Annotated in this window: 53 protein-coding genes and 1 tRNA gene (2 of these 54 cut by a window edge); 44 read left to right on the top strand and 10 right to left on the bottom strand. The window is 39.4% G+C overall.

The features are described 5' to 3' along the window. From KGF34_RS01820 to sigK, 13 genes are all read left to right on the top strand, one after another. Positions 1–865: the 3' portion of an MATE family efflux transporter gene (locus KGF34_RS01820; RefSeq protein ID WP_252559638.1), read on the top strand. It extends 488 nt beyond the left edge of the window; the window shows 865 of its 1,353 coding nt (coding positions 489–1,353); the start codon falls outside the window, past its left edge; it ends in the stop codon at positions 863–865. Positions 866–907: 42 nt separating this feature from the next. Then, the gene (locus KGF34_RS01825) at positions 908–1,270 is read left to right on the top strand and encodes a hypothetical protein (protein WP_022234357.1); all 363 of its coding nucleotides are present in this window, start codon (positions 908–910) and stop codon (positions 1,268–1,270) included. Continuing rightward, positions 1,260–1,868, top strand: a complete 609-nt coding sequence (locus tag KGF34_RS01830) for a site-2 protease family protein (protein WP_252559639.1) — start codon at positions 1,260–1,262, stop codon at positions 1,866–1,868. Before KGF34_RS01825 ends, KGF34_RS01830 begins: the two co-directional genes overlap by 11 nt. 13 nt (positions 1,869–1,881) lie before the next feature. Further along, positions 1,882–3,738 (top strand): TIGR03960 family B12-binding radical SAM protein, encoded by a 1,857-nt coding sequence (locus KGF34_RS01835; RefSeq protein ID WP_252559640.1) that lies wholly within the window; start codon positions 1,882–1,884, stop codon positions 3,736–3,738. After that, complete coding sequence (locus KGF34_RS01840; protein ID WP_252559641.1) at positions 3,713–4,369, top strand: TIGR03936 family radical SAM-associated protein; 657 nt, start codon at positions 3,713–3,715, stop codon at positions 4,367–4,369. The genes KGF34_RS01835 and KGF34_RS01840 overlap by 26 nt, the downstream gene beginning before the upstream one ends. A gap of 313 nt (positions 4,370–4,682) precedes the next feature. Continuing rightward, positions 4,683–5,588 (top strand): TIGR01212 family radical SAM protein, encoded by a 906-nt coding sequence (locus KGF34_RS01845; protein WP_354667449.1) that lies wholly within the window; start codon positions 4,683–4,685, stop codon positions 5,586–5,588. Positions 5,589–5,657: 69 nt separating this feature from the next. Further along, a tRNA-Ser gene (locus tag KGF34_RS01850) sits at positions 5,658–5,750 on the top strand. Between the two features lie 471 nt (positions 5,751–6,221). Continuing rightward, positions 6,222–10,850 (top strand): hypothetical protein, encoded by a 4,629-nt coding sequence (locus KGF34_RS01855; protein WP_252559642.1) that lies wholly within the window; start codon positions 6,222–6,224, stop codon positions 10,848–10,850. Between the two features lie 68 nt (positions 10,851–10,918). Next, positions 10,919–11,080 carry a hypothetical protein gene (locus KGF34_RS01860; protein ID WP_176781154.1) on the top strand — a complete coding sequence of 54 codons (162 nt, stop codon included), beginning with the start codon at positions 10,919–10,921 and terminating at the stop codon, positions 11,078–11,080. A 6-nt stretch (positions 11,081–11,086) separates the two neighbouring features. Then, positions 11,087–11,962, top strand: coding sequence for a leucine-rich repeat protein (locus KGF34_RS01865; RefSeq protein WP_252559643.1), 876 nt, complete (start codon positions 11,087–11,089; stop codon positions 11,960–11,962). A gap of 87 nt (positions 11,963–12,049) precedes the next feature. Continuing rightward, on the top strand, positions 12,050–12,790 hold the full coding sequence (locus KGF34_RS01870) for a hypothetical protein (RefSeq protein WP_252559644.1): 741 nt from the start codon (positions 12,050–12,052) through the stop codon (positions 12,788–12,790). Continuing rightward, a complete protein-coding gene (locus KGF34_RS01875; RefSeq protein WP_252559645.1) occupies positions 12,765–14,453 on the top strand; it encodes an ABC transporter ATP-binding protein in 1,689 nt (562 codons plus the stop codon). Before KGF34_RS01870 ends, KGF34_RS01875 begins: the two co-directional genes overlap by 26 nt. Before the next feature lie 84 nt (positions 14,454–14,537). Then, positions 14,538–15,233 (top strand): RNA polymerase sporulation sigma factor SigK, encoded by a 696-nt coding sequence (gene sigK / locus KGF34_RS01880; protein ID WP_186934886.1) that lies wholly within the window; start codon positions 14,538–14,540, stop codon positions 15,231–15,233. Positions 15,234–15,274: 41 nt separating this feature from the next. Here sigK and KGF34_RS01885 read toward each other — a convergent pair whose 3' ends face one another. The 4 genes from KGF34_RS01885 to rnhA form a co-directional block, all read right to left on the bottom strand. Further along, the gene (locus tag KGF34_RS01885; RefSeq protein WP_022234881.1) at positions 15,275–15,445 is read right to left on the bottom strand and encodes a hypothetical protein; all 171 of its coding nucleotides are present in this window, start codon (positions 15,443–15,445) and stop codon (positions 15,275–15,277) included. A gap of 548 nt (positions 15,446–15,993) precedes the next feature. Then, positions 15,994–16,422 (bottom strand): Fe-S cluster assembly scaffold protein NifU, encoded by a 429-nt coding sequence (nifU, locus tag KGF34_RS01890; RefSeq protein ID WP_022234882.1) that lies wholly within the window; start codon positions 16,420–16,422, stop codon positions 15,994–15,996. Between the two features lie 15 nt (positions 16,423–16,437). Continuing rightward, positions 16,438–17,637, bottom strand: coding sequence for a cysteine desulfurase NifS (gene nifS, locus KGF34_RS01895; RefSeq protein WP_022234883.1), 1,200 nt, complete (start codon positions 17,635–17,637; stop codon positions 16,438–16,440). A gap of 42 nt (positions 17,638–17,679) precedes the next feature. Beyond that, positions 17,680–18,123 (bottom strand): ribonuclease HI, encoded by a 444-nt coding sequence (gene rnhA / locus KGF34_RS01900; protein ID WP_022234884.1) that lies wholly within the window; start codon positions 18,121–18,123, stop codon positions 17,680–17,682. Positions 18,124–18,632: 509 nt separating this feature from the next. Here rnhA and KGF34_RS01905 point away from each other — a divergent pair. The 9 genes from KGF34_RS01905 to KGF34_RS01945 all read left to right on the top strand — a co-directional run bounded on the left by KGF34_RS01905 (position 18,633) and on the right by KGF34_RS01945 (position 31,984). Then, positions 18,633–20,516: a ribonuclease J gene (locus KGF34_RS01905; RefSeq protein ID WP_252559646.1), complete on the top strand. Its 1,884-nt coding sequence runs from the start codon at positions 18,633–18,635 to the stop codon at positions 20,514–20,516. 29 nt (positions 20,517–20,545) lie between these two features. Then, positions 20,546–22,498 carry a DHH family phosphoesterase gene (locus KGF34_RS01910; protein ID WP_252559647.1) on the top strand — a complete coding sequence of 651 codons (1,953 nt, stop codon included), beginning with the start codon at positions 20,546–20,548 and terminating at the stop codon, positions 22,496–22,498. A gap of 18 nt (positions 22,499–22,516) precedes the next feature. Further along, positions 22,517–22,963, top strand: coding sequence for a 50S ribosomal protein L9 (gene rplI / locus KGF34_RS01915; protein ID WP_022235189.1), 447 nt, complete (start codon positions 22,517–22,519; stop codon positions 22,961–22,963). Positions 22,964–22,995: 32 nt separating this feature from the next. Further along, entirely contained in the window at positions 22,996–24,363 is a 1,368-nt protein-coding gene (dnaB, locus tag KGF34_RS01920) for a replicative DNA helicase (protein WP_252559648.1), read from the top strand. Then, a complete protein-coding gene (gene tilS / locus KGF34_RS01925; RefSeq protein ID WP_252559649.1) occupies positions 24,356–25,699 on the top strand; it encodes a tRNA lysidine(34) synthetase TilS in 1,344 nt (447 codons plus the stop codon). The genes dnaB and tilS overlap by 8 nt, the downstream gene beginning before the upstream one ends. Beyond that, positions 25,692–26,237: a hypoxanthine phosphoribosyltransferase gene (gene hpt / locus KGF34_RS01930; protein WP_249376751.1), complete on the top strand. Its 546-nt coding sequence runs from the start codon at positions 25,692–25,694 to the stop codon at positions 26,235–26,237. Before tilS ends, hpt begins: the two co-directional genes overlap by 8 nt. Before the next feature lie 43 nt (positions 26,238–26,280). Further along, the gene (ftsH, locus tag KGF34_RS01935; RefSeq protein ID WP_271229647.1) at positions 26,281–28,290 is read left to right on the top strand and encodes an ATP-dependent zinc metalloprotease FtsH; all 2,010 of its coding nucleotides are present in this window, start codon (positions 26,281–26,283) and stop codon (positions 28,288–28,290) included. A 64-nt stretch (positions 28,291–28,354) separates the two neighbouring features. After that, entirely contained in the window at positions 28,355–31,183 is a 2,829-nt protein-coding gene (gene uvrA / locus KGF34_RS01940; RefSeq protein ID WP_252559650.1) for an excinuclease ABC subunit UvrA, read from the top strand. A 309-nt stretch (positions 31,184–31,492) separates the two neighbouring features. Beyond that, positions 31,493–31,984 carry a DUF2798 domain-containing protein gene (locus tag KGF34_RS01945; protein ID WP_252559651.1) on the top strand — a complete coding sequence of 164 codons (492 nt, stop codon included), beginning with the start codon at positions 31,493–31,495 and terminating at the stop codon, positions 31,982–31,984. 91 nt (positions 31,985–32,075) lie between these two features. On the opposite strand, the gene KGF34_RS01950 is transcribed toward KGF34_RS01945, so the two are convergent. Genes KGF34_RS01950 through dinB form a run of 3 tightly spaced genes read right to left on the bottom strand, consistent with a single transcriptional unit; the run spans position 32,076 to position 34,506 of the window. Next, a complete protein-coding gene (locus tag KGF34_RS01950; RefSeq protein ID WP_252559652.1) occupies positions 32,076–32,960 on the bottom strand; it encodes a radical SAM protein in 885 nt (294 codons plus the stop codon). An 8-nt stretch (positions 32,961–32,968) separates the two neighbouring features. Continuing rightward, entirely contained in the window at positions 32,969–33,208 is a 240-nt protein-coding gene (locus KGF34_RS01955) for a hypothetical protein (protein WP_022235181.1), read from the bottom strand. 23 nt (positions 33,209–33,231) lie between these two features. Beyond that, positions 33,232–34,506, bottom strand: a complete 1,275-nt coding sequence (dinB, locus tag KGF34_RS01960; protein ID WP_252559653.1) for a DNA polymerase IV — start codon at positions 34,504–34,506, stop codon at positions 33,232–33,234. A gap of 434 nt (positions 34,507–34,940) precedes the next feature. On the opposite strand from dinB, the gene KGF34_RS01965 reads away from it, so the two are divergent. Further along, positions 34,941–35,201 (top strand): helix-turn-helix domain-containing protein, encoded by a 261-nt coding sequence (locus KGF34_RS01965; RefSeq protein ID WP_022235179.1) that lies wholly within the window; start codon positions 34,941–34,943, stop codon positions 35,199–35,201. A 123-nt stretch (positions 35,202–35,324) separates the two neighbouring features. On the opposite strand, the gene KGF34_RS01970 is transcribed toward KGF34_RS01965, so the two are convergent. After that, positions 35,325–36,743 carry a PLP-dependent aminotransferase family protein gene (locus KGF34_RS01970; RefSeq protein ID WP_252559654.1) on the bottom strand — a complete coding sequence of 473 codons (1,419 nt, stop codon included), beginning with the start codon at positions 36,741–36,743 and terminating at the stop codon, positions 35,325–35,327. 71 nt (positions 36,744–36,814) lie between these two features. Further along, on the bottom strand, positions 36,815–37,573 hold the full coding sequence (locus KGF34_RS01975) for an SDR family oxidoreductase (protein ID WP_186934874.1): 759 nt from the start codon (positions 37,571–37,573) through the stop codon (positions 36,815–36,817). Between the two features lie 193 nt (positions 37,574–37,766). On the opposite strand from KGF34_RS01975, the gene murD reads away from it, so the two are divergent. The 7 genes from murD (at position 37,767) to KGF34_RS02010 (ending at position 44,840) form a co-directional block, all read left to right on the top strand. Then, positions 37,767–39,158: a UDP-N-acetylmuramoyl-L-alanine--D-glutamate ligase gene (gene murD, locus KGF34_RS01980; protein WP_022235176.1), complete on the top strand. Its 1,392-nt coding sequence runs from the start codon at positions 37,767–37,769 to the stop codon at positions 39,156–39,158. Positions 39,159–39,165: 7 nt separating this feature from the next. Next, a complete protein-coding gene (locus KGF34_RS01985) occupies positions 39,166–40,188 on the top strand; it encodes a M42 family peptidase (protein WP_252559655.1) in 1,023 nt (340 codons plus the stop codon). Then, positions 40,181–41,212, top strand: coding sequence for a M42 family metallopeptidase (locus tag KGF34_RS01990; protein WP_252559656.1), 1,032 nt, complete (start codon positions 40,181–40,183; stop codon positions 41,210–41,212). The genes KGF34_RS01985 and KGF34_RS01990 overlap by 8 nt, the downstream gene beginning before the upstream one ends. An 18-nt stretch (positions 41,213–41,230) precedes the next feature. Further along, positions 41,231–42,007: a GNAT family N-acetyltransferase gene (locus KGF34_RS01995; protein WP_252559657.1), complete on the top strand. Its 777-nt coding sequence runs from the start codon at positions 41,231–41,233 to the stop codon at positions 42,005–42,007. Positions 42,008–42,010: 3 nt separating this feature from the next. Beyond that, positions 42,011–43,279, top strand: coding sequence for a methionine gamma-lyase family protein (locus KGF34_RS02000; protein ID WP_195410334.1), 1,269 nt, complete (start codon positions 42,011–42,013; stop codon positions 43,277–43,279). Positions 43,280–43,395: 116 nt separating this feature from the next. Further along, positions 43,396–44,271 (top strand): dipicolinate synthase subunit DpsA, encoded by an 876-nt coding sequence (dpsA, locus tag KGF34_RS02005; protein WP_252559658.1) that lies wholly within the window; start codon positions 43,396–43,398, stop codon positions 44,269–44,271. Continuing rightward, complete coding sequence (locus KGF34_RS02010; RefSeq protein ID WP_022235170.1) at positions 44,268–44,840, top strand: dipicolinate synthase subunit B; 573 nt, start codon at positions 44,268–44,270, stop codon at positions 44,838–44,840. Before dpsA ends, KGF34_RS02010 begins: the two co-directional genes overlap by 4 nt. A 291-nt stretch (positions 44,841–45,131) precedes the next feature. Here the strand turns inward: KGF34_RS02010 and KGF34_RS02015 are convergent, their stop codons facing one another. Beyond that, complete coding sequence (locus KGF34_RS02015) at positions 45,132–45,347, bottom strand: helix-turn-helix transcriptional regulator (protein WP_117704642.1); 216 nt, start codon at positions 45,345–45,347, stop codon at positions 45,132–45,134. Between the two features lie 117 nt (positions 45,348–45,464). Here KGF34_RS02015 and KGF34_RS02020 point away from each other — a divergent pair, with 117 nt between their 5' ends. The 14 genes from KGF34_RS02020 to KGF34_RS02085 form a co-directional block, all read left to right on the top strand. Continuing rightward, positions 45,465–46,814, top strand: coding sequence for a leucine-rich repeat protein (locus tag KGF34_RS02020; RefSeq protein WP_252559659.1), 1,350 nt, complete (start codon positions 45,465–45,467; stop codon positions 46,812–46,814). 226 nt (positions 46,815–47,040) lie between these two features. Further along, positions 47,041–47,556: a hypothetical protein gene (locus KGF34_RS02025; RefSeq protein WP_249376764.1), complete on the top strand. Its 516-nt coding sequence runs from the start codon at positions 47,041–47,043 to the stop codon at positions 47,554–47,556. Between the two features lie 24 nt (positions 47,557–47,580). After that, positions 47,581–48,852: an O-acetylhomoserine aminocarboxypropyltransferase/cysteine synthase family protein gene (locus KGF34_RS02030; RefSeq protein WP_252559660.1), complete on the top strand. Its 1,272-nt coding sequence runs from the start codon at positions 47,581–47,583 to the stop codon at positions 48,850–48,852. Between the two features lie 24 nt (positions 48,853–48,876). Beyond that, entirely contained in the window at positions 48,877–49,584 is a 708-nt protein-coding gene (gene ispD, locus KGF34_RS02035) for a 2-C-methyl-D-erythritol 4-phosphate cytidylyltransferase (RefSeq protein WP_195410302.1), read from the top strand. Positions 49,585–49,599: 15 nt separating this feature from the next. Further along, entirely contained in the window at positions 49,600–50,067 is a 468-nt protein-coding gene (gene ispF / locus KGF34_RS02040) for a 2-C-methyl-D-erythritol 2,4-cyclodiphosphate synthase (protein WP_022235165.1), read from the top strand. Positions 50,068–50,148: 81 nt separating this feature from the next. Next, a complete protein-coding gene (locus KGF34_RS02045; protein WP_252559661.1) occupies positions 50,149–50,649 on the top strand; it encodes a zinc ribbon domain-containing protein in 501 nt (166 codons plus the stop codon). 56 nt (positions 50,650–50,705) lie between these two features. Then, entirely contained in the window at positions 50,706–51,854 is a 1,149-nt protein-coding gene (locus tag KGF34_RS02050) for a D-alanyl-D-alanine carboxypeptidase family protein (RefSeq protein WP_252559662.1), read from the top strand. A 149-nt stretch (positions 51,855–52,003) separates the two neighbouring features. Continuing rightward, positions 52,004–53,341: a glucose-6-phosphate isomerase gene (locus KGF34_RS02055; protein WP_022235162.1), complete on the top strand. Its 1,338-nt coding sequence runs from the start codon at positions 52,004–52,006 to the stop codon at positions 53,339–53,341. Positions 53,342–53,381: 40 nt separating this feature from the next. Beyond that, positions 53,382–53,798: a hypothetical protein gene (locus KGF34_RS02060; RefSeq protein WP_022235161.1), complete on the top strand. Its 417-nt coding sequence runs from the start codon at positions 53,382–53,384 to the stop codon at positions 53,796–53,798. Between the two features lie 1,018 nt (positions 53,799–54,816). After that, positions 54,817–55,425: a peptidylprolyl isomerase gene (locus tag KGF34_RS02065; protein ID WP_252560194.1), complete on the top strand. Its 609-nt coding sequence runs from the start codon at positions 54,817–54,819 to the stop codon at positions 55,423–55,425. 112 nt (positions 55,426–55,537) lie between these two features. Beyond that, positions 55,538–55,996, top strand: coding sequence for a YaiI/YqxD family protein (locus KGF34_RS02070; RefSeq protein WP_022235159.1), 459 nt, complete (start codon positions 55,538–55,540; stop codon positions 55,994–55,996). A 98-nt stretch (positions 55,997–56,094) separates the two neighbouring features. Beyond that, positions 56,095–56,808 (top strand): UMP kinase, encoded by a 714-nt coding sequence (gene pyrH / locus KGF34_RS02075; RefSeq protein WP_022235158.1) that lies wholly within the window; start codon positions 56,095–56,097, stop codon positions 56,806–56,808. Positions 56,809–56,839: 31 nt separating this feature from the next. Then, positions 56,840–57,394: a ribosome recycling factor gene (gene frr, locus KGF34_RS02080; RefSeq protein WP_022235157.1), complete on the top strand. Its 555-nt coding sequence runs from the start codon at positions 56,840–56,842 to the stop codon at positions 57,392–57,394. Between the two features lies 1 nt (position 57,395). Further along, on the top strand, positions 57,396–57,671 hold the 5' end (the start) of the coding sequence (locus tag KGF34_RS02085) for an isoprenyl transferase (protein ID WP_252559663.1). Its footprint extends 468 nt past the window's final position; the window shows 276 of its 744 coding nt (coding positions 1–276); the start codon lies at positions 57,396–57,398; its stop codon lies off the right edge, out of view.

Genomic DNA, 57,671 nt, shown 5'->3' on the forward strand with positions numbered 1-57,671 from the left:
TATGATTTTTCCAATGTTGTTTCAGCTCACGGGAGCGGTAATTAATATTATTTTTGACCCGCTCTTGATTTTCGGTATAGGTCCGTTCCCAGAACTCGGTGTTACAGGAGCAGCTGTTGCAACGGTATTCGGTCAGTTTTGCAGTATGATTTTTGCACTTCTGATAATTTTCTTGAAATCTCATTTAATTAAAATTACATTCAGAAAATTTAAATTCAGTATGAAGACTGTAAAAAATATATATGCCGTTGGTTTCCCGTCTATTATTATGCAGTCGATAGGTTCGATTATGATTGTCGGACTTAACGGTATTCTTGCCGCTTCCGAGGCTTCGGTAACGGTTCTCGGTGTTTATTATAAATTGCAGAGCTTTGTATTTATGCCTTGCTTTGGACTTAACCAGGGCGTTATGCCGATTATCGGTTACAACTACGGCGCAAGAAACCGCAAGCGTGTATATTCCGCACTCAAGCGTGGTATTATAATTGGCGTAATTATTATGACTTTAGGCACATTGGCAATGTGGATAATCCCGGAACAGCTTATTTCAATGTTCGGCGGCACAGAGGAACTTATGAAGATCGGCGTGCCTGCGTTCCGAATTATAAGTCTTTGCTTTATTCCTGCCGCAGCGGGTATTATCTTTACCACCTTGTTCCAGGCAGTCGGCAAGGGAATCAGAAGTCTTATTATGTCTTTTGCCCGTCAGCTTGTGCTTATTTTACCGATTGCGTTTATTTTCTCAAGAATTTGGGGAATCGGAGCAGTTTGGTACGCATTCCCGATTGCCGAGATTTTCTCGCTTACTATTGCAATTTGTTTCTTTATAAATCTTGTTAAAGGCGATTTTAAAAAGTTAGGTTAATTTTGTCCACCTCAGTGCATATATTGCATTGAGGTGGTTGTTTTGACAGAAGAAAATTTCACAAATGAAATTACATACGATGACGGTTGGCAGAGTGCCTCTTGCCCCGAATATTCAACTCCTGCGCATACGGAAACGGAAGAGGAAAGCCCTCAAAATACAGAATTACCGCCGCAAAAGCGTAAAAAATCTCACAATACGCAAGTCCTTGTTACGATGCAGCTTATAATATGTTTATTGCTTGCTTTGGCTGCGTTTGTTATAAAAACTGTCGGCGGCGATTTTTACACTGCTGCCCGTCAATGGTATTACGGCGAACTTAACAAATCAATTATAGCCGAAAATACTCCCGACGATTACAATTTATCCGAAATTTTCGGTACAGCGACAGACGATGAAGTTTGAACTGTTCAATATTAAATTCAGTGTTTCATACACATTGCTCTGCCTGATTGCCGTTTGTATTATACTTGATATATTCGGCGGATTTGTAATGTGCAGTTTTGCTGTGGTCATTCACGAATCGGGGCATCTTTTAATGATGCTGATTTTCGGCAGCAAACCGAAGAAAATAAGCATTTCTTTGTTTGAAATTGCAATAAATGACGAAAGCCGACAGCAAAGAGGTGATTTACAGAATTTTCTTATAGTTTTTTTCGGGCCGTTTGCTAATTTTATTTGTTTTATTATTATTTTTCTGATATACTTATGTAGTGGAACAGATTTATTAAAATTTGCTTATGTAAATCTGTCGCTCTGTCTTTTAAATTTACTGCCTGTAATGTCGTTTGACGGCGGGCAGCTATTGTATATTTTGCTTAGCCGCAGATTTACAGGTCATACGGCGGAAAAGGCAGTAAATATCATAACTTTCATCGCATTATTTCCAATAGCTGTGCTGGGATTTATAATACTTTTTAATTCGGATTATAATTTTTCGCTGTTGTTTGTATGCGGTTATATTATACTTTCATTAGTTTTTAAAAATAACAGGTATTTCTGACGGAGGTAATACAATGGTCAGCAAGGAAGTAGAAAAACTGTTGCTAAAGGTTCAAAAGCCGGGCAGATATGTTGGCGGAGAGCTTAACGCAGTCGTAAAAAATAAAAAAGATGTTGATGTGAGGTTTGCTTTCTGTTTTCCTGATACCTACGAAGTGGGAATGTCGCATCTCGGAATGAAAATTCTATACAGTTTGTTTAATTCAATTCCATATATATGGTGTGAAAGAGTTTTTGCGCCGTGGATTGATATGGAAGAAGAAATGATTAAAAATAATATTCCGCTTTATGCACTTGAGAGCGGCGACCCTGTATCGGATTTTGATTTTATCGGTTTTACATTGCAGTATGAGCTTAGCTTTACAAATGTGCTCAATATGCTTAAGCTTTCTGGTGTGCCGATTAAATCCCGTGAGCGTACAGGTTTAAAGCAGATTGTTGTGGCAGGCGGCCCTTGCACCTGCAACCCCGAGCCGATTGCAGATTTTATCGACCTTTTCTTCATAGGTGAGGGCGAAGAGGTTGACCTTGAGGTAATGGAGCTTTACAGAAAGTGCAGAGCAGAGGGTAAGTCAAGAGAACAGTTTCTCATTGAATGTGCACAGATAGAGGGCGTGTATGTGCCGTCGCTTTATGATGTTGAGTACAACGAGGACGGCACAATTAAACGGTATATTCCTAAACATAACGCTCCGTCTGTTGTTCACAAGCGCCTTATGAAGAAAATGGACGAAAGCTATTATCCCGATAATTTCGTAGTTCCGCTTGTGGAAATTGTGCATGACAGAGCGGTGCAGGAGATTTTCCGTGGCTGTATTCGTGGCTGTCGTTTTTGTCAGGCAGGATTTATTTATCGCCCCGTAAGAGAAAAATCTCCCGAAGTTATCAATAAGCAGTGCAGAGCATTGTGTGAGAATACGGGTTATGACGAAGTGTCGCTTTCTTCGCTGAGTTCAAGCGACTACACACAGATTGTGCCGTTGCTTACAAAACTCAATGAGTGGAGTAAGGACGAAAAAGTCAGTATTTCTCTGCCGTCATTGCGAGTTGACGGTTTTACCGACGATATTATGAATAAAATCAAAACAGTGCGTAAAAGCGGACTTACATTTGCGCCCGAGGCTGGAAGTCAGCGTATGCGTGATGTTATCAATAAAAATGTTCAGCATGATGAGCTTATGCAGACCTGCGCAACAGCTTTTGCAGGCGGTTGGACTACTGTAAAACTGTACTTTATGATCGGTTTGCCTACAGAAACAATGGACGATGTAAAGGCAATTGCCGACCTCGGACAAGCTGTAGTCGATACTTATTATAATTGCCCGAATAAGCCAAAGGGAAAGGGTGTAAGAGTAACAGTTTCTGCGTCATCATTTGTGCCAAAACCGTTTACGCCGTTCCAGTGGCACGGGCAGGACACAATCCCTACTTTGCACGCTAAACAACAGCATATCAAAGAAAGCATTACAACCCGCAAGATTCAGTTTAATTACCACGATGCCGACACAAGTTACCTTGAGGCGGTATTTGCCCGTGGCGACAGAAAGCTGTGTAAAGCAATGGAAATTGCCTGCGAAAAAGGTTTTCATTTTGACGGTTGGGGCGACTGCTTTAACTTGCAGAAATGGCTTGATATTTTTGAAGAGTGCGGCATTGACCCGACATTCTACGCAAACCGTCAGCGTTCGTTTGACGAGGTATTTCCGTGGGATCACCTTGACTACGGCGTAACTAAGGATTATCTTATTAAAGAATGTAAAAAAGCATATGAAAATACAACAACACCGCATTGTCGTTTGAAGTGCAACAACTGCGGTGCGGCAAAATACGGGGAGGGTGTGTGCTTTGAAAAACGCAAGAGTTTGGTTTAAGAAAGATAACGAGTGCCGTTATATATCGCACCTTGACCTTAACCGTTGTATGTTAAGAGCATTGCACAAGAGCAAAGCTCCGATATGGCATACCGAGGGATTTAATCCGCACCCGTTCGCAACTTTTCCTCTGCCGCTTTCACTCGGATTCAGAGGAATTAACGAGTGTATGGATATAAAATTGATTGAAGATATTTCCGATGAAGAATTAATCAACAATCTTAATGCCTGCCTGCCGCAGGGCATAAGGGTTTTTGCGGTTACAGAGCCGATTATGAAAGCCGGAAAAATTGCGTATGCAAGGTTTAATATGAAAATCAGCAGTGATAATCTTAACTCTGATAAAGTATATACCGCACTGAAAGAACTTTTGGAAAGCGAAGAAATTATGCTTGAAAAGAAGTCAAAGTCGGGTTACAAGACTGTTGATTTAAAGAAAAACATTAAAAATTATTCTTTATCGGAAAAATGTGATTTTGCCGAGCTTGAAATTGTACTTTCCGCAGGCAGTACCGACAACGCAAATCCGAACCTTATTATCAAGGCTTTGGAAAATGCTGCGGGTGAAGAATTTTACGCCGATATTACGAGAGAGGATTTATATAATTCTGATATGGAATTATTTAGATAAACTATGTTTACATTTACAATTCGCAATGCAAGTTCATACCAAGCAATTTTTTAACGGCGGCATTGACAAAGAATTTGAAAAACTTGAAGACGAAATTTCAGCAAAATTTCTTGAGTATATCAAGCTGTATTCTAAGCTGTAATTAAGATTTTTAAAAAATCACACAAAGTTTCACATCTTTTTGTACTTCTATTCATATAATCGTCACAAAAGCAGGTTATTATATAAGCACAATAAAGTTAACAAGAAGTTTTCATAGATTTTCCTCTTCTAAATTTTCTAACCAAAGCAATGACCGACATAGTCGGTCATTTTGCATTTTACCGAAAACGGAGCAGTTATGTATTATTATTCTCTAAACGAATATTTAAAAAACACCTTTGGTGAAAAGGTATATAAAATTTCTCTTGACGGCGGTATGACTTGCCCTAACCGTGACGGCAAAATAGACACACGGGGGTGTATTTTTTGCAGTAGGGGAGGTTCGGGAGAATTTTCCGCCGACAGAAACCACAGCATAACCGAGCAAATTCGGGAGGCTAAAGAGAGAATCGGCAGAAAAACCGATTGTAAAAAATTTATTGCTTACTTTCAGCCGTTTACAAATACATATGCGCCCGTTGAGTACCTTGAAAAAATCTTCACCGAGGCTATAGAACCCGATGAAATTGTCGCTTTGTCGGTCGCTACCCGTCCCGACTGCCTGCCTGACAAAACCGTAAATTTGCTCTCAAGACTTAATAAAATAAAGCCTGTGTGGGTGGAACTCGGCTTGCAGACAGTTCATAAAAGCACGGCAGACTATATTCGCCGTGGATATGACTTAAGCGTGTATGATGATGCGGTTAAGCGCCTGCACAAGGAGGGCATAAGCGTAATAACGCACATTATAATCGGTTTGCCTAACGAAACGGAAGATATGATAGTGCAGAGTGCTGAATATGCGGGCAAATGTTCCGACGGAATTAAGTTACAGCTTTTGCACATATTAAAGGATACCGACTTATGCGATGAATACGAAAAGGGCAATGTGCCCGTTCTGTCGCTCGAACGATATGCCGATATACTTGTAAAATGCCTTAGAGTTATCCCAAAAACCACCGTAATACACAGGCTTACGGGTGACGGAGATAAAAAAATACTTGTAGCCCCCTTGTGGAGCGCAGACAAAAAGCGTGTGCTTAACTATATTAACAAGGTATTAAGGGAAAGCGAATAATAAGTATTATTAATTTTAAAAAAAGTCTTGATTTTCTTTTGCGTATTTGATATAATAGGCATTGTCTTTGGAGAGATGTCCGAGCTGGCCGAAGGAGCATGATTGGAAATCATGTGTACGGTAATCACCGTACCAGGGGTTCGAATCCCCTTCTCTCCGCCATAATTTTAAAAAGTCTTGTCGATTTCGGCAAGGCTTTTTCTTTTGTTATAATGCTTTATTGTGAAAAATATTGCTAAAAAAGTGCGGTTATAATAAATAACTGCAAAACCAATGCAAATTATGCATATTGACACCAAAAATTTTTTGTTATAAAAAATTTATAAAATTATAATTCTTTGAAGTAATTTAAAATATTATTATTGCACAATAATTATATATTTGTTTTGTATATAATTAATAAAGAAATGTCAAAATCGACAAAACATCAAAAAAATATTGAAATAAAAACCTAAAAATGTTATAATATAAAAGAATAAAATTATGGGTTAGTATACGGTCTGACTGCCGAATACAGCAAATTCACCGAAGGTCAGTCGGTAAAAGCGGTCGCCGTCAAAGCAAAACTTCCCTCTCGGACGGTACAGACTTATTCGGCTCATATGTTTCAATTTTTTAATGGAGGTAATAAAAATGAAAACGAATTTCAAGCGTATTGGCAAACAGTCGATTTCTATTGTGCTTGCTGTTATGATGATGCTTTCGACTATGCTTGTCGGTATGGTTACTTCGAATGCGGCTAATGAAACAGGATACACATATAATCAAGATTATATGTATGTTGATTTATCTGCAGTAAGTAAAACAATGTCGGGTAAAAATTCGGGTGTAAACTATTATTGGGATGATCACTTCACAAACTATGGTGGTTGGATTACTAATAAAAAAGACCTTGGAAATTATACTTATAAATTTGATTTTTCTGCTATAGGTAGTCACGAATATTTCAGAGGTTTTAAAATTGTATGGGATGGTTCCGCAGGAACTAATATAGCTGTTCTTGAAAACAATACTTATAACTGCGTTAAGGTTAATTCAGATTATACTCTTTCTTGGACTACATATAGCAGTACAGAACCTACCACTAAATACACTGTAACTGTTGATAAAAATATCACAAACGGTACAGTTACTCCTTCTGCAACCTCACTTGAGGCAGGCAAGACATTTACAGTAACAGCCACACCTGATGACGGTTATGAGCTTGATGCTATTACTGTAACAACTGCTGACGGTAAGAGTGTTGCGGCTACTGACGAATCAACACATACTTACACAATGCCTGCAAGCAATGTAACTGTTTCTGCTACATTTAAGGTAAAGACAGATGCCAAATACTCTGTTACATACACAGCTCCTACAGGTGAGGGCGTAGTAGATTCAAGTATTAATCCTACAGAAACTACATTAGCCGCAGGTACAACTGTAAAGGTAACTGTTACAGTAAACGAGGGCTACACAGCTTCTCTTGCTGTTGACGGTGCAACAGTAACAACTTCTACAAGCGGCAATACTTATACATTTACATTCTCAATGCCTGCACAGAATATCACAGTTGCTCCTAAGGTTACAAAAGCCGGAGAAAATACCGGTACATTGATTCCGAATCTTTACCTCATTTACAGCGACAGCAGTTCAAAACCGAGTGATTTCACACAGTATCTTAACCTTTACTATAATTCAGATAATCAGGTGTATGCTTACTTTGACGAGTCGAACTTTGACGACTCTAAAGAATATTGTTTTATGATTTCTAATTCAAAAGGTGAGTCAACATCATGGGAATATGCGTATGATCATTACAATAATTCTAAAACTTTATCTGATAGTGAACAACTTGCATGCGGAAGTAGCGATAATTGGTTGCCTAAGGCAGGTCAAAGCCAATATGTACAAGCAGTTTTCGCAAAGTTTAAAGTACGTGATGCTTATGTAGGTACTATTTCAAGTGTAAAGATTAACCTCGGTTACTACGACGGTAAGGACATTGTTGAGAGTTCAACTGACTCTTCAAAGGCTACAACTTACGAGGTAATTCCTACAAGTGGTGTAGAGGGAATGGTTCGAGTATTTGCTAAAGACGGTACTGTCAGAGCTACATATCAGAAGTATGCTGATATGGCAGACACTGTACTTACAGCAGAAAATACAGCTGATTTGACTAAATATGCTAAAAAAGATTATTACGATACAGCATATGCAAAAGTCGGTACTAAACTCAAGATTACAACTACTATTGGCGATGACTACAAAGGTACATATTTTGTAAAGGCTTTCTCAATCAACGGTTATTCATACGGTATTATCGATGCTTCACAGGCAGATACCACAGACGGTGTATATACTTGTGAATATACCATTCCTGAAGATTTTAAGGGTAGCAGAATAGAAATTACACCTATTTACTACTACATTGATGATACTGATACCGTTACATTCTATGTAGAGGGCTTTGACGAAATAGTACAGGCTAAGTGGGGCAACACAGTTGCTGTTCAGGCTTGGTACACAAACGGCGTAGAAAAGGACGAATTTAATTCTCTAACAAAGAATGCGCTTGGCGGTTATCCCGGTCAGCCTTTGGTATATGAGGGTGGTAAATATTCAATGCAGATTCCTAAGTACCTTAATGGTAATAAAGCCAATACGGTATCCGGTATTACATTGAACAACTACTTCTGGGACGATATACATAAACAGAGTTTCTCTGATACGAGTGATAAAAGTGAGTCTAACTGCCAGACATACGACTACGATGACTTCTATAAACTTTCTGAAACTGCGGATGTAGATAATATTATCTTCGACTTCCGTTACAGAACTACAATAGATAATGCCCCTAAGGACAATTTAACCAACTCTACTTATAATCCGGACGAACTTGAACCGCTTAAGGATTACTCCGGTAATATCGTTGACATCTTTGGAAATATTCTTTCAAAAGATTGGACTGCTGAATATGACAGCGAGTATCTTACGGTAATATCTGACGGTTATAAGAATAATGAAAATATTGGTAAATATGCTACTGAGTGGTCAGTATATGCCCATGACGGTACATACATTACTACAATCAACTGTTCTAGCCTTATTGATGAGACCAAGGTTGACCCTGCTTATCAGGTAGCTTATAACAAACTTAAGCAGCAATATGCCGGTTTACCTGTAAAGATTGCTTATGAAATGTCAAAATTTGACGGTTACGATAAGGGTACTCGTGCTGACGGTCGTTGGTATTTCTCTAAGAAAGCTCAGAAGATTTCCGCTAATGTTAAGATTGAGTACAGAGCAGACGATACTTCTCCGTTTATCGAAGACGCATTTGTAGCAGACAGCAATGTCGGTGAAAAAACAGGTGCTAAGGCTTACTTTACAAATGCCGATTACAACGGCAAGACAACTTGTCAGGGTGAAGTCGATGGCGGTAACTTCAGTGTTCATGCTCAAACAGACGCCAATGCTAATTACTATTTCCTTGGCTGGTACCTTAAGACCTCTGACGGTTATTCATTCATTACTAATGAGTCCGATACTGACATCCCAATGACAAACAACGCAACTTATGTTGCTCGTTTCATTAATACTCCAAGCGGCACATTAACACTTTCACACACATTGCTTGACGGTTCTGCTTATGGCAAAACTTTCATTAAAGCAGACATCATAGACAGCGCAAATAATGTTAAGGCTTCTATTGATGAAACATCAGGTAACCTTGTAATTCCTTCAAAATATGTTACTTATACAAGCACATATATCATTCGTCTTACACTTAGAACCGTACCTTATGGTAACGATACTGTAGAAGGCTTCTATGAAGGTTACAGTAGTGACAAACCTGTACGTTATAATAAAGATTTTACAGGTACAGGTGAGCAAACTTACAGTGTAGAGCGTGCAATTAGCTCATTGTTTGAAGAAATCAAAAACGCCGATGGCAGTATTTCTTACAAACTTAAAAAGTCAAACATTCCGTTCTATTCAAATATCACATCAAATCCACTCGAATACACGATTACTTACACTTATAAAACAAGACTTAACGGTGAACAGAGTTATGTTATTAAGGATAAAGTATCAGGTATTGAGTTAGAGGAAATGTGGGCTGAGAATGTAGTTGCCGGTCTTACAAAAGAACAGCTTAGCAAAGCATTCATCATAAGGAAAGCTCCGTTTGTTTCAAACTTCAGAGAAGTAATTACGTGGGATATGGATAAGGCGACTATTAACAGTTATGTTGCAACAGTATCGGCTAACACAACCACTGTTGATCTTAATATTTCTGCTTTGACAGTTGATGGTCAATGGACACTGCCTGCTAAGGTTAAGTATGGCGAATTAGCTAAGTCGTCGGACGGTGATTATCTCTACAAGACAGGTACAACTGAATTCCCTGAAAAATTCAATTATTCCGGCACTACCAAATATGATTTCAGCTTCTGGGCTATCTTTGATAACAAAGATGAGGCTCAAAAGTACAGCGACGCAGTAAAAGCTTATATGTTAGGTAATCCTGATCCGGATATGTCAAAGAGATTAACTGCTCTTACAAAACTTGATGGTTATAAGAATCTTATTTCTAAGTCATATTCTAAGGAATATAACTACATCAGCTATCAGAATTATTATATAGTTCCTGTTTATGCAGGCAGATTTGCAAAGAATGAAATCAAAGAGGCTCAGGCAAGCATCAGACTTCTTGAATACACCAGAAACCAGTGGACTAATGCTAACGGTGTCAAGGGTGACGGTAGTCTTAATGTAGACGGTTCAAAGACCGATTACCTCTACACAGACTTTGCTCTCAGCTTTGATAAGGATCAGAAACTCATCAAGAATAATGCTAATATCAAGGTTGGAGTTACCTTTGAAGTCGTTGCAAAATATAACGATATTAATGATCTCAAGTCTTATGAAACAACTTCTAATAAAGATGCTATTGGCAATTTGGTAAAGGATGCAACTGCAAACGGTAAGGTAGGCACTTACACAATGGACGGTGCTGAAAGAAATGTTTACAAATATGAGATTAATAACTCAAATATTTCTGTAAAGAACAGAATTGAGTATTATTTAAGATTCAAGAACAGTGAAACATCACAGCAGAATGTTATGAAGGTTTACTCATATATTTATGATACAGTTTCAGGAAAGATTTACTTAAGTGATCCTGTTTATATGAATATGTATGATATCGGTAACCTTACATATATTACTTCTGACTTAGCAAACATCAACTTAGATCCTGACGCCACAGTTTGATGATTTGAATTTTTGGCAGGGCAGAGTAAAATCTGCCTTGCCGTTAAAATACTTATGGAGGTATTTGAATGAAAAACAAAAAGTTTTATTCTTCACCTGAAGTTGAAGTAACTAAATTCTCATTTGAGAATATTCTCGCTGACAGTGAGAATGATGATGTTGAATTGCAAAGAATTAAACAGAGCAACCCTGATGTTATTGCTACTGATGGTGCTGATGTAGAATGGTAATTTGTTATGAAAACTAAAAAATTCGTAAGAATTGCAAGTGTTATGCTTGTATTAATATTCACAATGTCTGCTGTTGTATCTGCAAATGCTGCAACTTTTTTTGAAGAAAGCGGTTTTAAATATTTGCCGACAAGCGATTTCAATTGCAGAATTTACGGATATACAGGCACTGATAAAAATGTGTCAGTTCCAAACAAACTTTCTTCCTTTACCGTATTGGAAATTGCCGATTCTGCTTTTATGAATAATAAAGATATTGAATCTGTATCATTTGCAAACGCTAAGGCAATCGACGCTATAGGCGAGTTTTCGTTTGCGGGCTGTACATCTTTAAAATCAGTCAATATTCCGAGTACACTTGATAAAATCGGTTATGCCGCATTTATGGGCTGTACTTCTTTGACATCTGTAAATATCAGTTCTAATATTTCAGAAATTAAAGGACAGACTTTCCAGAACTGCACTTCTTTAACAGAGTTTACCGTTCCTAATTCTGTCGGTACAATTTCGGATTTTTCATTTGCAGGCTGTACCTCTCTTGAAAAAGTCGTTATTCCGAAAACAGTTAAAAATATTTCTGACAAAGCATTTTTGAATTGCGATAAACTTACAATTTTCGGTTATACAAATTCTTATGCTGAAACTTATGCAGAGGAAAACGGAATTAACTTTGTTGCACTTGACAAAAAAACTTTGTACGGCGATGTTAATCTTGACGGCAAGATAGATGTTAATGATGTAACACTTCTTCAGCGTTACATTGCAGGTGAGTCTGTATTAACAGATGACGCTGTTAAGGCTGCCGACTTTAACAAGGACAGAATTATTGATGTAATTGATGCTACAGCAATTCAGACATTTATCGCTCACGGTCAAAACTAAATTATTAAACTTAAGCACAGGTGGCAACATCTGTGCTTTTTCTTGCTTATTTTTAGATTTTGTTATATAATAAAATTTGGTGATGTTATGCCGATTTACAAAATTGCTGATATTATAAGCGATATAAGACCTAAATTTCCGACATTTGAAAAAAATGCAAAGAATTATGAGTATTCGGGCAACGAACCTGCTCAAATTAAACTTGCAGTCAAAGAAGATTTTCTGCGTGAAAAATACAACGAGAATATGCTCTTTTCTATCGGTGAATTGGAATGTATTTTTATGTCAGATGTTTTCAATAAAAAAATTCTGAAATATAATGCAATATTTCTCCATTCGTCTGCAATCCTTTATAAAGGCAAAGCGTATCTTTTTTCTGCCGATTCGGGAGTGGGCAAGTCAACGCACACAAAACTGTGGATAAAAAAATTCGGCGCTGAAAATGTACAGATAATCAATGATGATAAACCGATTATCAGATTTATTGACAACGATTGGTATGTGTACGGTTCGCCTTTTGACGGTGGAACGGGGATAAATAAAAATATCCGTGCAAAACTCGGCGGCATTATTTTTCTTGAAAGGGCAGAGGAGAACAGTATTGAAGTCCTTGACAAAAACAGTATTTTTTCAAGAATATATAAAAATACGATTAAATTTTCTCTTGATGATGAATATGCGGGATATATGTTAAATACGGCTGATAAGTTGATTAAGGAAAATTATTTCTATTTGCTAAAATGCAATATGAATATTGAAACGGCGGAAATTTGCGAAAAATTTTTACTGACAGGAGATAGCTATGGAAAAGCTGAAAAAAATACTTGATTCCGAAACCAATAAGTGGATAGTAAAAAAAGCCAAACCACAGATTTTCGGTATTATAATTATGTCTGTTATTTTCGGCGGAATGGCATATCTCGGTGTTGCGGTCGCTACTTTGTCGAGGGGTATTGTGGATTCGGCGGTTAACTCTGATGTCGGCGGAATTGTGTATTTCGCAATTATACTTATTTCACTTACGATCGCACAGCTTGTCATAAGAATTATAAGTAAGGTGCTGACTTTCAATGTATCGTCAAAACTTGAAATTTCTATAAAACAAGATATTTTCGATAATATTATCAGAAAAAAATATAATGAGATTTCAAGCATACACACCGGCGAACTACTTAACAGAATAACAAGCGATGTGTCGGTTTTAGTCAGTTCGATTATTTCTATAGTGCCGAATATGGTGTATTTTATCGTAAAATTGGTTGGTGTTTTTGTTGTACTGTTTGCTATTGATAAAACTTTCAGCCTTGTTTTTGTTTTCGGCGGTGCGCTGATGTTTGTTGTTGTGCTGCTTTTTAAGTCAAAAATGAAAACATTGCATAAGGCGGTACAGGAATCTGACGGTAAGACAAGGTCGTTTTTTCAGGAGATTTTTTCAAGTCTGCTTGTGGTAAAAGTTTTTGGCGCTGAAAATAAGGTGTCTGAAAATGCTATGAATTTGCAACAGAATAATTTTAAAATAAAACGAAAAAGAAATTATATCTCTATAGTTGCCACAACCGGATTTTCTTTTATATTTGCCCTCGGATATATGTATGCTTTAATTTGGGGTGCTTTTGCAATCAGCGACCATACCATTACATACGGTGTATTGACTTCTATGCTTGCGCTTGTGTCGCAAATTCAAGGCCCTGTTCGTGGTATCAGCAGTATTTTGCCGTCATATTATTCTGCTCTTGCAAGTGCGGAGCGACTTATGGATATTGAAAATCTCGATAATGAAGATGTGGTAAATAATTCTGCAATCGATACCGAAAAGCTGTATGATAAGACAGAAAAAATAGTTTTTGATAATATTACTTTCAGCTACGGCAGGGAAAATGTGCTTGAAAATACAAGTCTTGTGCTAAAAAAAGGTGATTTTGCATTGCTTGCGGGAATTTCGGGAATAGGCAAAAGTACGCTTACAAAGCTTTTGCTTAATGTAATTTCACCCGATAAAGGCGAGATTTATCTTTCACTTTCAAACGGAGAAAATGTGTTTGTCGATAAAAATATAAGATGTATGTTTTCGTATGTACCGCAAGGTAATTTTCTGCTTTCGGGTACAATCAGAGATAACATTGCATTTGTGTCAAATAATCCCGATGACGAGAGAATTATTGAGTCTGCGAAAATTGCCTGTGCTTATGATTTTATAAACAGATTGCCAAATGGACTTGATACTGTCGTGGGTGAGAACGGAAAGGGCTTGTCGGAGGGTCAGATACAAAGAATTGCGATTGCGAGAGCGGTTTACTGTAATTCTCCGATTATTATTTTTGATGAGGCAACCTCGGCACTTGACGCCGAAACAGAAGTTCAACTGCTTAAAAATCTTAAAACACTCAAAGATAAAACTTGTATTTTGATTTCTCATAAAATGGCGGCAAAAAAAATTTGCAACAAAGAAATTGTAATTAAGAATAAAAAAATTATTTCTTACGATATTTAGGTGGGTACAAGCAAAATCTCACTCCTGACTGAATACTTATAATTAGGTATAAATCCGATTATATGCATTGTCAGGGGTGATTTTTTGATTGAATTAATTAATTTTCTGGGGCAGTACCTTTGCTTTTTTATTCTTCATATCTGCGGAAACGGCTCTTTTCCAAAACCTCTTTCCGAAAAAGAGGAGCACGAGTATCTTGTGCGGAGTGCAAAAGGGGATATAGAGGCGAGAAATATTCTTGTTGAACATAATTTAAGGCTTGTGGCACACATTATAAAAAAATATTACGGCAATCAGAGTGAACAAGATGATCTTGTGTCAATCGGCACTATCGGACTTATAAAAGCGATAAATACCTATGACATAAGCAAAAAAATTAAGCTTTCAAGTTATGCGTCACGATGTATCGAGAATGAAATATTAATGCATTTCCGTAATGCTAAAAAGACGGCGCAGGATATTTCACTCAACGAAGCGATTGACAGCGATAAGGACGGAAATCCACTGACTTTGCTTGATATAATGGCAGTTGATGACAATATACTTGAGCAGATTGATTTTCAACTCAACAGTAAAAAGCTCAGTCAGTTTATTAACGAAGAACTTTCACCAAGGGAAAAAATGATAATTGTTATGCGCTACGGACTTGACGGGAGTGAGCCGCTTACGCAGAAAAAGATTGCACAGAAACTGAATATTTCCCGTTCGTATGTAAGCAGAATTGAAACCAAGGCTTTAAAACTTTTACGAAAACGCTTTGATAACAGTTCAAATTTGTAAATTATTTTAAAGAAAAAAGGCGGTCGAAAGACCGTCTTTAGTTATGAGCCTATGCTGTTGATGAGGTTTTGCATTTCCTGTTTGGATGAAACATTGTGCGCTTTTTCAAGCACGATTTCTTTTTCGTCTTTTTCCATTTGAGCAAATTTTTGCATTGCACTTTCATTTTTTGCAAGTGCATTTACAAAGCCTAACGGCATATCTTTATACATTTTTCATCACCGATATTATTATTTTCAGTTTTGAAAATAATATTCATTTAGATAAATTGTTGTTTAGCGAAATGATTTACCAAACAATTATAAAAGTTTGTTCGACCTTTTCAAAGGTCGTATTTGTGGGCAAAGCCCACAAATACTTTCCGTTTATGTAATCTAACGATAGCCAAACAGCTCGCTGCTTGGCGGCTTGAACACAACGGCGATGCGATAGCAACAAGAAAGCCATTCGTTATATAATGAAAAGTTAATCATTTCTTTTATAAAAGGCTGTCGCCTGTTTTAACAAAACTTAGTTTTAGCACGCAAACAGCGTGGCTGTTTGCGCCTGATAAATTGTTATATCGGAAGATTTTATGGGCGCTGCCCAAACCCGCAATTTTTGAAAAAATTGAGTAAACTTTTTTGTTTTTTGGGAGGATAATTTAGCGTTAGCTAAATTTTAATGCCCGACCGACACTCCGCTAAATTATAATTTATCTCAACTTTTGATAAAGAAACAACAAAAAAGGACAGGCACAAAGCCTGTCCTAAAATTTTGATTAATGGCAATGACAATCGTCGCAGTCGCCGATTTCACCTACGATAGGAGTTGGGTCGATACCGTTTCTTTTGTAGTAGTCTGCAAGAGCAGCCTTGATAGCCTGCTCGGCAAGTACAGAACAGTGAACCTTTACAGGCGGAAGTCCGTCAAGAGCCTCCATAACTGCCTTGTTTGTAAGTTTTAAAGCCTCATCAATAGATTTACCCTTGATAAGCTCTGTTGCCATACTGCTTGTAGCAATAGCTGCACCGCAACCAAAAGTTTTGAACTTAACATCTACAATAGTGTTGTCCTTAACTTTGATATACATTTTCATAATGTCGCCACATTTTGAGTTACCAACTTCACCGATGCCGTCGGCATCAGGAATTTCACCAACATTTCTTGGGTTGGCAAAGTGGTCCATTACCTTTTCTGAATAAGCCATAACTAAGCCTCCTGTTTATTTATTAAGGGCTTCTTGAGCCTCTTGCTTTTTAATTTTTTCCCAGAGAGGTGACATATTTCTTAAGTATGTTACAACCTGCGGAATAACCTCGAGCATATAGTCAACATCTTCGTCTGTAAGCTCTGCTGAGAAAGAAAGACGCATACTGCCGTGTGCGATTTCGTGAGGAAGACCGATAGCGAGAAGAACATGGCTTGGGTCAAGGCTGCCCGAAGTACAAGCTGAACCCGAAGATGCCGAAATTCCGTTCATATCAAGTCTTAAGAGCAGGCTTTCGCCTTCAATGCCCTCAAAGCACATATTTACATTACCGGGTAAGCGGTGAACTCTGTCGCCGTTTACTCTTGAACGCTCAATTTTGAGGAGTCCGTCAATAAGTCTGTCACGCAATTTTTCAAGATGCTCTCTTCTTTCGTCCATTGTGTCAACGGCTTCCTGAAGAGCTGCGTCAAGACCTACTACTCCCGCAACATTTTCTGTACCGGCTCTTTTATTTCTTTCCTGAGCACCGCCGTCAATTAAATTCTCTAATCTGATACCTCTTCTTACATAGAGAAGTCCGATGCCCTTAGGTCCGTGTAATTTATGAGCAGTCATTGAAAGCATATCAATATTCTGCTCCTGAACATTTATTTTTACATAGCCGGCAGCCTGAACAGCGTCGGTATGGAAAATTACTTTGTGCTTTTTGCAAATTGCTCCGATTTCGGTAATTGGCTGGATAGTACCGATTTCATTGTTTGCATACATAATAGATACAATAGCTGTATCTTCTCTGATAGCGTTTTCTACATCTTCGGGGTGAACAATACCGTTTTCGTACACATCAAGGTAAGTTACCTCAAAGCCCTCTTTCTCAAGAGTCTGGCATGTGTGAAGAATAGCGTGATGCTCAAACTTAGAAGTGATAATGTGTTTTTTGCCTTTTGCCTTAAGGGCTCTGCAAACGCCCTTTAATGCCCAGTTGTCAGATTCACTGCCGCCTGAGGTGAAGTATATCTCATTAGCATTAGCAGCACCAAGGTTTTTTGCTATATTTTCTCTTGAGTTTTCAAGAATTTCCTTGGCTTTACCGCCTATTCTGTAAAGGCTTGACGGGTTGCCGTAGTACTCGGTGAGTACAGGCATCATTTTTTCAAGCACTGTAGGCGATATAGCTGTTGTAGCGGAGTTGTCTGCATAAATATATCTCATACTTGATAATCTCCTATCTATATCTATATAAAAATCGGTCAGTCAGGCTTTTGAAAACTTGTGCGCCTCGGCAACCGCCAAACGGTCGCAGCGCTCGTTTTCGGGATGTCCTGCGTGACCTTTTACCCATACAACATCAACATTATGAATGTCACATAAAGACAGCAGCTTGTCCCAAAGCTCGGGATTAAGCGCTTTTTCTTTTTTGTTGCGCATCCAACCGTTTGCTTTCCATTTTTTAGCCCAACCGAGCTTTAATGCGTTGCAAACATATTGAGAATCGCTGTACAGAGTTACATTGCAAGGCTCTTTAAGGAGTGAAAGCGCACCGATTACGGCACTAATTTCCATACGGTTGTTTGTGGTGACGGCTTCTCCTCCCGAGATTTCTTTTTCGTGCTCATTATATCTCAAAATCGCACCCCAGCCACCGGGTCCCGGATTGCCGCTGCAAGCTCCGTCTGTAAAAATTTCAACTTGTTTCATTTGCAATTCTCCTTAGCTGATGTTCAACCTATATTATAATACGCAAAATCACCAAATGCAACCATATTTTATGTTTATTTTTTCAATTTAATTATATTATTTACGGAATTTATTAAATCATAATTCTTAATTTTAAAATCTTCCGTAATTATGATTTTAAAATTCAAATATTGAGCATACTAAAATAGAAATATATGGAATGTTTACTTAAATGTAATATTAAAATTGTCTTTTAATTCTTTAACACGCTTGACATTGCTCTTTGATTTGCGGTACAATAAAGAAGATTACAATTAGGATTTAATCTGTATTAAATACGGATTCAAAATATATTTATACTATATATAATAATTAATATTTCATTTTGCTGATATGACCGTTTTATATCAGAACTTTGTATTTATTACGAATTTTCAGGCTTTATATTTTGATACATACAAAAGGAATTTATGCCTGTATTGTGTGAAATGTTAATTTTAATAAATTTTAAGAAATATGGAGGTAAATTTGTGAGTACAGAATTTAAGTACGATAATCGAAGAAAAAGCAACAGCTACAATAAGTACTCAAAAGGTAAAAAAAATTACGGATGGTCTTCTTACAAGCCGTCGCAGGGCAAGGGAGCGTCCGAATCTTTTAAGGGAGGTACTTTTAAGGGCGGTAATAAAAATTTTAAATATTCAAAGAATTACCGCAAAAAGCCTTATCAAAAACAGTTTAAACCGATTAAAAACAAGCCGTCTGTAAAGATTGCTTTCCTTGGAGGGCTTAACGAAATCGGCAAGAACATTACAATGATTGAGTGCGAGAACGATATAATTCTTGTTGACTGCGGTATGGCTTTCCCTGACGGAGATATGCTTGGTGTTGACCTTGTTATCCCTGATTTTACTTATATCGAACAAAATCAAGACAAAATCAGAGGTATTGTGCTAACTCACGGTCACGAAGACCACATCGGCGGACTTCCGTTCTTACTTGGCAGAGTGAATATTCCGATTTACGGAACTGCGCTTACTCTCGGACTTGTAGGCAACAAACTCAAGGAACACAGCCTTTATAATGAGTCAAGCCTTAACAGAGTTAATGCAGGCGAAACGATTAAACTCGGCTGTATGAGCGTTGAGTTTATCCATGTAAACCACTCAATTCCTGATGCGGTTGCATTTGCTATCCGCACACCCGCAGGCACAATTGTGCATACAGGCGACTTTAAAATTGACTGCACACCTATTACAGGCGATATGATTGATTTGTCGGCTTTTGCCCGTGTAGGCGATGAGGGCGTATTGGCTCTTCTTGCTGAAAGCACAAACGCAGAGCGTCCCGGTTACACACAGACCGAACGCACGGTTTCGGATAGTTTTGACAATCTTTTCAGAAGAGCGGAGCACGACAGAATTATTATTGCTACCTTTGCTTCAAATGTAAACAGAGTACAGCAGATTATTAATTGTGCGGAAAAATACGGAAGAAAAGTAGCTTTTTCTGGCAGAAGTATGGTCAATTATATGGCTGTAGCAAGCGAGCTCGACTATCTTAGCGTGCCTGAAAATATTTTAATTGACCTTGATATGCTTGACAGATACCCGAGAGAGCAAATTGTTCTTGTTACTACAGGCAGTCAAGGCGAACCGATGAGTGCGTTGTCAAGAATGGCATATTCAGACCACCGCAAAGTTATGGTCGGCGAGGGTGACTTTATTATCATTTCTGCCAATCCTATTCCCGGTAACGAAAAAACAGTCGGAAATGTTGTTGACGAACTCCTCAAAAAGGGCTGTAAGGTCGTTTACGAATCAATGTATGAAGTTCATGTTTCGGGACATGCTTGTCAGGAAGAACTTAAGATTATTCATAAACTTGTAAAACCGAAGTACTTTATCCCTGTTCACGGCGAGCAAAAGCACCTAAGAAAACACGCCGATCTTGCTATGTTCCTCGGTATGGACAGAAAAGATATTTATATCGGCGATGTCGGCAGCTGCATTGAAATCAACGAAAACTATATGAAAGAATTGCCTGCCGTACCTGCGGGAAAGGTATTTGTTGACGGTCTTGGAGTAGGTGATGTCGGAAGTATTGTACTTCGTGACAGAAAGCACCTCGGACAGGACGGACTTATCATTATCGTTGCATCTCTCGATGTTTATGACGGTCATGTTATCAGCGGCCCTGATATTGTATCAAGAGGCTTTGTATATGTTCGTGAGAGCGAGGGTTTGCTTGACGAGGTAAGACAGGTTGCAAACAACATTCTTGAAGATTGTGCAGACAACAACATTCATGAGTGGGGTATAATCAAGAACAGAATTAAAGATGATGTTTCCAAACTTATCTCACAAAAAACACGCAGAACCCCAATGATTCTTCCGATTTTACAGGAAGTATAATTAAAAATCTACGAAAGGAAGGGTTTGAATTGAAGAAGAAAAGTTTTACGACTATGCCGACATTTGTTATATTTTCGGTTGCAATGCTTGCTATGTCTTTTGCATCGTACAGCTATGACCCGATGCTTTGCTACATTGAGATTGCCGTGTCGGTTGTAACCGCAGGTATAGTTGTCGTTTCGACCCTTCGCTTTCGTAACTATATAGCTGCCACCGTTCGCAGTACAGCCGAGAAAATCAATGGATTTAATCCCGAATTTCTTGATAAATACAAAATTCCCGTCACGGTGCTTGGTGCAGAGGGCGAGATAATTTGGAGCAATACAAGGTTCAGAAAGCAGTTCTGCAACGGTAAAAATCCCGAAGGCGATATGATTTCGCCTTACATAGGCGGCAAGAAAATAACAGATGTCGCCGACCACGAAACATTTGAAACCGCCTGCAACGGCAATGAATTTGTAGGCTTAGTCATCTCTACAAACGAGGGATATGTTTGTTATTTTGTGGAGAATACATATTACAAGCAAATTATGCGTGAGTACAATGCAACCCGTCCTTGTGTAGCGATTATTACTTTTGATAACAGCGATGACTTTTCAAACGAATCCGATGAAATTTATTCCGAGGTTTCTCTGAATGTTCAGTCGTTCTTGCAGAGATGGGCGAACGAGTATAACGCTTTGTTTAAGATAATCGGCAATAACCGTTATATGATTATCTTTAAAGAAACCGATGTTGATAAACTTGTTGAACAAAAGTTCCCAATATTACAGGAAATTCACGGCATAAAAGCGGGTCAGCATACCGCTACGGTATCTATCGGTTTGTGCAGAGGCATAAACTCTCTCAAAGACAGCGAAACCAATGCGAGAAAGGCGCTTGATATGGCGCTTGGCAGAGGCGGAGATCAGGTTGCTATTATAAGCAACAATATTTACGAATTTTTCGGAGGTACTTCCGCTACTTCCGAAAAGGTCAGCAAGGTGCGCATGCGTGTTATTGCAAATGCAATCAAGCGTACGATAAACGATTGCGATAAAGTTTTTGTTATGGGGCACAGATTTTCTGACCTTGACTGTATCGGTGCGGCTATCGGTATGCAGTCGGTTATGGAAAAATCTTTTAATCTGTATTCAAAAATAGTTGTTGATAAAACAAAAACTATGGCTGAAAAGCTGATTGATTATGCAGAGAAAAACATAGGAAAAGATATATTTATTACCCCCGATGAGGCAATGAAACAGGTTACACCAAAGACTTTGCTTATCATTGTTGATACTCATTTGAGAAATTCTCTTGAAAGCCCACAGCTTTACGATGAATGTAAAAAGGTCATTGTTATTGACCATCATCGCAGAGCGGTTAATTATATAGATAACGCACTTGTTTTCTGCCACGAGCCGTTTGCTTCGTCTGCGTGTGAAATGTGCAGCGAGATTATCAGCTGCATTGATGATAAAGCAATCGGATATGCACAGGCGGACGCTTTGCTTGCGGGCATTATGCTTGATACCAAGAATTTTGTTTTAAAAACAGGTGTAAGAACCTTTGAGGCAGCCGCATATTTGAGGAGAAGAGGCGCTACTACAATCAATGTAAAGCAGATGTTCTCCGATTCAATTGAAACTTACCGTGAAAAAGTAAGCATAGTATGCGATGCAAAAATATACAGAAACTGCGCAATTTCAATCGCAAAGGGCGCTGACGGTGATGTAAGACTTGCCTCTGCGCAGGCAGCAGACGAATTACTCACGCTTGAAAATGTAAAAGCCTCTTTTGTAATTTATGAAAGCGGTGGTAAAATTTGTATTTCTGCACGCAGCTTTGGCGCTGTAAATGTGCAGATTATTATGGAAAAGCTCGGCGGTGGCGGACATCAGACAATGTCGGCTACACAGCTTAGTGATATAAATAAAGAACAGGCTCTCAAGATGCTTATCGAAGTTATAGATACAAATCTTGAGGATGCAAGTTGTAAATAGCAGAAAGGAACGATAATTATGAAAGTAATACTTTTGCAGGATGTTAAGGCACTTGGCAAAAAAGGCGACCTTGTAAATGCTTCTGACGGATATGCAAGAAATTTTCTTCTTCCTAAGAACCTTGCAAGAGAGGCAAATGCACAGGCTATGAATGAATATAGAAACGCTGAAAACTCAAAGAACTTTAAGATTGCTACCGAGAAAAAGCAGGCAGAGGGTTATAAAGCACAGCTTGAGGGCAAAACCTTTGAGATGAAAGCAAAAGCAGGTCAGGGCGGCAAACTTTTCGGCAGCATTACCGCAAAGCAGGTTGCCGAGGAAATCAAAAAACAGTATAATATCAACATAGACAAGCGTAAGGTTGTTCTTGAAAGTGATATTAAAGAATTCGGTTCTTACAAAGCCGATGTAAAACTTTATTCGGGTATTGTTGCAAACATTACCGTTAAGGTATCAGAGGCTTGATTTTATTTACTATTGCAAAGGAGGGGTGACAAATGGCGGATAATCAAATTTCAAGTAGCTACGACGGACTTCATATGCCGTACAGTCCCGAAGCTGAACAGGCACTGCTTGGTGCGATTATTCTTGAAAGCGATGTTTTTGATAAAGTAATTGAATACATCAAGTCCCCCGATTATTTTTATGTTTCACTGCATAAGCTGATTTTCAAGACGATGACCGAGATGGTCAACTTCGGCGGCAAAATCGACTTTGTCACATTGCTTGAAAAACTTAAGCAGACAGGTTCGTTTGACGAAACAACAGGCAAGACATATCTTTATGACCTTGTAAACAACTGTCCGTCAATATCCAATGCCGAGGCTTATGCGGAGGTTATAAGAGATAAATACAATATCCGCAGGCTTATTACCGCTGCAAGAGAAATCATTGATGACGCTACGGCAGGCACGGAAGATACATCTGTTATTATCGACTCTGCCGAGCAGAAAATCTTTGACATAAGACAGGGTAACGAGAAAAAGGGACTTGAGAGAATTAACTCTGTTATTATGCAGACTTTTGACAGACTTGACGCTCTCAACAGCACAACAGACGACAGTATGAAACCTGTTTCTACGGGTATCGGCGACCTTGACCGAGTAATTACGGGTCTTAACCGAAGCGACCTTATTTTGCTCGCCGCCCGTCCGGGTATGGGTAAAACGAGTTTTGCGCTGAATATTGCACGATATGTTGCCTGCACGGCTAAAAAAACGGTTGCTTTTTTCTCTTTGGAAATGTCAAAAGAACAGCTTGCCAGCCGTTTATTGTCGGCAGAGGCTCTTATTGAAGGTACAAAGCTGAGAATAGGTAAGCTAAACGATGAGGAATGGGACAGACTTATTCCGGCAAGCGATATTCTCGGCAAGTCGGAGCTTTATCTTGACGATTCACCGGGTATTACCATTACCGAAATGAAATCAAAGTTAAGACGAATGAGAAAACTTGACCTTGTAATTATTGACTACTTACAGCTTATGGGCAGCGGCAGAAGAATAGATAACCGAGTTCAGGAAATTTCTGAAATAACAAGAAATCTTAAAATTCTTGCAAAAGAAATGAATGTTCCCGTTATCACACTGTCACAGCTTTCCCGTGCAAGCGAACAGCGTACCGACCACAGACCGCAGCTTTCCGACTTGCGTGATTCGGGTTCTATTGAGCAGGATGCCGACATCGTACTTTTTCTTTACCGTGAGGGATATTACGATAAAAACGAGGACGATTCTTCGCAGGGCGCAGATCAAAATTCGGGTGAGTGTATTGTAGCCAAAAACCGTCACGGCGAGGCTCGTACGGTAAAAATGCATTGGCAGGGTGAGTTTATGAGATTTACAGGTACGGAGGACAGAAGTGAGTAATCCTTTTTTGACGGCTGTAAATAAATATAAGCTGATTGAAAAAAATGATTCCGTTGCCGTTGCGCTTTCGGGCGGAGCAGATTCGGTTTCACTTCTTCATATGCTTTGTTCTGTAAAAGAAAAATATAATCTTACATTATACGCAATCCATATTAATCATATGATACGGGGCGAAGAGGCAGAGCGAGATGAAGAATTTTGCAGAGAATTTTGTAAAAAACTTTCCGTCAAACTTTTTGTAAAAAAAATAAATGTTCCGTCAATAGCGGAGAAAGGAAAAATCAGTACAGAGCTTTGTGGAAGGAATGTCAGATATAAAGAATTTGACGAGCTTTCCAAAAAGCTTAACTGTAAAATTGCAACTGCACACACGCTTTCCGATAATGCGGAAACGCTGATGATTAACCTTGTAAGGGGCACATCGCTTAACGGACTTTGTGCAATTCCCGAAAGGCGGGATTATATAATCAGACCGCTGATTTTGTGCGACAGAGCGTACATTGAAAATTACTGCCGTGAAAATTCACTTGATTATGTGACCGACAGCACAAACCTTACCGATGATTACACAAGAAACAAAATCCGTCATAATGTAATCACCGAGCTGAAAAAGATAAATCCGAGTTTTGAAGCTTCTTTAAAGCGACTGTGCGACGACGCAAAACTTCTGTCAGTTTATCTTGACAAACAGACAGATAAAGCGGTTGCCGACAGCAGACTTGCTTTCGGATATTCGGCAAAAAAGATTTGTGAGCAGGATAAAATCATACGGCAGAATGTAATCAAAAAAATTTGTGTTGAAAACGGAGCCGATATTCCCGAGCATATTCATATCGAACTTATTGATAATGCTCTTTTTGAAAGCGGTTGTGTTGATTTGTGCGGTAATTTTCGAGCTGTGGTAAAACAGGGAATACTGCGGATAGAAAATACCGAAGCTGTTAATAATTTCGGTGAAGAAATATTATTTGCCGATGTTGTTAATAAAGAATTTACATTTGATAATATAAAATATTTTGTAAAAGAAATTACAGATTTTGACGATTTAACCGATAATCCGATTTATATGTCCGAAAAAGAAACGAAAAATGCCGTGATACGCACACGCAGACAGGGCGATAAGATTTTTTTCAAGGACAGAAATATTACCAAGCCTTTAAGAAAGGCTATGAATGAATTTAAAATTCCGTCTGAATTGAGGGATAAACTTCCGCTTGTGGCAGTGAATAATGAAATATTGTGGTGTGAGGGGATAAATTCGGTTCAGACATCTTATAGTGCAGAAAAAAGAAAATTTATTATAATATGTGAACAAGGGAGGATTTTTTGTGCATAAGGACATCGAAAAAATACTTTACAGCGAGCAGGATATTAAAAATATTGTGAAAAGGCTTGCAAAAGAGATTGAAAAGGATTATAATGGCAAGGACTTTATAATGGTAGGCTTGCTTAAGGGCTGCGTATCGTTTATGGTTGATTTAATGAGGGAAGTAAACCTTGATTTCAGCATAGATTTTCTTGCTGTTTCAAGCTACGGCAACTCAACTGTAAGCTCGGGCAGAGTTAATATTCAGAAAGATATTTCAACTTCTGTTGACGGCAAGCATATTCTCATTGTTGAGGATATTGTGGACTCGGGCAGAACACTTGCTTTTATTTCACAGTATCTTTATGCAAAAAATGCTGCGTCTGTAAAGATTTGCACATTGTTCAACAAGCCTGACAGAAGAGTTACCGATATTGATGTTGCTTATGTCGGTTCTGTAATTCCCGACGCATTTATTGTAGGCTACGGACTTGACTATGCGGAGCGTTACAGAAATCTCCCTTATGTAGGCGTTCTTAAGGAGTCTGTTTATTCACAGGATACATAAAATTACGCTTTTAAATTCATAATATAAAAAGGAGTGATTCCTATTGGACAAAAAACTGCGTAACATAATTATTTATATCACTGTTGCGGTTATGGTTGTGCTCGGTGTGGCATTTTTGATGACCAAAAATTCATCTGAAAGTTACTCAACCTCTCAACTGGTAAATCTTTTTAAAGAGGACAAGGTTCAGAGTTATACCGTCAACTACGGAACAGGTGCGATTGAAATTACACTTAAAGAGGGTGTAAAACTTAAACCCGCAAAGGACATCGCTACATCTGACAGCATTATTCAGGATACAACGGATGATAATATCACAGCTACAGATCCTGACGGAAAAAATGCCAAGAGCTCAGCAAAAAATGTTGTTGTAAGAGGTACTCTTGCCGATATTGAAAGATTTATTGACGATGTTTCAGTTTACACCGCATCGGCGGACGAAGCTGTTTCTTATGATTATATCAAAGGCAGTGACAACACACTTTTATATGAATTTTTGCCTATACTTGTAACGGGAATCCTCTTTGTAGTTGTATGGATATTCATTATGAAGAAAATGGGCGGCGGTCTTGGCGGAAAAGAAATGAACTTCGGCAAGGCTAAAATCAAAAATACAAATGACGAAAAGCGCAAAACCACATTTGAAGATGTTGCAGGCGCAGACGAAGAAAAGGAAGAGCTTGAAGAAATCGTTGAATTCCTTAAAGCTCCGGATAAGTATAATAAACTCGGCGCAAGAATCCCTAAGGGTGTACTCCTTGTAGGCCCTCCGGGTACAGGTAAAACATTGCTTGCAAGAGCTGTTGCAGGCGAGGCAGGCGTTCCGTTCTTCTCAATTTCAGGTTCCGACTTTGTAGAAATGTTTGTCGGCGTCGGTGCGTCAAGGGTTCGTGACCTCTTTGAACAGGCTAAGAAGAACTCACCGTGTATCATCTTCATTGATGAGATTGACGCCGTAGGTCGCCAGAGAGGCGCAGGTCTTGGCGGCGGTCACGATGAGCGTGAGCAGACACTTAACCAGTTGCTTGTAGAGATGGACGGCTTCGGAGCAAACGAGGGCGTTATCCTTATTGCCGCAACTAACAGACCTGATGTTCTCGACCCTGCACTTATGCGTCCGGGCAGATTTGACAGACAGGTAATCGTAAGCTATCCTGACATCAACGGCAGAGAAGCTATCCTTAAGGTACATGCTCGCAAAAAGCCGCTTGCTCCCGATGTTAAGCTCAAGACTATTGCAAAGACAACAGCAGGATTCACAGGTGCAGACCTTGAGAACCTCCTTAACGAGGCTGCTTTGCTTGCTGCAAGAAAGAATAAAAAAGCCATTACTATGGAAGAAATCGAAGAGGCTACAATCAAGGTTGTAGTCGGTGCAGAGAAAAAGACAAGAGTTATGAGCGACAAGGAAAAGAAACTTACCGCTTATCACGAGGCAGGTCACGCAATCTGTTTCCACGAGCTTGCTACACAAGACCCTGTTCACGAGATTTCTATTATTCCGAGAGGTATGGCTGGCGGTTATACAATGCCGTTGCCGTCTGAAGATAAGTCTTACAACTCACGCACAGAAATGCTTGAAGACATCGTAGTATGTCTTGGCGGTAGAGTTGCGGAGGCAATCATTCTTGATGATATTTCAACCGGTGCGTCTAACGATATTGAAAAGGCTACAAAGACTGCCCGTGATATGGTTACAAAGTACGGTATGACTAAGGAACTCGGCTGTATTTGTTACGGCAAAGACAACAGTGCCGTATTCCTTGGCAGAGATATGGGTCATACTCAAGATTATTCAGAGAGAACTGCCGCTAAGATTGACGAGCTTATTCTTGAGATTGTCAACAATGCTTACGACAGAGCAGAAACCATTTTGAAGGATAATATTGATAAACTTCATGAGGTTGCAGCTTACCTTATTAAGCATGAAAAAATGGGCGGCGAAGACTTTGAGGCTGTTATGAACGGCACTTATGTTGAGCCTGTTGAGGCAGAAGATGCCGAATCCGAAGAGGATAATGCAAATACTGCTGAAAACAAAGATAACGAATAATAATTTTTATAGCCTCTCTTTATGAGAGGCTATAATTGCTAAATAAAGGAAAAAGGGGAAAGAGATGGAACACGACAAAATTATAGTAAGAGGAGCTAAAGAGCATAATCTGAAAAATGTCAATGTTGAAATTCCGAGAAATAAACTTGTTGTAATAACAGGTCTTTCGGGTTCGGGCAAAAGCTCGCTTGCTTTTGATACCATCTACGCCGAGGGACAAAGACGATATGTAGAAAGCCTTTCTTCTTATGCAAGAATGTTTTTGGGACAAATGGACAAACCGAATGTAGAGAGCATTGAGGGATTGTCACCTGCTATTTCCATTGACCAAAAGACCACATCGAAAAATCCTCGTTCAACCGTCGGCACCGTAACCGAAATTTACGATTACCTGCGTTTGCTTTATGCAAGAGTCGGTATTCCGCACTGCCCTGTTTGCGGCAGAGAAATCCGACAGCAGACGGTTGACCAGATAGTAGATAAAATTATGTCTTACGACGAGGGCACAAAAATTCAGGTTTTGGCTCCTGTTGTGCGTGGCAGAAAAGGCGAGCATGTAAAGGTACTCGAAAGTGCAAGAAAATCGGGTTTTGCGAGAGTAAGAGCAGACGGAATTGTGTATGATTTGTCAGAGAAAATTCCGCTTGAGAAAAATAAAAAACATAATATAGAAGTAATTGTTGACCGACTTGTAGTAAAGCCTGAAATTACTTCAAGACTTTCGGACAGTATAGAAACCGCCTCTAAACTTTCAAACGGTGTCATTCTTGTGAATATTGTCGGCGGAGAAGATGTAATGTTTTCTCAAAAGTATTCTTGCCCCGACCATGGCGTGAGCATTGAAGATTTAACGCCGAGAATGTTCTCTTTTAACAATCCTTTCGGTGCTTGTCCAAAATGTACGGGACTTGGTGTTTTCCTCAAAATTGACGAAAACAAAATAATTCCCGATATGAGCAAAAGTGTTCGTCAAGGCGGCATAAAGGGAAGTGGCTGGGCAATGGAGGGCAGTTCCATTGCGGCTATGTACTTTGAGGCACTTGCCGAAAAATATAATTTTTCACTTGACGCACCGTTGTCGGAACTATCACCTGAAATTATCAAAATTTTGCTTTACGGTACAGGTGACGAAACCTTGACTATTCACCGTAAATCGGTTTACGGCAGTGGCAGTTATGAGCAAAAATTTGAGGGTATTATAAATAATCTCGAAAGAAGATATAAAGATACATCAAGCAATTGGATTAAGGAAGAAATCCAAACATATATGTCTGAAATTCATTGTGACGAATGTAACGGCGACAGACTGTCAAAAGAGAGCCTTGCGGTGACTGTCGGCGGAATAAACATTGCCGATTTCTGTAAAAAATCCGTTGTGTCCGCACTTGAATTTCTTGATACAATTGAGTTTACCGAAAAAGAAAAGATTATTTCTGCCGAGATTATAAAGGAAATCCGTGAACGACTTAACTTTTTACAGCGTGTCGGTCTTGGCTATCTTACGCTTTCCCGTTCTGCAGGAACGCTTAGCGGCGGTGAAAGTCAGCGTATAAGACTTGCAACTCAAATCGGCAGCAGTCTTATGGGTGTGCTTTATATTCTTGACGAGCCGAGTATCGGTTTGCACCAGCGTGACAACGAAAAACTTTTGAGCACGCTTAAAAGACTTCGTGACTTGGGCAATACGGTTATTGTTGTTGAGCACGATGAGGATACTATGTACGCTGCCGACTGTATTGTCGATGTCGGACCCGGTGCAGGTGTGCACGGCGGAGAAATTGTGTGCGTAGGCGATGTTGATGAGATCAAGGCTTGCGAAAAATCAATTACAGGTCAGTATCTAAGCCATAAAAGAGTTATTCCTGTTCCCGAAAAACGCAGGGAGGGCAATGGAAAATTTATTGAAATTCTCAGTGCCGCCGAAAACAATCTTAAAAATGTAAATGTAAAGATTCCGCTCGGCAAACTTGTTTGCGTAACGGGCGTTTCGGGTTCGGGAAAAAGTTCACTGATTAATGAGATTTTATACAAAACTCTTGCCCGTGATTTAAACAAAGCCAAGATTATTCCGGGTAAAAACAAGGGCATAAAAGGCATTGAAAATCTTGATAAGGTAATCGACATCAACCAAAGCCCGATCGGAAGAACTCCACGCTCAAACCCTGCAACTTATACGGGTGTATTTACCGACATAAGAGCACTTTTTGCCACAACTCAAGACGCTAAAATGAAAGGCTTTTCACAAAGCAGATTTTCTTTTAATGTAAAAGGAGGAAGATGCGAGGCGTGTCAGGGCGACGGTATTATAAAAATCGAAATGCATTTTCTGTCCGATGTTTATGTTCCTTGTGAGGTGTGTAAGGGCAAGAGATATAATCGTGAAACCCTTGAGGTGAAGTACAAAGGCAAGTCGATTAATGATGTTTTAGAGATGACTGCCGAAGAGGGAATGGAATTCTTTGCAAATATTCCAAGGATTTACCGCAAACTGAAAACGCTTTGTGATGTGGGGCTTGGCTATATCAAAATAGGTCAGCCCGCTACTACACTTTCGGGTGGTGAGGCACAGCGTGTAAAACTCGCAACCGAGCTTGCAAAGCGACCGACGGGCAAGACGGTGTATATTCTTGATGAGCCGACTACGGGACTTCATATTGCCGATGTTCACAGACTGATTGATGTTCTTCAACAGCTGGTTGATACGGGAAATACGGTTGTGGTTATCGAGCATAACCTTGACCTTATAAAGACAGCCGACCATATAATCGACCTCGGCCCTGAGGGTGGAGATATGGGTGGTACAATAATCGCAGAGGGTACTCCCGAAGAAGTTGCAAAAAATGAAAATTCATTTACAGGTCAGTATTTAAAACCGTTTTTAAATATGAATTAAACAGCGTTGTGGGATAATTATGGTTAAAAAACTTTTATAATTGTTTTATGAATATTTCTATAAACCATAATTTACCCCAACTATTGAAAAACTTAATAAAAATTACTAAACAAAACGCAGGCTAATACTTAGAAATCTAAGTATTGCCTGCGTTTAATAAAAAAATTCTTGACATTTATTTGTTAGTATGCTATTATATTCAAGCTGATTTCAGCAAAATACAACATAATATGGTCTTATTGGAAACGCACATCCTCCGTGATGATAACGAACAACACATAAACATTGTTATCATGGGAGGACTTTATTATGCCAAAAAACAAACTTGAAGATGCAGTATTCACTGCCATTATGGCGACCGTTATGGTGTACGGAATGATTGTTTGCAATGTTGCACTTAATACGGGCAAGGTTGACGGAATAACTTTTCTTGCGGCAACGCACGAACTGATTTTTATGGCTCCGATCGCTTTTATTCTTGAATTTTTTATAGTCGGCAAAATTGCCGCAAAACTTGCGTTTACGGTAATGAAACCCACTGACAGACCGCAGTTTATTACATATGCAATTTCAATATGTATTTGCTGTATTATGTGTCCGATAATGAGCCTTATTGCAACCTGTTTGTTCAAAATACCGTCATTCGGTACATGGGTGCAGACATGGGCGCTTAATTTTCCGATGGCTATTTGTTATCAGATGTTTTATTGCGGCCCGTTTGTTCGTCTTGTTTTCAGATTAATTTTCCGCAGAGGAAAAAACAAAGAAGAAAACAAGCAGATTTCTGCGGAAAAAGATTAATATATTTTAGTTACAAAAGATATACAGTTGATTTAATTTTCATTGTATATCTTTTTTATTTATTAGAATTTGTTGATGCTAAATTATCCTTTTATAAATTATCAAACAAACTTAGCTGTATATTCTGGTTTTCATATTTATTTTCGTATTTGTGAAGGTATGAAAACACCCTGTCAATTCCAAACATAATGCCCTCATTTTTACAGACATTTTCAATCCTTTTCATAAGGTAATCGCTGTTCGGACTTAAAACTTCATATGAATTTCTGTAGGTTCTCATATATCGTTCTTTCATACCGGGAAAAAATCTGTCGAGTTGACTGTAAAAATATTCTCTGTCGCCGTTTCGCAGTGTAACTCCTATGTTAAAGCAAATAATGCCCTTAACGCCCGATTTGACACAATAATCAAGCAAAGCGTCTATATTTTCTTTGGTGTCGTTTATAAACGGTAAAAACGGAGAGAGCCATACAACAGTCGGAATTTTAGCCTTTTGAAATTCTTTCAGAGTGTTTACTCTTTCTTCGGTTGTCGAAACATTGGGTTCAAGAATTTTACAAAGTTTTTCGTCGGCGGTTGTAAGAGTCATTTGCAGTACGGATTTGCTCTTTCGGTTAATTTTTTCAAGAATATCAATATCACGCATAACGCTTGACGATTTAGTATGAACGGTAACTCCGAAAGAATATTTTTCTATAATTTCAAGGCATTTTCTCATAATTCTTAAATCTTTTTCAAGCGGAATGTATGGGTCGCTCATAGCACCCGTACCAATCATACAAGGTTTTCTTTTAGACGATAAAGTCTTTTCCAGAAGTTCGGGTGCGTTTTCTTTTACTTCAATATCTTCAAATTTATGTTTCATCTGATAGCAGTCACTGCGTGAATCACAGTAAACACATCCGTGCAGACAACCTCTGTATATATTAATTCCGTTTGAGGCGGATAAAATTCCCTTTGCTTTGACTTTATGCATAAAATACCTCAATTTTCTTTTACTTCAACAAACCATTTATTTTCTTCGAGAAAAATATATCTTTCTTTTCCTAAAATTCTGCAGGTATATCGAATACCGCAACCGCCTGCTTTTAAAGATGTGGCATAGCGTACATCTGTTATGCGGTCGATGGGATAGCGTTTGTTGTCATCCCAGAAAATATAATTCGGTACGAGGCTGCCGTCACAGTCAAATGTTGCAGTAACCTTAACATATTTCTTAAACATAATAGCCTCCGATAAGCGTTAGTTCACAGATAACCGACAGGGTGAATTGTGTGTTCGTCTTTTGGATTAAAGGCAGACAGCCCTCTGTCGGTTAAAAGTGATGCGGGACGAATGATATAATTGCCAAAGCGTTGCTTTAATTTATCCAAGGTTTTATCAAGCTTTTCTTCTGCGATTATTTTTCTTTCGTCCGAAAAAATATCCATTTGTCTGGGAATGTTATTGTGTGCAAAATCCGTAACTGATACGCCGATGCTTCTTAGAGGTGATTTATTGTCAAAATTCTCTTTGAACAGTGCCATAGCGGCTTTTGTAATGTCGCTTGTCAGGGAAGTGTAGGTATTTAAAGTATGTTGCCTTGTAATTGTGGAAAGCCCCGTGTCACGCATACTCACACACACAGTTTTGCCCACAAATCCTTGTTCACGCATTCGTCTGCATACGCTGTCGCAAAGGACATAGGCTATAACCTTGATGTCGTCAAGATTTTTTAAATCACGCACCGCCGTGGTTGAATTTCCGATAGATTTTACCTCTGAATATTCACCGATTCGAGCAACGGGTGAAGAATCATATCCGTTTGCAAAGCCGTAAATCAGGTCGCCCCATTTGCCGAGGTGAGTCCTCAACAGACCGATCGGAGCATTTGCAATGTCGCCTATGGTGTATATTCCTATCTGTTCAAGTCTTTTTCGTGTAGCACCGCCTACATACAGCAAATCGCCGGCAGGTGAATTCCATACAAGCGTCTTGTAGTTATCCCGTGTAATGCAGGTGATTGCGTCAGGCTTTTTGTAATCACTGCCGAATTTGGCAAAAATCTTGTTAAAGCTGACGCCTATGCTTACCGTGATACCGATTTCGTCCTTTACACGCTGTGAAATCTCCTCGGCAATGGTGAGTGCGTCATTTTTATAGTCTTCTGAAATGTCAAGCCACGCTTCATCAAGACCGAAAGGTTCGACCATATCGGTGTAATCGGAGTAAATTCGGCGTACCTTGTCGGAAAACTTCTTGTAAACATCAAGTCTTGCGGGAAGAGTCAGAAGTTGAGGGCATTTTTTCTTTGCCTGCCATATAGCTTCTCCTGTTTTTATATTGTACTTTTTTGCCTCTTCGTTTTTCGCAAGGATAATTCCGTGTCTGTTCTCGGCGTCACCGCTCACCGCAACGGGTAAATCTCTTATATTCGGATTTAAAAGACATTCCACGCTTGCATAAAAACTGTTGCAGTCGCTGTGCAGAATAGCACGGTCATTTTTATATAGCTTTGAATTTACTGTGTCACAAATTTTCATACAAAATCATCTCGAACAAATGTTTTATTAAATTATAGAACAGATGTTCTTAAAAGTCAAGAGGTAATTTAAAATTTTTAAATGGTTACATTTTGTAATCGTTTGTAACTTTTGTAGAGAATATCTCTTAAATATATATTTTTATGTATTTAACATCTTTCAACATTCCAAAAAGGAATATTAACATAACTCACATTTTTCCACATATGAACTAAAAATCTAATAATCTGTGAATTATCGACAATATAAATTAACTTTATTTGTTAGTATTCGCTAAATATTATGCTGTTGCAATTGAAATTTCAAAAAAATTTCAATTTTTTAAAAATATTTACAAAAAAGTCTTGTTTTTTTTCTGATAAAGTAATATAATAAGTCTACAATGTTTTTAAAGAATTTTAAAAAAGAAATATAAATTTTTGGGAGAGAGAAAAATGAGACTTCGTAAACAGGATTTGGGCGACAGAAACTTGATTGGACACAGAGTTGAGAGCGTTCGTAAGCAAAAGGGAATGAAACAAAAAGAACTCCTTGCTCAGCTTCAGGTAAGCGGAGTAGATATGAACGCATCGGGTCTTTCTAAGCTCGAGGGACAGATCAGATTTGTAACAGATGTTGAGCTTGTTGCGCTTGCAGACATTCTTGAGGTATCTGTCGATTATCTTCTTGGCAGAGATGAGAAGATTAAAAATTAATTTTGCTTGATTGTTTTTATTATATTATTTCCTACCATTAAAACAGGTGACTTTACAAAAGTAAGGTCACCTGTTCGCTTTGTACGGTTGTTTGTGAAATGAGAAATTCGGACTTTAAAAAGTTTACTTTTTCTCTTGCTGTATTACATCGCATATTCTCTTTATACCTGCGTCTATTTTGTCAACGGAAATACCCGAAAAACTTAGGTTCAGTGCATTGATTTCTGCTTTTTCGGGCATTACCGCAATGTTGTTTTCGTCAAGTTTTTTCCGTATTTCGTTATAATCGGAAATTCCTTTTATTTTTACCGAAATATAAAGCGAGGTTTCGTTGAATATTATCTGTGTGTCGCTGCCAAAATACTTATATACGCAGTCTGTTATTTGTTTGCTTTTTTCAAGATAAACTCGCCTTGCTTTTCTTAAATGAGCGTCAAGTCTGCGGTTTTCAAGATATTTTGCAAGTGCGTTCTGCTCAGTTTTTGAGGCGGTCTGATTTATGTACGGGCTGATTTGTCGGTATTTTTTCAGCAGTTTGTCGGGCAGTACCATATAGCTGATTCTGACCGACGGCAAAAGAATTTTTGAAAATGAGCCGAGATATACCGTGTTTTCAATGTCGTAATTCTGTACGCACGGCATAGGGTGTGTACTGTATCTGAGCTCACCGTTATAATCGTCCTCAATGATAATGCAATCGTTTTCTTTTGCCCACTTAATAAGCTCAAGTCGGCGGCTTACGGGCATACTCATACCGTTTTCCGCAATAAAATTCGGATTGATAAGCACCATATCGGGCTTTATTTTTTCGAGAGAGGATATGGTAATTCCCTTGCTGTCCGTATCAAAATACTTTATATCAAGTCCTAAGGTTTTAAAAATAAATTCCGCCTGAATGTAGCTTGATTTTGCCGTTGCAACGGTTTTGTTCGTGCCCACAAGAGAACACAAAAGGTAGAGCAAAAGCTGTGTTCCTGCGCCCACAACAATGTTTTCGGCACTTGTATTTACGCTCCGCACTCCGAGGCTGTATTTTTGCAGTGCATTTCTAAGCACGGTTTCGCCCTGCGGTTCGCCGTACGACATAAGCATATATCCCGTGTTTATTACCTCTTTGACATACTTTTTCCATTCGTCAATATTAATGATTTTATCGTCAATGCTTTTGCCACTGAAATCGTAGTCATATCTTTTAATCTGTGCGATTGCGGAGCTGTGCGTATTTTCGCTTTTCTTTGGGGCGTTTTCAAACTGTGCCTCAACATAATATCCGCTTTGCGGCTTGTTTTTGATGTAACCCTCAACGCATAGTTGTTCGTAAGCTGCAGATACAGTGGTTTTTGATACCTCAAGTCCGCTTGAAAGCTGGCGCACTGACGGCAGCTTTGTATTCTTTACAAGACTTCCGTTTTCCACGGAACGCCTTATTGATGCGTAAATCTGCATATAAAGCGGAGCACAAGAAGTTTTGTCAATAATTATAAAGTCATAGAGCATAGTATCACCCTTAGATATTTTAGCATTTAACTTGTTTTTAAGCAATACGCAAAATAAAAAAACGAGAGTAAGACAAATCCTACTCCCGTATAAATTTAATTGTATGTGACAGAGCATTAGAGCGACGCACCGAAATCGCTTACTAAAATCTGACCTGTAAGTGCCTTTGAATTATCGGATGCGAAAAATTCTATAATATTTGCTACATCTTCTGCCATACAAGGCTTTATCTTTAAGTCAGCGTGTTTGCTCATTGCACCAAACATTTTCATATCAAGATTTTCAGGCTTCATATTCATAGTCATAGGTGTAACTATTGTACCCGGACAAATTGCATTACAGCGAATGTATTTGTCGGCAAGAAGTAAAGCGGTATGCTTTGTAATACCGATGATTGCGGATTTGGTGGAAACATAAGCAGCGCCGCCACCACCGTTTACTCCCGCAACAGAAGCAACATTTACGATAGACGAACCCTCTTGCATATATTCAAGAGCCGCACGAATACACTGCATTGTACCGACCTGATTAATTGAAATCAATTTTTGAATTTCAACATCATCAAACTTATCGATAGGGGCAAGACCGGTGTCGAGAACACCCGCATTGTTTACCAAAATATCAATACCGCCGAATTTATCTACGGTTGCTTTCATAAGATTTTTGCAATCTTCATCTTTTGAAATGTCGGTCAAAACGGTAAGCACATTACCGCCTTCTGCTTTGATTTTAGATGCAACCTCATCAAGAGCCGCCTGACGGCGTGCACTGATTACAACATTTGCTCCGCTTTTTGCAAAGAGCATAGCCGTTGCGGCACCTACTCCTGAATTACCGCCTGTAATTACAGCGGTTTTTCCTTTTAAATTATACATAAATCCTCCTTTTGCGTACTGTATCTGTAAAAATAATTGTATCATATGTACTTGTTTAAATCAAGTTTTTAAAGTCGAAAAGCATTTGCGAAAATTTATATTGCAATATGCTGTTTACGGTTGAATTTTCTGTTATAACAAGGTATAATTAAATATGTATGTAATTCTTACTTTATAAAAAGGGGATAGTTCTATGAACAACTTAGCAGATAAGTTTTTTGAAAGTATAAAGGGTAAAAAAGTCGGTTTTATCGGTATCGGCACAAGTAACTTGCCTTTGATAAAACTGTTTTCGGATAAAGGCGCAGTAGTTTCTGCATATGACAAAAAAGATTTTGAATCACTCGGCGAAAATGCTGTAAAAGCCAAAGAATACGGCGCAGAGCTTGTTTTGGGCGAGGATTACCTCTCAAAACTTGACGGCGACATTATTTTCCGCAGTCCGGGCACACCGTTTTACAGACCTGAACTTGTTGCATTAAGAGAAAAAGGCGTTGTACTCACTTCCGAGATGGAAGTGTTCTTTGACCTCTGCCCATGTAAAATTATTGCAATTACAGGTTCCGACGGCAAAACCACAACCACAACAATTATCTCCGAATTTTTGAAAGCAAGCGGTGTGAATGTACACCTCGGCGGCAACATCGGCAAGCCTTTACTCCCTGAAATCGAGAGCATTAAAGAGGACGATGTGGCAGTGGTTGAGCTTTCAAGTTTTCAGCTTATTTCAATGAGAAAAAGTCCTGATGTTGCAGTGGTTACAAACCTTGCGCCTAACCACCTCGACATACATAAGGATATGCAGGAGTATGTGGATTCAAAGAAAAACATCGTACTTCACCAGAATGCTTTTTCAAAGGCAGTGCTTAACCTTGACAATGAAATTGCAAATTCTTTCTCTGACAGCGTTCGTGGTCAGCTTGCAAAATTCAGTGTAAAAGAAAGCCTTGCAAACGGCGCTTATCTTGACGGTACAACTGTTTGCTACAGCGACTACGGCAAGGTTACAAAGATTATGGACATTAAGGATATTAAAATTCCGGGTATGCACAATGTTGAAAACTATCTTGCCGCTATTTCCGCTGTATGGGGAATGGTTGATATTGAAACTATTAAGGCTGTTGCAAAGACTTTCGGCGGTGTTGAACACAGAGCGGAGTTTGTAAGGGAGTACAACGGAGTTAAGTATTACAACGATTCCATTGCATCAAGCCCTACAAGAACAGCACTCGGCACGCTCTCGCTCTATGATGAAAAAATCATCATCATTGCAGGCGGTTACGACAAGCATATTCCTTATGAGCCGCTCGGCCCTGTAATCAACGATAAGGTTAAGGTTCTCATTCTTCTCGGCGATACTGCTCCGAAGATTGAAAAAGCCGTTGTTGAGGCTGAAAACTACAACGAAAATGAAATTACAATCATAAATGTTACAAATATGGAAGAGGCAGTTGAGGCTGCCGTAAACCACGCCGAAAAAGGCGACATTGTTTCGCTTTCTCCGGCAAGCGCAAGTTTTGGTTTGTACAAGAATTTTGAGGAAAGAGGAAATCATTTCAAGGCTATTGTAAACGCTTTGAGATAATGTGAATATGAAACAGCTTTTATTTGATTTATGCCGCATAGGCGGAGTATCGGGCAGTGAAGAGCCAATCGCAAAGTTCTGTGCCGAAAAACTCTCTGCCTTTGCAGATACAACTATAGATAAAAACGGAAATGTAATCGCTACACTCGGTAATGCAAATGCAGACAAAACGATTTTGCTTGATGCACATCTTGACAGAATAGGCTTTATGGTGACTTCGATTAATGAAAACGGTTTTGTTAAGGTTGCCTCCTGTGGCGGAATTGATGTAAGGGTATTGTCAGACGCTGTACTTGTATCTTGTTCGGACGAGCCTGTTAAAGGAGTGGTATGTTGTATGCCTCCGCACCTGTCTGACGGCGGAGAAGATAAAGCAGCTCCTATTGACAAAGTATGGATTGACTTCGGTTTGCCTTATGAAAAGGTAGCCGAGAAAATCAAAATCGGTGATGTTCTTACATTTTACGGCGAACCGAAGGAACTTATGAATAACAGAATTACCGCTCCCGCACTTGATGACAGATGCGGTATTGCCGCTCTTATCAGATGCACCGAGCTTATCAGTAAAAAGGAGCTTTCATACAAGGTAGTTATCCTTTTGAGCGTTCAAGAGGAAACCTACGGAACAGGAGCAAAGACAGGCGCTTATCAAATTGATGCAGACGAGGCGATTGCCGTTGATGTCAGCTTTGCATCTCAGCCTGATGTAAGCGGTCAGTATGCAGGCATTGAGCTTGCAAAAGGTCCGATGATTTGCATTTCTCCGATTCTTAGCAAGGCTATGAGCGATAAACTCATTTCTGTCGCTAAGGAAAAGAACATTCCTTTTCAATATGAGCCTATTTCGGGTACAACGGGCACAAATGCTGACCATATTTCTGTTACAAAAAGCGGTGTTGCTTCTGCCGTTGTTTCGATTCCGCAAAGATATATGCATACTCCGATTGAAGTTATTGATATTTCTGATGTAGAAAATACGGCAGTTCTGCTTGCTGAATATATTATCGGCGGAGGTGCTTTTAATGACTGATTTTAAATTGCTTGAAAAACTCTGCACTGTCGAAGGTATTTCGGGTGACGAGGGCAGTGTAAGAGAAATTATTATAAACGAAATAAAGCCGTTTGCCGATGAAATCAAAACGGATAACCTCGGCAATATCATTGTGTTTAAAAAAGGCAAAAACCGAGCAAAGGCAAAACTTATGCTTTCGGCTCATATGGACGAAGTGGGCTTTATGGTAACGGATATTACTTCTGACGGCTACCTTAAGTTTGATGAAGTCGGCGGTCTTGACAGACGGGTTGTGCTCGGCAAGACTGTAACCGTAGGCAAAAATAAGGTAAACGGTGTAATCGGTGTAAAGCCTATTCATTTAAGCAAATCAGATGAAAGAACCGCTGTGCCGAAGTACGGCGAAATGTACATTGATATCGGTGCAACAAGCAAAGATGATGCGCTAAGCGTTGTAAGCTACGGCGACAGTGTGAATTTTAATTCTATATACGAAAATAACGACTATACAATCAAATCAAAGTCTATTGACGACCGTTTTGGCTGTCTTGCGCTTATTGAGCTTATAAAAAGCGAACTTGAGTATGATATGCACTTTGTGTTTGCCGTACAGGAAGAAGTCGGACTGCGTGGCGCAAAGGTTGCGGCTTACAGTGTAGATCCCGACTTTGCCATTGTAGTAGAAACTACAACTGCGGCTGACATTGCCGGTGTGGAAGAAACCCGACAGGTGTGCAATCTCGGTGACGGTGCGGTTATTTCTGTAATGGACAGACGCACAATTTACGATAAGAGAATGTCTGAAATGGCTTTTGAATGTGCCAAGGAAACGGGTGCAAAGGCTCAATATAAAAGAGCGGTTGCAGGCGGTAACGATTCGGGCGTAATTCACCAGAGCAGAGGCGGAGTAAAAACCCTTGCAATTTCACTTCCTTGCAGATATTTGCATAGCAGTGTTACAGTTGCGAATGTAAGCGACTGCGATGATATTATAAAAATTGTGTCGGCACTTGCAAATAAGATTGCAGGCGGAGAATATTAAACGAAAGGATTATGACAGATGATATTGACTGCCGATAATTGCGAAAAATTTATCAGCACAATAGAAAGCCTTGACGGACTTGATCCTTTTGCCTGCCGCATAATTTCGCTTTGTACAAGTTACAATCCGCATCTTCCGTTTGTGGATTATTGGACTGTTTTTGATGACGAAAGCAACACTGCAACGGGAGCAATCGCACGAAACGGCACGGATTTTATTCTTTTTCTGACCGATAAAACGGATATAGACGAAGTATCGACTTTTATGCGTGTGGCAGGAGCAGCTTCGGTAATTTGCAGTAACAAATACAGCCTTGATTTGTTCGGATACGAAAAATCGCAAGGCCCTATACTTGTACGCAAAGAGGAATTATCGGAAAGCGATAACTTAAGAATAGACACACCGCAGATAAAAGAGGCTTACGAGCTTATTGCAAAGGCGGCGGATAAATATTTTACTCCGCCGAAATTTGAGGATTTTTATGTGGATATAAACCATAAACTGCGCCATGGCACAATGCGTTTGCTCGGGTTGTATGACGGAAACGACCTTGCGGCTGTTGCAATGACTGTTGCGGAAAGCAGGCAGGGCGCTGTAATCGGTGCGGTTGCGTGTCTGCCAAAATTCCGTAACAAAGGTTACGGTACATACATAGTAAATCACCTTACAAATATGCTTGTAAAAGAGGGCAGAAGTGTGTTTGTGCACAGGGCGGAGAATGCAAACAAGGCATTTTACGATAATTTAAAATTCAACTGCTTTGACAGCTGGTGTGAATACCATTTTAAAGGATGATAAATTTTGAGTTTTTTTGATATAGACAACAGAATAATCGAGGCCTCGCAAAAGGCTATGGAGCTTTGCAAAAGCAAGCTTGATGAAATTAACGATATTCAGGAATACAATCAGCAAAAGATGATAAAAGCCTTTCAGGAGGCAGGGGTAAGAGAAAGTCATTTTTCGGGTTCAACAGGCTATGGCTATGACGATTTCGGCAGAGATGCTCTCGACCGTGTGTATGCCTATGCTTTTGACGCCGAGGACGCACTTGTAAGACATAACTTTGCAAGCGGCACACATACTCTTACGGTTGCTCTTTTTGGTATTTTAAGACCGAACGATACCATGCTTTCCGTAACAGGTATGCCGTATGATACAATCCGCTCGGCAATCGGACTTGAGGGCAATTATCCCGGGTCGCTAAAAGATTTTGGCATTAACTTTGAAATGGTTGATTTAAAGGCTGACGGCACTGTTGATTATGAGGCAGTCGAGCAGAGAATCAGAGAAGAAAAGCCGAAAATGGTTTATATTCAGCGCTCAAGAGGATACAGCATAAGACCTTCGCTTACATACAGAGAAATCAAAAAACTTTGTGAAATTTCCAAAAAAGCGTCACCAAAGTCGATTATTATGCTCGATAACTGCTATGGCGAGTTTGTTGAAAAGGTTACTCCAATGTCTGTCGGCGTTGATATTATGGCAGGTTCGCTCATTAAGAATGCAGGCGGCGGCATTGCTCCTACGGGAGGATATATCGCAGGTAAAAAAGAACTTGTCGAGATGTGCGCATACAGACTTACAACTCCGGGTACGGGTAAGGAAATCGGTGCAACGCTTGGCAACAACCGTGAACTCTTTATGGGGGCTTATCACGCTCCGTTTGTGTCTTGCGAGGCATTAAAGACGGCAGTGTTTGCATCGGCTCTTTTTGAAATTCTCGGTTATGATACAACCCCTAAATACAGTGAAAACAGGGGAGATATTATTCAGCTTATTATGCTCGGAAACGAAGAAAAGCTTTGCAGTTTCTGCGAGGGAATACAGAGCGGCTCTGCCGTAGACAGCTTTGTAAAGCCCGAACCGTCGGATATGCCGGGTTATGAAAGTCAGGTAATTATGGCGGCGGGTGCGTTTACACTCGGCTCGTCAATCGAACTTTCCGCAGACGCACCGTTAAGAGAACCGTACGCAGTATGGATGCAGGGCGGACTTAATTTTTGTTCGGGCAAACTCGGCGTAATGCTTGCGGCGGATAAGATATTAAAGAAAAGCGAAGAAAACTAACTAACACACTGTCTGTATTCACACGAATATGGGCAGTTTTTCTTTTAAATAACACATAAATTCCGACTTTGCATAATATACCATTGTAGAGAATAATTATTGTGCGGGTGTTAAAAATGAAAAAATCAGAGCTAAAAGCCTTTGGCATAATTGGTGGAGATAAACGGCAGCTTTTTCTTGCAAAGTCAATATCAGACTGTTGTTACGATGTAATTCTCGGCGGTTTTGATAAGCTGAAAAGCCTCGGTGCGATTGAAATATCCGACATAAAAACCGCAATTTCAAAATCAGATGCAATAATTTTCCCTTTGCCGTCAATTTGCGCAGACGGTACGGTAAACACGCCGTTTTCGGACAACAAAACAAGGCTTGACGAAGAAATGATTTCTCTTTTAAAAGAAAAGCCGATATTTGTTGCTATGAAAAATAAATTTTTAAAAGCATATCCGCAGCTTGCAGACTGCGAGGTTTACGATTATTCGGCAAAAGAGGAATTTGCGGTTGCCAATGCGTTGCTCACCGCCGAGGGAGCGGTTGAAATTGCGATGAATGAGTACGAGGGTACGATTTTTGACAGCAAATGCCTTGTTTGCGGATTTGGCAGAATAGGAAAAATGCTTGCAAAAATGCTGAAATCTCTTAATGCACAGGTCACGGTAAGCGCAAGAAACGAGGTTGATTTTGCGTATATAGAGGCACTCGGCTGCAAACACATCAACACAAATGCTCTCAAAAGCGTAAAGGGATACGACCTTGTTTTCAACACAATTCCCATTATGATTTTTGACAGCGACTTGCTTATGAACACAGACCGCAACACCATTATAATAGACCTTGCCTCACTTCCGGGAGGAGTGGATTTTGAGGCGGCACGCAGGTACAAAACCGATGCCGTTCGTGCCTTGTCATTGCCCGGCAGAACCGCACCAAAGGCAGCGGGAGAAATTATCAGAAAAACGATTTTTAACATAATCAAGGAGGTTTACAGGTGACAAAAGCAACCATTGGCTATGCAATGTGCGGTTCCTTTTGCACCTTTTCACAAGCCTTTGAACAAATGCAGAAGCTTGTTGATTCAGGCTACAGGGTACTTCCGATAATGTCAGGTAACGCCTACTCAACAGATACTCGATTTGGCAAGGCAGAGGAAATGGTTAAAACTTGCGAGGATATAACAGGAGAAAAGGTACTTCACACCTCGGTGCAGACAGAGCCGATAGGACCGAAAAAAATGTGCGATTTACTTCTGATAGCACCTTGCACAGGCAACACACTTGCAAAGCTGTCGCTCGGCGTAACCGACACCTCGGTAACAATGGCGGCAAAATCACATCTGCGTATTCTGCGGCCTGTACTTTTGTGCGTTGCAACAAACGACGCACTCGGAGCGTCTGCGCAGAACATAGGCAGACTTATGAACACAAAGAACATTTATTTTGTCCCGATGCGGCAGGATAATTGCATTAAAAAGCCAAATTCACTTGTGGCTGATTTTTCTAAAATAGAAGAATGTGTAGAGCTTGCACTGCAAGGCAAACAACATCAGCCGATATTTATATGATATAAAACGACAGTTCCGATTTCTGAATAAGTCAGTCAAAAACGGAAAATATACAAAACGCCCCTTTACGGTATAATGCAATCAAAATTACCGTAAAGGGAATTTTGATTGCAAAAAAGTGTTTTTTATAAATAATTGGCACGATTGCCGACATATTCTAAAGACAGAAAAGAAGAGAATGACTTATGAAAAAGAAAAATTTTGATAATATTATAAAATATATTGACAAATACCGCAAAATGCAGTAAAATTTAGATAAAAATAACAGCAAATCTTTCAAAATTTTTGCTGTCATTTAGAAATATTATCTTTTTTATCGGTCAAGCCGAGTATATAGTCGGTGCTTGTCTTAAAATGTTTTGCAAGTGCAATTAGTATAGATGTGGGAATGTCACGCTGACCAAGTTCATAATTGCTATATACCTGTTGAGAACAGTGCAGTATAGCACTCATTTGCTTTTGGGTCAAATCGGCATCTTCACGCAATTCCCGTATGCGTCTATACATAATTGTATCACCTCTGTTTTAGTATAGCATACCGCACATTGTTGTATTAATAATTACCGCAAAATGCAGTAATTATATAGGCTTTAGCAAAAAAATTTTTTATAAAGGAGAATACACATGAAAAATAGTAAAATTAAAAAATTTTTTGGACGGACTTTATCTGTAATTCTTACGGTATTTCTTTTGGTAGGAGCAATTCCGATTGTTGGAGTTAGTGCTGCTGAAAATGAAGTGGAATACAAATACTTCTTAAAGGAAGATAATACAGTTGAACTTACTTTATATGAGGGAAATGATAAAGATGTAACTGTTCCAGAGACGATTAACGGATATCCGGTAACCAGTATAGATTGTTGGTGTTTCTTTCATGGTAAAAATATCGAAAGTATATATATACCAAGTTCAGTTACGACGCTATATCTTTCCGGCGAAGAGGGAAAAATATTTTCTGGTAATACAAGTTTAAAGAGTATTGTTGTAGATGAAAACAATACAAATTTTTCATCTGAAGATGGAGTTTTGTATAATAAAAATAAAACAAAAATACTTGCATATCCTATAAATAAACCTGATACTAATATCACAATACCAAAAAAGGTAAGTGAAATTGGAATAATGGCTTTTTATTCCAATAAAAATCTTACATGTATAAAATTTGATGGTAATATACAAAGTATTGGTTATGATGCATTTTCAGAATTAGCAGATTTAAAGGAATTTTATTATCCTAAGTTAGTTAATGGTAATTATCCTTTTTTGTTATCTTGTTATACTCATGTTGATGTATATATTTCAAAAGACATATCTGTTATAAATGATAAAGAATTTGCTGGTTCTGATGTAACTCTTTATGTTTATAACAATTCATATGCACTTGATTGGGCAAAAGAGCATGGATTTGCATACGAGATTATGGAAGAATCACCAATTGACAAAGATCTCGTTGATACAAATACCGGTATTAAAGTAGACGGAACAATGGATACTGATGCAGCTCTTAAGGTTGAAAAACTTAAAAACACCTTTGAAAATTCAGTTGCAACATATGACATAACCCTGCAAAAGGACGGTGCTGTTATTCAGCCTGACGGCACAATTACAGTTAAAATTCCAAGCAATGCAGAAAATTGTAAAGTAATGTGGCTTAAAGATGACGGTACATCCGAAGATATGAACGCAGAATATATAGACGGATGTTATGTATTTACCACAGACCATTTAAGCGTTTACGCATTGGTACTTAATAAAACAATTCTCACCGGTGACGCAAACCAAGACGGTATTATAGATGTAAATGATGTTACATACTTGCAAATACACATTGCAGGCAACAAAAACACCGACGGTTCGGCTTTTATTGACGAAACAAACAAGCAGTTGTTTGACTGCGTTGATATGAACAAAGACGGCAAACTCTCCGTTGCCGATGTAACAGCACTGCAGATTCAAATATCACAGAATAATTAAATAACAACCAACCCTTTCTTGATAAGGTGGCAGGCACAGACTTGCCGCCTTTTGCTTTGTGTGTGAAAAAATTGAATTTTGCGTAAATAAAAAAATAATTCCTATAAAATCACAAATAGTTTACGGTGAGGTATTGCTACATATGCTTTTTTGTGATAAAATGGTAAATAATACGAATTGCAAATAAATTATTGTGATATTTTTTATAAAAAAAGGAAACATTTTTATGAAGCTATGTACTAAATGCAAGCATTTGCACAATGATGAGGACGCAGTGTGCAGTAACTGTAATTCTCCTCTTGAGAGCATTACCGACGAGAATACTCCCGTATATCTCCTTTCTGCCGAGGGATTTGAGCTTGAGCGTGTTAAAACCGCACTTGAAGACAATTCTATCCCTTGCGACAGCGTTATTAAGGACAAACAGCTTAAAAAGCAGGAATTTATAAATAAAAATTCTGCCGAAAGCGATATTTTGGTTCCTTATGCCGCATATGAAAAAGCCTACGATATATGTATAGGAATCGGCGCAATTAAAGAAGATGATACTCAGGTTCTTGAAGATGCGGTTGAGCAAAAAGACAGTAACGAGCCTACTCTTGACGAAAAATTCGAGGAGATGAGCGGCGTTAAACGCACAACGGTGAGAGTCCTTTCTGCTATTGCGTTTCTTGCGCTTGTTGCTCTTGCGGTGTACGGTACAGATTTTATAACGGGTTTTATAAAAGGTTTATTTGGTTAAATTAATTATTTTGGAGGAAAAACTATGAATATTGAAACAAAATGCGTGCAGGCAGGCTGGCAGCCAAAGAAAGGCGAGCCGAGAGAATTGCCGATTTATCAGAGCACTACTTTTAAGTACGACACAAGCGAAGAAATGGGTAAACTCTTTGACCTTGAGGCAGAGGGATATTTTTACACAAGACTTCAAAACCCTACCAATGACAGCGTAGCCGCTAAAATCTGCGCTATGGAGGGCGGCGTGGCTGCAATGCTCACTTCAAGCGGTCAGGCTGCAAACTTCTTTGCTGTGTTTAATATCTGCGAGGCAGGCGACCATCTTATCGCCTCATCTTCAATTTATGGCGGTACATACAATCTCTTTGGTACTACCCTCAAGAAGATGGGCATTGAATGCACATTTGTAGACCAGAATCTACCTGAAGAAGAACTTGCCAAGCTCTTTAAGCCAAACACTAAGGTTGTATTCGGCGAAACAATCACTAATCCGACTGTTTCTGTTTTTGATATTGAAAAATTTGCAAGACTTGCACATTCGCACGGTGTTCCGCTTATTGTAGACAACACATTTGCCACTCCCGTAAACTGCCGTCCGTTTGAGTTCGGTGCAGACATTGTTACTCACTCAACAACCAAGTATATGGACGGTCACGCAACAGCGGTTGGCGGCTGTATTGTTGACAGCGGTAATTTTGACTGGCTTGCTCATGCTGACAAATATCCGGGACTTACAACTCCCGACGATTCATACCACGGTATTGTTTATGCCGAGCGTTTCGGTAAGGCGGCTTACATCACAAAGGCTACTTCACAGCTTATGCGTGACCTCGGTGCTATTCAGTCACCGCAGCACGCTTATTACCTCAATATCGGTCTTGAGTCACTTCACCTTAGAATGAAAAAGCATTGCGAGAACGCACTTGCCGTTGCAAAATATCTTAAAAACAACGAAAATGTAGCGTGGGTTTCCTATCCTGACCTTGAAGACGACAAGTACCACGAGCTTGCTAAAAAGTATCTTCCGAACGGTTCTTGCGGTGTACTTGCTTTCGGTATCAAGGGCGGCAGAGAAGAATCAATAAAGTTTATGGATTCGCTTAAGTTTATCACAATCGTTACTCATGTTGCCGACGCAAGGTCATGTATTCTTCACCCCGCAAGCCACACACACCGTCAGATGACAGACGAACAGCTTATTGAGGCAGGAGTAGCTCCTGACCTTATCCGCCTTTCTGTAGGTATTGAAAATGCGGATGATATTATCGCAGACCTTGCACAGGCGTTTGAAAAAATTTAAAAATTATACTCGGGAGTTGATTTTATGTCAGCTTATGTTTCTGCTGTAATAGTTGCGGCGGGCGGCTCTGTAAGAATGGGAATTGCAGACAGCAAACAGTTTATTCCGCTTCTTGACAAGCCGGCTATTGAATATACTTTAAAAGCATTTCAGAAATGCTACCTTATAAAAGAAATTGTTATAGTTTGCCGTGAGCAGGATGTTGACCGCATTAACGAACTTGTAAATCAAAACGGATTTACAAAGGTCAGCAAAGTTGTGCTCGGCGGTTCTTCACGCTCCGCAAGCGTGCGCAACGGCATTAAGGCGGCGAATGAAAAGGCAAAATATTTTGCTATTCACGACGGCGCCCGTCCGCTTATTACTGTTGACGAAATCGAAAGAGTTGTTGAGGCGGCTTTTGAAACCGGTGCGGCAACCCTCGGAACATCCGTTACGGATACAATCAAAATCGTTGACGGATTTAATAAGATTGAGAGCACACCGCTCCGCTCACAGCTTAGAGCAGTGCAGACTCCGCAGGTTTTTGAAAGAGATTTGTATATGTTTGCTCTTGAAAATGCAGGAGAAAACAGCCTTGAATTTACCGACGACTGCGCTCTTATCGAAAATATGGGCGGCGAAGTTCTCGTTGTAAAGGGCAGTGAAGAAAATATTAAACTCACCACCCCCGTAGATGTAATTCTTGCGGAAAGTATACTTAAAAACCGCCTTAAAAACGGTAATTGTTGAGTGAAAGGATAACATATGAGGATTGGTCACGGTTACGATGTTCATAAATTTGCAGAAAACAGAAAACTCATTTTAGGTGGAACAGAAATTCCGTATGAGTTTGGCCTGCTCGGTCATTCCGATGCCGATGTGCTTGTTCACGCAGTAATGGACAGCTTGCTCGGCGCTGCGGCTCTCGGTGATATAGGCAAACATTTTCCCGATACCGATGAAAGGTACAAAGGCGCAGACAGCATTGCTTTGCTCAAAGAGGTTTGCAGAATCCTTGACGAAAACGGCTACAAAATCGGCAATATTGATTCTACGGTAATTGCCCAAAAGCCGAAGCTTAAGGATTATATCTATGCCATGAGAGAAAATATTGCGAATGCTTGCGGCATTGATATTTCGCAGGTAAGCGTAAAGGCAACCACAGAAGAAAAGCTCGGTTTTACAGGCAGGCTTGAGGGCATTTCCGCTCACGCTGTTTGTATTATCGAATAATGAATTAATTAAGGATATTGAGCATACATATTAAACTATGAATGTTTGTATCATACACAAAAATAATGGAGGCACACAAAAATGAAAAATTGTCCAAGATGTAACGCACAGATGGAAGACAACGCTGTTTTTTGCCAGAATTGCGGTTTTTCTGTTGCACAGCAGGCAGAACCACAGGCACAGCAGCCACAGTACAATCAGTATGCGGCAGCTCCCGCTCCTGTTGTAGATCAATATGACCATACAGCTGAATTTTCTGCCGAAGATGTTTCTGAAAACAAGCTTTTGGCAGCAGTGATTTATGTATCAAGCATACTCGGTATTATTGTTGCACTTATTGCACAGAGCTCAAGAAAGTCTAAGTATCTTGATTTCCATATCAAGCAGGGACTTAAATCATTTGTTGTAATGTTTTTCCTCGGCGTAATCGGAGTCGTTTTATCATGGACTTGTATTTTTGCGATTGCGGCAGCTGTTTGTGAGGTTATCGTTCTTGTTTGCAATTATATCTGTCTTTTCAAGTCACTTGCCAACAAGTCAATCGAAATTCCGGTTATTCGCAGCCTCGGTTTCCTTAAATGATTTAACTTAAATCATACAAGCCACACCTCGTTCATATTATTGAACGAGGTGTTTTTATGATAAAAAAATTATCGTTGGCTTTGATTATTGCAATAATTTTTACGGCGATACCTGTATTTTCGGTTGAAGTCAATGCTGTGACGGAAGAAACGATTACAGCGCCGTCTGCCGTGCTTATGGAAACTTCATCGGGCAAAATATTGTTTGAAAAAAATCCGCACGAACAGCGTCCCTGCGCATCCATTACAAAGGTTATGACAATGCTGCTTGTTTGCGAGGCAATCGACAACGGAAAATTGAGCCTTGACGATACAATCACCGCCTCGGCGCACGCAGCGTCAATGGGCGGCAGCGACATATGGCTCGAAGAGGGCGAAACTATGAGTGCAGACGATATGATAAAAGCGACGGTTGTTGCATCGGCAAACGATGCGGCGGTTGCGCTTGCAGAGCATCTGTGTGGTAGCGAAGAAGTGTTTGTAGAGAAAATGAATGAAAAGGCAAGTCAGCTCGGAATGAATGACACGGTATTTAAAAACTGCAACGGACTTGACGAGGACGGACACATTACCTCAGCTTATGATGTCGCGGTAATGTCGAGAGAACTTATGAAGCACGAAATGATTTTTGATTACACTTCAATATGGCTTGATAATCTTCGTGACGGAAAAACACAGATTGTAAATACCAATAAACTTTTAAAGACATATAAAGGCATAACAGGACTTAAAACAGGCACAACAAATGATGCCGGCTGCTGTATGGCGGCATCGGCTACAAGGGGAGATATGAGCCTCGTTGCGGTAGTACTTGGCTGTAATTCGGGCAAAGAAAGATTTTCGGACGCAGCCGCTTTGCTTGATTACGGTTTTGCAAACTTTTCGGTAACACAGTTGAAAGCACCCGAAGATTTACCGAAAACAATTAAGGTTGAAAACGGTATGCAGGGCAATATCGGTATCGGCTGTGATGTAAACGCAAGCATTGTGCTTGATAAAAACAGCAGTTCAAAGATAGTTTCAAAAATTGATTTGCCCGAAAGCATAGAAGCCCCCGTTGTGAGCGGACAAAAGCTTGGCACGGTTACATACAGCCTTGACGGCAATGCCGTAAAAAGCTTTGAAATTACCGCTTTGCAGGACGCAGAAAAGATTTCTTTTGCCTCAGTTTTCTCGGTTTTATTAAATTCTATAATTTCTTTATAAAATATACAAAATGACCTTGCAAAAAGTCGGGAATTATAGTATAATAAGACAGCAAAGATACTTGTTTCGGATTTTATGTTGCTTTTATCACCGTTTTTACGGTATATTACGCAGTATTATTCCGAAAGGGAATTTTGGGGGAATTAATAATGGCTACAAAACTTACAGACAAATATTTAAAAGGTTTCGTTAATGAACACGAGTATGAGGGTGTGGCTGCTGAAGTAAAGGCTGCTCACAAGGTGCTCCACGACGGTACAGGTCTTGGAAACGATTTCCTTGGCTGGCTTAATCTTCCTACAGATTATGACAAAGAGGAGTTTGCAAGAATTAAGGCTGCTGCCGAGAAGATTAAAAAAGATTCCGATGTATTTATCGTAATCGGTATCGGCGGTTCATACCTCGGTGCAAGAGCCGCAATTGAATTTCTTACTTCACAGAACTACAACCTTACTTGTAAGGATACACCGCAGATTTACTTTACAGGTAACTCAATCAGCTCATCTGCACTTGCAGAGATTATGGAGCTTTGCGAGGGTAAAGATGTATCTGTAAATATGATTTCAAAATCAGGTACTACAACCGAGCCTGCCATCGCATTCCGTGTATTCCGTGAAATGCTTGAGAAAAAGTATGGCAAAGAGGGCGCAAGAGAGCGTATTTACTGCACAACAGATAAGGCTAAGGGCACACTTAAGGCTCTTGCAGACGAAGAGGGTTACGAAACATTCGTAGTTCCTGATGATGTAGGCGGTCGTTTCTCTGTACTTACAGCAGTAGGTCTTCTTCCAATTGCTGTTTCAGGCGCTGACATTGACGCTCTTATGCAGGGTGCGGCAACTGCACAGAAAGAATTTGACAATGACGACCTTGCTACAAACGATTGTTACAAATATGCGGCACTCCGTAACATTCTTTACCGTAAGGGTAAAACAATGGAGGTTATGGTATCTTACGAGCCTGCTTACACAATGATGTCTGAATGGTTTAAGCAACTTTTTGCAGAGAGTGAGGGCAAGGATAACAAGGGCATTTTCCCTGCAAGCGTTATCTTCTCAACAGATCTTCACTCACTCGGTCAGTACATTCAGGACGGCAGAAGAACTATGTTTGAAACTGTTGTTCTCTTTGATAAATGTAAAAAAGAAGTTACACTCGGCACAGATCCTACTAATGTTGATGGTCTTAACTTCCTTTCGGGAAAGACAATGGGATATGTAAATCAGAAAGCTTTTGAGGGTACGGTTCTTGCTCATAACGACGGCGGTGTACCTAACATCGTTCTCAATGTTCCTGAGATGAACGAATCAGAGCTTGGCTATCTCATCTATTTCTTTGAAAAGGCTTGTGCTATTTCCGGCTATATGCTTGGCGTAAATCCATTTAACCAACCCGGCGTAGAAAGCTACAAGAAGAATATGTTTGCTCTCCTTGGCAAACCGGGTTATGAGGATCAGAAGGCTGCTCTTGAGGCAAGACTCAAGTAATTTCTTTTGTAAATAAGTTTAATATTCTGGAGGAACTAATATGGTTACTTTACTTATCGGTAAAAAAGGAACAGGCAAAACAAAAAAACTTATCGCTCTTGCTAATGAGGCAGTTGCTGCTTCTGCAGGTAATGTTGTTGTAATCGAAAAGGGCGCAAAGCTTACTTACGATGTAACACACAAGGCAAGACTTATTGATACCGAGCAGTACCTCATTGAGGGTTACGATATGCTCTTTGGTTTTATCAGCGGTATCTGCGCAGGCAACTATGATGTTACAGACATTCTTGTTGACTCAACATTCAAGATTTGCCCTACAGGTGTTGACGGTGTAGAAACTTTCACAAAGAAGTTGCAGGAGCTTTCAGAGGCTTCATCGACAAACATCGTTCTTCTTATTTCAGCAGAGGAGTCAGAGCTTCCTGAATCTATCAACGCTGTTTGCCAGAAGGTATAATTAATTTCAAGTTTTAACGGACTGCTCTCTTTTGCAGGGCAGCCCGTTTTTTCTGCAATTTTGCGTTGCGGTAAGATTGATAAATTATGGTTTAGCTGAATACTTCATTAGTTATTATAAAAGTTTTGCCAAACTTTTATAATTATGCAGTAAAATATTCTGCTAAAATCTGACTTTTTTCAACTTTCAAAACTTTTTCACTTGAAAATCACAAAAATTATATCTTGCTGTCAGTTTTAGTTTATATAATTTTACAGAAAAACTAAATGGGAAGGGAATAACGATGAATTTAAAAAAATTAATTTTAAAAGCGTCACTCGGCGATAAAAAATCACTTGATTTTATTGCCGAAAAATATCAGAATTATGTCTGCTTTTTCTGTTCAACTGTAATTTCAGACAGTCAAAAAGCTGAAAATGCATTTAAAAAATCTTTCAAGGCTGTTTTTTCTGCCATAGAAAAAAATCCTAAAGTCGATAACCTTGACGAAATTGTAACATACGAAACCGCAAGAGTTTGCAAAGGCTTTATTTCCGATGAAAAAAACTCTGACAATATTCCTGCGAAGTTACAGCCTTTTGCGGATAAAGACAAAATATTATCTGTATCTGCAATTACAGCCGAACAGAAAAAACTTTTTGTGAATGCTCTTAAAGCCGTAGGAGCAAATCAAAGAATCGCACTTGCTCTTAATTTATTATGCGATTATGACGCAAAGAAAATTGCCGATGTTTTAAAAATTTCTGAAGATAAAGTGCAAAATTCTCTTGATTACGGCAGAGAAAATGTAAAAAAACAGTTAAGACTTTCAAACGGAAATTTCAGTAAAAGAGATATTGTTTTCTTAATGACGGCATCATCGGATATAGTTAAAAGCGCTGCGGCACAGAAAAAACTTTCCGATACTGCTGAAAAAGCAGTTGATGATATAGTGCTGTCTTTGGCTAAACCGCAAAAATCGGATAAAAAGAAAGCGTGGATTGCAATTTCAGCCGTTGCTGTTTTTCTTATTGCTGTTATAGTTGTTTTTGCCGTAACTTCAAATAAAAATAACGGTACCCCAACAGCTACGGATGCTTCTGTAACTGCCGGAACAAATACATCTGCCACCATAGGCACCGATGAAGCAAAGGGTACTCATCACGCAGAGATTAATATTCGTGATTACGGTGTAATTAAGGTTGAACTTGACGGTGATGTTGCTCCGATTACGGTTGCAAACTTTATAAATCTTGCAAACAGCGGTTTTTATGACGGACTTACATTCCACCGTATTATTGACGGATTTATGATGCAGGGCGGCGACCCGTTAGGAAACGGTACAGGCGGTTCGGATAACACAATCAAGGGTGAATTTTCGCAGAACGGCGTAGAAAATAACCTTTCACATACAAGAGGTGCGATTTCTATGGCTCGTTCAACAGATATGGACAGCGCAAGTTCACAGTTCTTTATTGTTCAGTCAGACAGCACATATCTTGACGGTCAGTACGCTTGCTTCGGATATGTAACCGACGGTATGGATATTGTCGATAAAATCTGTAAAAATGCGGTAACAACCGACAGCAACGGTTCTGTAGACGCAGAAAATCAGCCTGTTATAAATTCAATTAAAATTACAGATTAAAACTAAACGGACTTGATTTTTTCAAGTCCGTTTTTAGGTTATTGTCTTAGAGTTTATTTAATGTTTGTGTAACTTTAATAAAAACATTACGATATAAAAAGGAGGTAAACGCTTGAAAATATTGGTAGATGCAGACGCTTGTCCCGTTGTAAAACAAGTTGAAAAGATTGCTAAAAAGCACAGAGTGCCTGTCATTTTGCTTTGCGATACAAACCACATTCTTTCATCAAATTACAGTGAAATTAAAGTAATCGGTGCAGGCGCCGACGCTGTTGACATTGCGCTTGCAAATCTTTGTCAAAGCGGAGATATTGCTGTTACGCAGGATTACGGAGTTGCGGCTCTTGTACTCGGCAAAGGCGGTTATGCAATTCATCAGTCGGGAAAAATATTTACAAACGAGAATATCGACGGACTTTTAATGGAGCGGCATATCAACAAAAAGGCAAGAATGTCATCTTCAAAAAATCATCTCAAAGGGCCTAAAAAGCGTACAAAAGAGGACGATTTAAGGTTTGAATCGGCATTTGAAAGTCTTTTATGCGGAATATTGTCACACGATTTAAAATAAAGAACGCAAAATAGAAAATATTGTCTTAATTTTCTTTACAAAACAGGCATTTTATAGTATTATTATAGTAATTATATTACACAGTGGGGTGTTAAGTTATGAAACCAAAATACAATAGAATTTTATTAAAACTTTCAGGCGAATCACTTGCAGGTGATCAGAAAACAGGTATCGACTTCGACAAAGTTGTTGAAATATGTAAACCAATCAAAAAGTGCGTAGACGCAGGCGTTCAGGTAGGTATCGTTGTTGGCGGCGGTAACTTCTGGAGAGGCAGAAGTTCAGGTGATATGGACAGAACAAGAGCAGACCATATGGGTATGCTTGCAACTGCAATCAACGCTCTCGGCGTAGCAGACGCACTTGAGCAGCTCGGCTGCGTAGTAAGAGTTCAGACCGCTATTTCAATGCGCCAGGTTGCAGAGCCTTACATTCGCAACAAGGCTATGTGCCATCTCCAATCAGGCAAGGTTGTAATCTTCGGCTGCGGTACAGGTAACCCGTTCTTCAGCACAGACACAGCTGCCGCTCTTCGTGCAAACGAGATTGAGGCTGACATTATGATGAAAGCTACAATGGTTGACGGCGTATATGACAGCGACCCTAAAACAAATCCAAACGCTAAGAAGTACGATGTTGTTTCTTTCCACGAGGTTCTCAACAAGGACCTTGCGGTAATGGACAGCACAGCAGCTTCACTTTGTAAGGACAACAAGCTCCCTGTTCTCGTTTTCAGCCTTGAAGACCCTGAGAATATTTATCGTGCGGTATGCGGTGAAAACATCGGTACTGTAGTTGATGCTATAGACTAATATTTTATGATGAATTAACGGAGGAAACATTATGCAAACACAGATTAAAAAGGCTTCTGAATCAATGGAGAGAAGAGTATCTCATATGCAGCAGGAGTTTTCTGAAATCAGAGCCGGCAGAGCAAACCCCGGTGTACTCGATAAGGTAAAGGTTGATTATTACGGTGCACCTACTCCTGTAAATCAGCTTGCGGCAGTTTCGGTAACAGAGGCAAGAACTCTCACAGTTCAGCCTTGGGATATGTCTGTTTTAAGACAGATTGAAAAGGCTATTCTTACATCTGACATCGGTATTAACCCACAGAACGACGGTAAGGTTATCCGCCTTGTATTCCCGCCTCTTACAGAGGACAGAAGAAAGGAAATCGTAAAAGACATTATGAAGATTTCCGAAGATACAAAGGTACAGGTAAGAAATGTTCGCCGTGACTTAATCGACAAACTTAAGGCTATGAAGAAGAGCGGCGAGCTTACAGAGGACGATTTAAAGCAGGGCGAAAAGAAAGCGCAGGAGCTTACAGACAAGTATATCAAGAATATAGACACAATTTCAGCCGCAAAGCAGAAAGAAATTTTGGAGATGTAATATGGCTTTTTGGAATTCAAAGTCTGAAGAAGCTAAAAAAAAGGATATAATTTTACCCGAACACATAGGTATTATAATGGACGGTAACGGCAGATGGGCAAAAAAGCGCAGTCTGCCTCGTTCTGTCGGACATCGTGAGGGCGCAAAAACTTTCAGAAAAATCACAAGATATTGCTCGGACATCGGTATAAAATATCTTACCGTTTATGCTTTTTCAACTGAAAACTGGAAACGCCCGGAGGATGAAGTCAGCGCTCTTATGAAACTTTTTAAGTCT

This window comes from Ruminococcus sp. FMBCY1, assembly GCF_023921805.1.
Lineage (GTDB): Bacteria > Bacillota > Clostridia > Oscillospirales > Acutalibacteraceae > Ruminococcoides > Ruminococcoides intestinale_A.

Coding starts and splice junctions, on each gene's coding strand:
- KGF34_RS01830 (WP_252559639.1), top strand. CDS start 1,260: ATGAAGTTTGAACTGTTCAATATTAAATTCAGTGTTTCATACACATTG.
- KGF34_RS01835 (WP_252559640.1), top strand. CDS start 1,882: ATGGTCAGCAAGGAAGTAGAAAAACTGTTGCTAAAGGTTCAAAAGCCG.
- KGF34_RS01855 (WP_252559642.1), top strand. CDS start 6,222: ATGAAAACGAATTTCAAGCGTATTGGCAAACAGTCGATTTCTATTGTG.
- KGF34_RS01860 (WP_176781154.1), top strand. CDS start 10,919: ATGAAAAACAAAAAGTTTTATTCTTCACCTGAAGTTGAAGTAACTAAA.
- KGF34_RS01865 (WP_252559643.1), top strand. CDS start 11,087: ATGAAAACTAAAAAATTCGTAAGAATTGCAAGTGTTATGCTTGTATTA.
- KGF34_RS01870 (WP_252559644.1), top strand. CDS start 12,050: ATGCCGATTTACAAAATTGCTGATATTATAAGCGATATAAGACCTAAA.
- KGF34_RS01875 (WP_252559645.1), top strand. CDS start 12,765: ATGGAAAAGCTGAAAAAAATACTTGATTCCGAAACCAATAAGTGGATA.
- KGF34_RS01885 (WP_022234881.1), bottom strand. CDS start 15,445: ATGTATAAAGATATGCCGTTAGGCTTTGTAAATGCACTTGCAAAAAAT.
- nifU (WP_022234882.1), bottom strand. CDS start 16,422: ATGGCTTATTCAGAAAAGGTAATGGACCACTTTGCCAACCCAAGAAAT.
- nifS (WP_022234883.1), bottom strand. CDS start 17,637: ATGAGATATATTTATGCAGACAACTCCGCTACAACAGCTATATCGCCT.
- rnhA (WP_022234884.1), bottom strand. CDS start 18,123: ATGAAACAAGTTGAAATTTTTACAGACGGAGCTTGCAGCGGCAATCCG.
- rplI (WP_022235189.1), top strand. CDS start 22,517: ATGAAAGTAATACTTTTGCAGGATGTTAAGGCACTTGGCAAAAAAGGC.
- dnaB (WP_252559648.1), top strand. CDS start 22,996: ATGGCGGATAATCAAATTTCAAGTAGCTACGACGGACTTCATATGCCG.
- uvrA (WP_252559650.1), top strand. CDS start 28,355: ATGGAACACGACAAAATTATAGTAAGAGGAGCTAAAGAGCATAATCTG.
- KGF34_RS01945 (WP_252559651.1), top strand. CDS start 31,493: ATGCCAAAAAACAAACTTGAAGATGCAGTATTCACTGCCATTATGGCG.
- KGF34_RS01950 (WP_252559652.1), bottom strand. CDS start 32,960: ATGCATAAAGTCAAAGCAAAGGGAATTTTATCCGCCTCAAACGGAATT.
- KGF34_RS01955 (WP_022235181.1), bottom strand. CDS start 33,208: ATGTTTAAGAAATATGTTAAGGTTACTGCAACATTTGACTGTGACGGC.
- dinB (WP_252559653.1), bottom strand. CDS start 34,506: ATGAAAATTTGTGACACAGTAAATTCAAAGCTATATAAAAATGACCGT.
- KGF34_RS01965 (WP_022235179.1), top strand. CDS start 34,941: ATGAGACTTCGTAAACAGGATTTGGGCGACAGAAACTTGATTGGACAC.
- KGF34_RS01975 (WP_186934874.1), bottom strand. CDS start 37,573: ATGTATAATTTAAAAGGAAAAACCGCTGTAATTACAGGCGGTAATTCA.
- murD (WP_022235176.1), top strand. CDS start 37,767: ATGAACAACTTAGCAGATAAGTTTTTTGAAAGTATAAAGGGTAAAAAA.
- KGF34_RS01985 (WP_252559655.1), top strand. CDS start 39,166: ATGAAACAGCTTTTATTTGATTTATGCCGCATAGGCGGAGTATCGGGC.
- KGF34_RS01990 (WP_252559656.1), top strand. CDS start 40,181: ATGACTGATTTTAAATTGCTTGAAAAACTCTGCACTGTCGAAGGTATT.
- KGF34_RS01995 (WP_252559657.1), top strand. CDS start 41,231: ATGATATTGACTGCCGATAATTGCGAAAAATTTATCAGCACAATAGAA.
- dpsA (WP_252559658.1), top strand. CDS start 43,396: ATGAAAAAATCAGAGCTAAAAGCCTTTGGCATAATTGGTGGAGATAAA.
- KGF34_RS02015 (WP_117704642.1), bottom strand. CDS start 45,347: ATGTATAGACGCATACGGGAATTGCGTGAAGATGCCGATTTGACCCAA.
- KGF34_RS02020 (WP_252559659.1), top strand. CDS start 45,465: ATGAAAAATAGTAAAATTAAAAAATTTTTTGGACGGACTTTATCTGTA.
- KGF34_RS02025 (WP_249376764.1), top strand. CDS start 47,041: ATGAAGCTATGTACTAAATGCAAGCATTTGCACAATGATGAGGACGCA.
- KGF34_RS02030 (WP_252559660.1), top strand. CDS start 47,581: ATGAATATTGAAACAAAATGCGTGCAGGCAGGCTGGCAGCCAAAGAAA.
- ispD (WP_195410302.1), top strand. CDS start 48,877: ATGTCAGCTTATGTTTCTGCTGTAATAGTTGCGGCGGGCGGCTCTGTA.
- ispF (WP_022235165.1), top strand. CDS start 49,600: ATGAGGATTGGTCACGGTTACGATGTTCATAAATTTGCAGAAAACAGA.
- KGF34_RS02045 (WP_252559661.1), top strand. CDS start 50,149: ATGAAAAATTGTCCAAGATGTAACGCACAGATGGAAGACAACGCTGTT.
- KGF34_RS02050 (WP_252559662.1), top strand. CDS start 50,706: ATGATAAAAAAATTATCGTTGGCTTTGATTATTGCAATAATTTTTACG.
- KGF34_RS02055 (WP_022235162.1), top strand. CDS start 52,004: ATGGCTACAAAACTTACAGACAAATATTTAAAAGGTTTCGTTAATGAA.
- KGF34_RS02060 (WP_022235161.1), top strand. CDS start 53,382: ATGGTTACTTTACTTATCGGTAAAAAAGGAACAGGCAAAACAAAAAAA.
- pyrH (WP_022235158.1), top strand. CDS start 56,095: ATGAAACCAAAATACAATAGAATTTTATTAAAACTTTCAGGCGAATCA.
- frr (WP_022235157.1), top strand. CDS start 56,840: ATGCAAACACAGATTAAAAAGGCTTCTGAATCAATGGAGAGAAGAGTA.